Source organism: Clostridium sp. D46t1_190503_E9, assembly GCF_015555225.1.
GTDB lineage: Bacteria > Bacillota > Clostridia > Clostridiales > Clostridiaceae > Clostridium.
Map to the genome: position 1 here is coordinate 173,015 of NZ_JADNKB010000008.1, position 41,207 is coordinate 214,221.

Consider the following 41,207-nt stretch of genomic DNA (forward strand, 5'->3'; position numbering starts at 1 on the left):
TGCTGGTATAAAACGAGTTCCATTAAATATACCTAATACTGGTGGTAATTGAATCTTATAATATTTATTATGAAGATAACTTACTATAAGACCAATTATTATTCCACCAAATACTCCTGTATCTAGTGTTACTACACCTAAAATTGCCTTTTGACCTGTTAGTAAGTTGCTTGTATCTATAATTCCCCTAGCAATTAAGAAGCTCCCCATAACAGTATTCATTGTCATATATCCTAAGAAACCTGATAATGCTGCTGTAGCTTTCTCTGACTTAGCATATCCATAAGCGATACATATTGCAAATATTATTGAAATATTATTATTTACAACGTTCCCCGCATCTTTCATAAGTTGAAAAAGTAAAGAGAAAAAGTCATTTCCTAAAAACGGAGCTACTTTAACTAAGCTCGCATTAGTGAATGCACTTCCTACTCCAACAAGTATTCCTGAAATAGGAAGTAATAAAACTGGTGCCATTAAAACTTTACCTAGCTTTTGAAATGAGCTAAATAATTTTTGCTTATCCATAAAAATCTCCCCTTTATCTGAAGTCAATACTATTTTAACTCTGGCCAGTACTCACCATTTGCTTCAATTAGATCATCTAATATTTGTCTTGCAACTGTTGTAGATGGTACAGTTTTATTTATTGCTATAGCTTGTAATGCTTTTTCATAAGAATTTTCAAAATATGCATCAACAGCTAATTTTTCTGAAGCTACTTGATTTTCTATCATTCCTTTATAGAAAGTTGGTATTGCAGATATTGATACAGGCTCTGGTCCCCATGAACGTATATATGCTGGTACTTCTACCATAGCATCAGCTGGAATATTAGGAATAGCCCCATTATTCTCCACGATTACTAGGAAACGTTCTCCTTTATTGTATGCAATAGATGCTGCTGCATCAACTATAAAATCTCCGAATACTGTAAATTCTTGTAATGGGCTCTTATAAGTTTCTGGTGATTCTAAGTATTTTTTGTGTTCTTCAAACATTTCTGTTTCACGGCCTTCTATAACCATATCTGCTCTTGTACGATTTATATTCATTTTAGATACCATATCTGATGAATATAAATAGTATTGAAGATAACTATTTGGTAAATAATCTGGATAATCTTTCACTATCTTAGCATATTGCTTCCATGTCTTTTGCCAATCTGGATCTTTATGATGTTTATCACTTGAAGCTGTCATTCCAGAAGTTAATATCATTTCTCTTAATTCTGGTAAACGATCATTTCCATCTTTATCAAATAAAGCTGTGAACCATCCAAAATGATTTAGTCCAAAATAACATGGATCTAAAGATTGCCAGCTTTCTAAACCTAACATTTTAGAATAAGATAAAAGAATAGCTGTTGGCATATCACATATATTTAGTACTCTCTCATTATTAAATTCTCTTCTTGTAGCTTCTGCAACAACTGCTGCTGGATTAGAGTAATTTAGTACCCAACAATTAGGAGAATATTTCTTTGCCGTCTTTATCATATGAATTATAGCTGGAATTGAACGAATACCATAAGAAATTGATCCTCCTGGTCCACAAGTTTCTTGTCCCACTACTCCATATTTTAATGGAATCTTTTCATCTGAACTTCTTAATTTTAATCCACCTTGTCTAATTTGAGCAAAAACAAAATCTACATCTGTATAAGCTCTTTCTTCGTCTGTTGTTACAATTACTTCAAGATCTGGATAAGTTTCTCCAATAAATTGTTTCATAATATCATATACTAAATTTAATCTTTTCTCATCAATATCAAATAGTGCTAATTTTCTTAAAGGAAAATCATCCTTTTTTTGTAATAAACTTTGTATTATACCTGGTGTGTGCGTGCTTCCTGCACCAACAATAACTACTGCATTTTTTTTCATTGCAATCATCTCCCTTTTTGTAAATCTTTTTGTAAATGTTTTGTAAATGTTTTCTCTTGATGTTTATACTATATCACTTTACATAAACAAAAATTAAAAAATTTCACATTATGAAATTTTTTGTTGCTCATGGCTTTCTAAAAAATAAAAAGATCACTGAAATTTAAATCTGATTCAAAATTTATTACTTAATATAAAAAATCCCTCAATTTAAAATTGAGAGATTTTTTATCTATATAATTTCTTCGTTAAAAGACGATTTTTTATTGTAAAATTTATAATAAGGTATTTACTAATTAACTTTTAATCTATTTATTCAACCCCTAATACTTCTCTGATTTGAGTTTTGTATACATCCGCTTTAGAACCATAGATAACTTGTACACCATCACTTACTTGAACAACCCCATTAGCTCCAAGCTTTTTCCAAAGATTTGCATCACCTACAATTTCTTTATTTTTAACCTTTACTCTTAATCTTGTGAAGCATGCATCCACGTGCAGTATATTATCTTGTCCACCTAGTCCCTCTATAATATCATATAGTATATCTGCTTTAGATAAATTATTATTTTCTGATGTCTCATTTATTACATCATCTTCTCTTCCTGGAGTTTTATAATTAAACTTTAATATCATAAATTTAAATGTAAAGTAGTATAGAAAGAAGAAAATAACACCCAAAATAGGTATCCAAATCCAGTTTGACCCTTTATCAGCTTGCATTATACCATTAAATATCGTACTTAAGAACGGTCCCCCAAATGCTGATGTTCCTGGAACGTTTACTTGTAAGATATAAGTTAAGAAATATGCAAGTCCTGAATAAAGTGAATGAACAACAAATAACATTGGTGCTACAAATAAGAATGAATATTCAATTGGCTCTGTAATGCCTGTAAAGAACGCTGGTATTGCTGCAGCAATTATTAATCCCCTAACTATATTTTTCTTTTCTGACTTTGCAGTTTTATACATTGCCAAAGCCCCACCTGTTAAACCAAATGCAGCCACAATTATTTTACCATTCATTATAAATCTTGTTACATCAATATCAAACATGGCTGAAGGAGAAGCCAATTGAGCTTGGTATATGTTAACTGCCCCCTCTACTATATTTCCATCAATTATTGCTGATCCACCTAAATTAGTAAAGAAAAATGGTAAATAAACAAAGTGGTGTAATCCAAAAGGTAAAAGTGCACGTTCTGATAAACCGTAAATAACCGTTCCAAATGCACCTGTAGAATTAATTAAATTGCTTAATGAAGTTAATCCCCCTTGAATTGCTGGCCAAATTCCCGCCATTATAAAACCTAAAATTACTGAACATAATATTGAAATCATTGGTACAAATTTTGTTCCACTAAAAATTCCTAATACTGGTGGTAATGCAATATTATAAAATTTATTATGTAGAAAAGCTACCATAAAACCTACTATAATTCCACCAAATACTCCGACATCCAATGAAGGTATTCCTAAAACTAATGATTGACCTGTAGCTAAGTTACTTGGATCAAGCTTTCCTAAATGTATTAATAATGTACTCATAACATTATGCATAGTTACAAACGCTATCACTGAAGCTAATGCCGCTATCCCCTTTTCTTTTTTTGCATATCCAATTGCTATAGAAACAGCAAATATTATTGGTAAGAAGTTAAACACTGAATTTCCTGCTGATTTACACAAATTAAAGATTAGCTTTAAGTAATCGTTTGCAAGAACTGGAAATGTACTTACTAAATTTGTACTTGTAAATGCTGCTCCAATCCCAAGTAAAATACCTGCTATTGGTAATAACATAACTGGTGTCATAAGAACCTTTCCTAATTGTTGAAAAGCTGCAAAATACTTCGAATCTTTCATAAATTATATCTCTCCCTCTTTATAATATTTATATGACCTGACTAAGATATTGTTATTTTTCTTTCTATTCCACATATACCTCAATCAGGTCAACTTTGCCATTGTATTATTTAGTTAATCTATTAACTTATATCCTCTTTTAATATTTTTAATTTATTTAATCATTACTTAAATTCTGGCCAGTATTCCCTATTTGCTTCAATCAATTTGTCTAAAACTTTTCTTGCTTTATATGCGTCTACAATTGTTCTATTTAAAGTTAATGCTTGAAGTGCCTTTGCATAAGATCCTTCAAAATAAGCATCTACAGCTAATTTTTCATAAGCTAGTTGTGCTTCCATTAAACCTTTATAGAAAGTTCCTATCTTACCTACTCTAAGTGGTCTTGGTCCATTAGCTGTTAATACTGCAGCGACTTCTACCATTGCATCATCTTGAATATTTGATATTGCTCCATTATTCTCTACTATTACAATAAAGATTTTTCCTTGATTATATGCTATAGATTCTGCAACTTGAATCATAAATTCACTATGTGCATCATTATGGACCATCTCGCATCCTTCCATAGTTCCATGCTCAATTACTTTTTGGCATTCTTCAAATACTCTTTTTTCTCTACCATCCATAACTTCATTTGCTCTTGTATATTCTGGATTTAATTTTTTTACCTTGTAATCTGGATATAAGTAATATTGAAGATAAGTATTTGGAAGATAATCGCTAAAATCTTCACACATGTTCTTAACCATGCCATAGGTATCTAACCAAGATTGGTCTCTTTGTTCGGCATCAACTGGTAAGAACCCTCTTTCTTTTATCAAACTCTTCAATTCTGGTACTAAGTCATTACCTTCTGAATCATAAAGGTTAGTAAACCATCCAAAGTGATTCAATCCAAAATAAACTGGTTCAAAATCCTTTGAGTCTCTACCTAATATTCTTCCATAAGATCTTAAAAGGTTTACAGGTTGATCACAGATATTAAGTATTCTCTTATCTTCTGGAAATTCTCTTCTAATTGCTTCAGCTACTATTGCTGCTGGATTAGTATAATTTAATATCCATGCATCTTTTGAATAAGATCTGATATCGTTAACTGTATTAATCATATCTCTAATTGATCTTAACCCGTAAGCAAATCCACCTGCACCACAAGTTTCTTGTCCAATTAGTCCCATGCTTAGTGGTATCTTTTCATCCTTTTCTCTCATTTCATATCCACCAGTTCTCATTTGCATAAATACAAAATCAACCTCATTGTATGCTTCTTCAACCTTAGTTGTATATTTAAAATCTAATTCAGGATACTCTTCTTTAAATAATACTTTAGCAAATTCTCCTATAACTGCTTGTCTTTCTTCATTTATATCAAATAAAACTAATTTATTTAACGGAAATCTTTCCTTTAATTTGCATAGTGTTTGTAATAAACCCGGTGTCCAAGTACTTCCTCCACCAACTAGTGTCACATTAAATTTCTTCATCTCTACCAACTCCTTAGATTAAATTATTGTTTGTAGTACCGGCTACAGGTATAATTATATTAGGTATGAAAATGTTTTTAAAGGCTCTTGAAGCCTTTATCAATTTTATTCAAAAGTTAAAAAATTTTCATTTGATGAAATAATTTTCACTATAAGACTATCACTAACTTAAAAGGGGACAAACAATGGATTTCTACAAAATGATAAGTACAAATACGGATAAACTAAATAAAAATGAATTAGACATTTTAAATTTTTGCATGAAAAATGCTAATGATATTAAATCAATTAAAATTAATGATTTAGCTGAAAATACCTATACATCTCCAGCTTCTATAGTTCGCTTCTGCAAAAAATTAGGTTTTTCAGGTTTTGCAGAATTTAAAGCATCTTTTGTATTAAATATAAAAAACACCGAAGAAACTTTTAACAATCACTTTAATGAAAATTCACCTAACCTTTTTAAAGATATAAATAAATCTATTGAACTTATTAATGAAGATATTTTAGAAGAAATCTTATATCTTTTACATAATGCAAATAGAATAGAATTTTTTGGAGAAGGCTCATCTAGAATAGTTTGCTCTGAGGTGGCAAAAAAATTTAGAACCATAGGAAAAACAGCATTTAACTATGATGATAGTAGTATGATGTACATAGCTGCTGCATCTTTAACATCTAATGATCTTATATTTGCAGTCTCTATGTCAGGAGAAACTATACAAGTATTAAAGGCATTAAATATAGCCAAAACTAGAGGTGCTAAAATAATATCGCTTACCGATTTAAGCAATAATTCTCAATCAAAACTTGCTGATAAATCTCTTTATGTTACTTCAACATCTTTTGTTCACGAGAATTATAATATAGTTTCTCGTACTCAAGCTTTAATAATTTCAGAATATATATTTTTTAGATACCTTGAAAAATATATCTATTAAAGTAATATAAAAATATTAAAGATTTCTTTAATAGCAGCGCTTGGTTATAAATTTAGGAGATATCTCAAAACTATTTTTTTGAGATATCTCCATATTCTATTAACTATTAATTCTCTATAATTTTTAATATAGCTTCTGCGGCTTTTTTATATCCTCCTGCACTGCTAAAACTCTTCCCTAATTTTTCTGCATTTTCTTTATATTTATGGTTACTAAAAACCTCTAACACTGCTTCCTTAATACATTTAGGACTATTACGCTTTAAAACTATTCCAGCATCTAAATCAGCAACTCTTCTGCATACCATTCCTTGTTCTGATTGCCTAGGATACATAACCATAGGAACTCCATAATATAAACTTTCATTAACACTGTTCATTCCACAATGAGTAATAAATACCTCTATATCCTGAAGTACTTTAATTTGTTCTACACTATTTCTAACTTCAAAATTATCTGGTATAGTACCTAATTCTGAAATTGAAGTACCCTTTCCAATAGACATAACAACATCTATATCACAATCTTTAAATGCCTTAATACAATTTTGATAAAATTTAATATTTTTATTATTTACAGTTCCAAGTGAAATGTATATTTTTTTGCGTATTCTTTCTCCTTGTTTAACTTCAAGATTTGCAACTGATGGCCCAACAAAATAATACTTAGAAGAAAATGTATCTACCATTGGTTGAAATTCTTTTGAAGTATATACAATAGTATTTGTTTCATTATCATTTTGAATCATAGAAACAAAGTCCTTAACATAATATCCATGACTTCTTAATAGTTCTAATTTTTTATTAATTCTTCCCATGCCCAAAATCATACGTATAATTTCATTAGGCCCTTGCTTCATCATTTTTGCTGTATATTTATTAAATGCAAAAGTTGTTGTTGAGCATATATAAGGAATGTTCAATTTTTTAGCAAATAATTTCCCCCAAAAGCATAAAGAATCTGATACAATACAGTCAGGCTTAATACTTTCTAATTCAGCAGATACTTTTTTATCTAGAGATATAGTCGTATCCACTACCATTTCTATTAAAGCAGGGAAATCCTTACCTATTTTTTTCTCATCTTCTGGTCTTAATTCTGGAAGATAATCATCACAACTTATAAAATTTGCACCTGCATCTTGAATTTTATCTTTAAATTCATTAAATGAATAATACCATACTTCATTGCCTCTACTTACTAATTCTCTTACTACTTCAATTGTAGGATTTGTATGTCCACTTGCAGGAATACAAAAAAATATTATCTTACTCATATTAACCCATCCCTTATCAATTTATTTTACTATTAATCATCATTTTTTCTTGGAATTCCTATTTCCCCTATGAAGTTTATTAAGTCTCTCTGATGTACAATAGCAAGACCTCTATCTTCATCTCCTAATATTAATAACTTATCTCCTGAATTAATATTAAAAACTTCTCTTGCATCTTTAGGAATAACAATTTGTCCACGTTCACCAACTGTAACAGCTCCAAAAAAGTATTTTCCTTTTGGTGGTATTACAATGCCTGTCTCTTCTTCTGAATGGCTAACTAAATTATCTATTGTTACATTATATAATTTTGCAAGTTCAATACAACTAGCTATGTCAGGTGCAGATTCACCACTTTCCCATTTTGCAATAGATTGCCTTGAAACATTTATCTTTTCTGCTAATTGCTCTTGAGTATATTGATATATTTTTCTTAATCTTTTTAAATTTTCGCAAATCATATTTATCATACCTTTCATACTTATTATATTTAACTTTACCCTTAATTTCTATCAACCAATCTTAACATCAAAGTATATATTCATAGCATTATTTTTAATTAATTATACAAAAATTAATAAATAATTATACAAAAATTTTTCTCTAAACTACCTTGCATTGCTACTACAAACAAATAAGCTATATATTACTAATTTGCTTTAATTTACACTTGCTTTTATAGAATATCAAAAACTTTTTCGCAAATAATAAATATTAAAGTAAGGTGGTGATATATATGGGTAGTTCTCAATATAACAAAAATAAGAATAATAAAAGTAACTTTGGGAAAAATAGAGACAACAATAACAAGGATAAGGGAAATAATCAAGTAAAGTAAATTCTATACCATAGTATATAATTTACAAGATAAAAATTAAAAACTTTTGATTTAATTCTTTTAAATTTTTATGATAATATTAAAAGTGACAACAAATCTAAGATTATAGTAGATTTGCTGTCACTTTTTTATAAATTTCCTTATAACAAGGAAACTACATTATTTATATGTATTTTTATGTATTATATAACTAAAAATTATAGTTTTCATCCAATAAACTATTTAAATCACTTTTAGTAGCTACAACCATTTCCTCAATGTTAATATTGTCTTCATCATCTGTATTAACATCAATAATAACGCTTCTTTTTCTATTTCGTGCTGATTTTCTCTTATTTTTATCATCTAATGCCATCTTTATTAAATTTATTGATTCGGTAGGAGTTTCGCATCCTCCAAGAACTACTATATTATTTTTATCATTATATGTTATATATGTACTTCTATAAACTTCAAATAGCTTAGATAATTCATATGGATCGTATCCATCAATTTTTAAATTAATTCCCAAGTAATCACAATCATATATATCTGGTTGAACAAACACACTATTTTTTATAGCTAAATCAACAGCTGTTTTAACATCCTTTAATCCATCATATAACTTTAAAATAAGCCCTGATCCCTCTGCAGTATTTATTCTTAGAGAATCTTTATTATCAATGCAACCATCAGCATGAATACCTATTATATTATAGGCTAGATCTAAACTTTCAATTACTTCATTATTTATTTCTTTATATGTATTCCTTCTATTATTATCTACAAATTTAACGTCATTTATTAAATTCATTACACTATTTATGTCATTCCAACATTCTATAGTATTTTTAAATGCTAGCTCATCTTCCTTTAAGCTAGGTAAAATAGCTACTACATTAATCTTTGCATTTTTTAGTACTTTTTTCGCTATTTGTATGAATGTTTTTATTGCACCAGAGCCTGTCCCTCCCGCCATAGTTGTAAATACTACTATGGCTTCTGTTAACGGATATTTACTTAATAACGCTGCTAATGAATTGACGTTGTCTTTAATCATTTCCTTAGATTTATTTCTATCTCTTCCTGAACCATCTTCTCCAGGATAAACATATACATTTTTTGTTATATCTGCATTTCTTAATGGCTTAATATCAAATAAGCTGCTATTTATAAATAATCCATTATATCTTGGATTTTTACTTAATAGTCCATCTACTATATTTCCAGCACCTTGCCCTAATGAAACTAATAACATTTTGTCTTTTTCCATAATAACTCTCCTCTATCATACTATATAGATTTATTATCGGTAAAAAGTAAAATAACCTTATATTTATTTTTTAATCAAATTATAATTATTACTTAAGCTATCCTATTGTTCGTTCGAAAATATAATGGGGTGAATAAATTATTATGGATAATAAAGAAAAATACATAAGTAATCAAAAAATCAATTCTAAAATCCTAAATAAAAAAAGAGGAGAAATATTATATTATTCTATAGATCAAGTATCTGACTTATTAAATGAAAGTATAGATAATATAAAATACTACACTAACATATTTGACGATATACTAAAAATCGAAATACTAGATAAAGAATTACGCTATAAAGATAATGATATAGATAAACTAGAACTTTTAATAAAACTAAAAAATAGAGGCATGTCAATAAAAGAAATATATGAATATTATAACAAATTACCTTTAAATGATAGTGAGCTTCAATATAGTGAAGGAAACTTATTATCTGTTGAAGAATTAATTGATTTAATTAAAGAAAATCAACAAATTCAACTAAATATTTTTAAAGACCAATTAATTAACGATTTACAAAATGTAAACTCCCTATATCTTAATAACATTAGTTCAATGATTATTGAATCTCAAAATAAAAAACTTAATGAACTTAAAAATGATTTATCTAAGGAAATTACAGAATACCTAACTGTTAAATTAGATAAAATCAATGAAGTTAATAATGATATACATAATAATATAATTAATGATGCTAAAGAGTTTATATCAACTAAAATTGATAATAAAAATGAAGAGTTAATAATTGATTTCAAAAATAATTTTGATGATTTTACTAAGCTATCTTCAAATAATAATGACCGTTTAATAAATGAAGTTAAATCCTTTAAAAGAGTTATGGAAGATGCTTATTATACTAAATGTGAAGTTGAAATGGAGGAAGATGCAAATAAAGGATTTTTTGCTAGACTATTTCAAGCATTAAAAGTTAATTAGTTACATTTTTATCTCAATGAAAATTATAGCTCTACAACATTTGTCGTAGAGCTTACATTTAATATTGTACTTTTTCAAATTTACATCTATCAATATTGTACATAGTTTACTATTTAAGTACATTTCTTATCTTTCTGGAAGAAAAACAGTTATTCTCGTACCTATTTCTTTCCTACTCAAGACGCTAAAATATCCATTGTGACTATCAATAATCCATTTAGCAATAGAGAGTCCAAGCCCTGTGCCACCATTTTTTCTAACCCTTGCAGTATCTGCTCTAAAAAAGCGTTCAAATATATGAACTACGTCATTTTCATCCATTCCTATTCCATTATCTTGAATTGAAAAATAAGGTTCATTATTATCATTTTTGCCACATTTTAATATTATCTCTTCACGTTTATCCGTGTATTTTGCTGCATTTTCTATTAATATTCTAGCTGTTTGTTTAAGTAAGGATATATCACCATAAACTTTTATATCTTCTGAATCTATATATGTGTATGTGTGATATTTATCTATCATTTGAGATTCTTCTAATACTTCTTTCATCATATCATTAAGTGAAAATCCTCTAAGTTTAAGTTGAGTTTTACCATTAATACCTCTAGCTAGAAATAACAACTGCTCTACTAAGTTTTTCATATTTTCTGATTCACTTTTTATAGCTACAATAGATTCTTCTAATACTTCTTCATCATCTTTTCCCCAACGATCTAGCATATTTGCATATCCTTGAATTACAGAAATAGGAGTTCTAAGCTCATGTGAAGCATCTGAAACAAACCTTGCTTGTTGTCTATAAGATTCTCTCATTCTATCTAATAAGTTATTAATTGCTTCCTCTAACCCCTGAAGTTCACTATCTCCAATATGAATTCTTTCATCAGATGCAATTGGACTAATCTTAGATATAGCATCTTCAAGACTATGAAATTTTTCTTCATCAAAAGCCATATCACTAAGTCTACTTGCAGTTTCTGCTATTTCATTAAGTGGTTTTAAAACTTTTCTATTTTTTGAAGTACCAAATATTATTTCATTTAATAGCATAATAAATTCTATGATTCCAATAACACTAATAGCTCTTATAACAAGATTTAAAAAAGTACTAGCTTCTTTAATCATGACCTTTCCATCATCAAAGACAACTTTATAAGTTGCTGTTTCTATAGGATAAAAGTTAAAAGACCTTTGAGCATTTTTTATAAATTCACCATAAAAACTTAATTCACTTTCAACACACCAAATACCAATAAATATAATAATTATAAATATATCAATTAAAATAAACTTAAAAAATAAATCTCTTATAAAAATGGAATTTAACTTTATTGCAATAGATGTAACATTTTTGTTTTTAATCTTTTTACTCATCCTTAATTACGTACCCCACACCACGAACTGTAGTTATTATTTTTACTTTAAACATATCATCTATTTTTGTTCTTAAATATCTTATATAAACATCTATAACATTTGTTTCTCCAATATAATCATATCCACATACCTTTTCCATAAGTGTATTTCTAGTTAGTACTATATTCTTGTTTTCCATTAATATTTGCAACAAAGTAAATTCTCTATTTGTAAGCTCTATTTCTGTACTATCATAAATTACCTTATACTTCATTTTGTCTAATGATAATAACCCACATCTTAATATGTCTTCATCCTTTTTTACTGTAACTATTCTCTTTTTAAGCGCTGTTCTTATTCTTGCAAGCAATTCTTCAATTGCAAATGGCTTAGTTATATAATCATCTGCACCTGCATCAAGGCCTGAAACTTTATCCATAACCGCATCTCTTGCAGTAAGCATTATAACTGGAATATCTGAAATTCTTCTAAGCCTTCTTAATACTTCAAGACCATTGATTTCTGGAAGCATTATATCAAGTAGGATTAAATCCATCTCACCTTTTTCTGCAATTTCAAGACCTGTTCTTCCATTATTAGCTTTTACTACTTCATATCCTTCATGTTTTAACTCAAGTTCAATAAACCTTGCTAGCTTTTCTTCATCTTCAACTATTAAAATCTTAGTCATTCTTAACACCCTTTTTAAACTTCTCTTTTATATCTTTTACATATTTTGAAATCTCATTTAGTATCTTATTAACTTTATCTGTATTGATACTATTTGCATAAACATAAAATTCTATATCAAAAAATAGTCCAACAATAATTAAAGGAATAATAATCCAAAACATAAAAAACGAAAGTAAAATCACTACTGTAAGTGGAATCTTTAAAAATATCTTCTTTGCCTTTTTTATCTCTAGGAAAATATTATTACATGTATCTATAAACTTACATATAGCTTCAAATATTCCTTGAAAACTGCTGTTAGTTTTATACTTATATTCTTCATTATTTCTAATAACTTGTATTTCTCCAGTATATCTTGTTTCATTAGTATAAAAAATGCTAACAGAAGGCTTTTCAACTTTTCCACTTTCCTCTAAGTACAATAAAGCATCTAATATATCCCAATTGCTATTTTCTAAAACTTTTTTAGCTTCCTCATAACTTATATTTGTTTTTTTTCTTAATTTCTCTACTAGCTTATGCTTATCCATAAATAAACCTCCATATCTATGGCATATAAAAATAACATATATTATTTAAATTTTACTATTTTACTTATGATAAGTATATTAATTTTTTAATAAATTGCACAATACTTTTACAAATAATAATCTCATAACCAATTTGATATTATTTCGAAATAAAAAATACCGTATATTCATTTCTTAATATACGGTATTTAGATAATTTTATAGTATAATCTATTTACTTTTTTCAAATGATAGTGCTACTTCGCCATCACCAATTATTGCTATTATTTTTTTTGGTGCAATATTACGGAGATAAAATCTAGTGTTATATGGTATTGAGCTAATAAATTGAATATTCATATCTTCATCAAGAATCATAATTTTAGTAGGAACTTGAGTAAGTAGTGTTACGCCTATATCAACATCAGTTGCATTATTAAATTTATGAAAACCCTCTGTATATGTTTTTGAAATAGTTGGTATAGGCTTATAATAATTAGATGTAGTACTTGCACTAACAATGTTAGGCAATGATATAAATAGTATTAGTGCTAAAAATATTGATTGCTAATGATAATTTAATTGGCAATTCAGAAATTATAAGATGTCATTATAAAAATCGGAAAGTTAATACATATCATTAAGTCTAATTATCATTCATTATTTCTCATAGCCTTCTTTAAAGTCCTTTTTAATAGTATCTGCTGATTCTGATGCTTTTTCAAAAACACTATTTACTCCATCATAATTAATATTAGCACCAGCTAATGAATATTTATATCCACAGAATAGTCCAATTACTAATAATACTATAGTTGGTGCAAATAAAAATACTAATAGAAGTATTGATACTGTTATTGATACTCTTATTGGCTTTTCATTATCTTTTTTTATTTCAAAAAAGTTCTCATTCCCCTTTTTTATAAATTTACCTATAAATTTAAATATTCTACCTATGATTTCTCCAATTCCACCATATCCTTCTTTATACCTTTTACTATTTTCATTTTTTTCTTGCTTTTGATCTTCTTCTTTAACTTCAATTATTGTAGTAGTTTCATTATTTTCTATTTTCCCATTTCTCTCTAGATATATAATAGTATCTACAACATCCCAGTTACATTTTTCCAAAGCATCTATTGCCTCTTCACGAGTTATCTTAGCTTTTGCAATTATAATTTCAATCATTTCATTTCTTTCCATTTGATTTACCTCCATGTATTTATTAATCATTCATCATGGTTATATAATACTTTGGAAAGATTAATCTAAAATATAAGAAAGATTAAAATTAGATTAAAAAATTAAAATAATTATCACTAAAAATTAATTGAAAAGCTACATAATATTATCTTTAGTCTATTTTCATTAATAACCCTTCTTTATTTAATATAGGTCTTAATACATTATATATAATTACTACTACTATTGTAGAAACTATCGCATTTACCAATGTAGTAACTGCACTTATTTTAGCTAAAATAGCTGCTGCATCTTGTGGTTGTCCCAATATAAATTGTTTATAAAAAAATCCAACTATAGGGTCTGCTACTACATTAAAAACCAACCCACCAACAGATGCAATAATGCTCCACTTAAAAATATACTTTTTATCATTATTTTCACTAATTTTTGCAATTCTATGTGCAATTAATCCAGTTATCAATCCAATACACAATTTTAAGATGAATGTTTTTGGTGCTACCATTATATATACAGGATCTAACAAATCTGCAATAGTCATCCCTATTGCTCCTGCTAGTCCTCCATACCATCCACCAAGTAATAATGCAGCTAAGACACAAAATGCATTCCCAATATGAAGTGAAGTTGTATTTCCTCCCGGGATTGGTATTTTAATTTGTAAATAAGTAAATGATACAAAACATAATGCTGCTAATAATGCTGTTTGATTTAATTTTTTTATTCTTGTTTGTTTATTCAAAACAACCGCCCCTTTACTGGTAAAACTTACTATAAATTTTACACTTTCTAATCTTAAAATCAATTTTATCGATACAATACTGCAATCACTTATATATTTATTTTTTTCATTATAAATAAACATTATTATTTGGTTTATTATAAATTTTGAAATAATAATGTACAGGATAACCAATATTTTTATGTAATTATTGAAGATATAATAACAAGGGCTATTTTTCAATAGCCCCACTTATTTTTAATTTACCTTTTAATTTACTTTTTAACTTAATTGCTTAAATATCTAAACTCTATACTTGTTAGAAGTAATGCACCAGCAAAGTCATTATTGTTTGGAATACGTGCAACACTTAAAAGAGCAAAATCTTCTGCTCTAATAATATCATTTAATTCAAATTCTAATACATAATGATTATATTGAAAATTTCCTGGTGAGTTTTGTATTGGAATATTAACTCTATTCATAGTCCTTAAATTTGCTATATTTACTACTCCATTAACTCTAGTAAATAATGATGACAACCTTATTGCAAACCTATTTCCAATTGGAGTATTTGAATTATCGGTTAATAAATGAACAAACACCCTAGCTCTTGAAGACCTAATAGCATCCCTCGGAACGCTAAAAGTTAGTGAATACTCATTTGTATCACCTTGAGGAAGAAGCCATCCTAATATTCTAATACTAGAAGTAGCACTTCCTAGAGGTACAGTGTCAGGTGAAGTTTCTTCAGCATCATTAATTGTTCCAGCATTGAATATTAATGATTTGAATTCTAGTTTATTATTAAAACAATAATCATTTAACATCTTGAATCACCTCAAAATTATATAAAAGCTTTCTAATATAGTGTATTACAAATATATAATTATGTTACTAAAATATTAATTCATTTATATATTCTTCTAATTTTTTATTTCTGTATAATAGTACAACAAATAATATACTCTAAAGGATTAAAAATCTCCATCATAATCCATCTATAGTAAGTTAACCTATTCATAAATAAAGGAAGTCGCGAAACGCGACTTCCTTTACTTTGACCTTTACTCTATAGATTTTAATGCATCTACCATATTTACTTTTTTTAGTTTTATATGCATCATTATCATAACTAATATTGCAAAAAACATTGTAATTAATCCAGCAATTATATAGCCACTTATATTTACAGTTGGTATCATCATCATATTATCCATTTCTGCCGTACTTACTAAAAATACATATAGTATTTTACCGAGGAATGTACCTAAAAGTATTCCTAATATAGTAAGTATTATGTTTTCTCTAAATATATACATTGCTACTTCACTATCATAAAAACCTAATACCTTTATTGTAGATATTTCTCTTATACGTTCAGATACATTTATATTTATTAAGTTATATAATACAACAAATGCTAAACTTCCTGAAGCTACTATTATTACTATCATAACTAATCCTAAATCAGCAGATTCACTTAAACTCTTCATCTTTGAGGCAAGTGTAACATTTATTACTTTATCATTATCCATAAGAGTAGTAGATACTTTATCATCATCTTCTCTTTCTGAATTTAAATTTAATAATTGCGCATTATATATTAGCTCACTATTAAATACTTCTTTATAATAGTCTGGTGATAAATACATATAATGTCCAGCATAATTTTCTACTATATTATCTACCTTAACTTCATAATCATTATTTTTTGAATCTGTTACAATTATATTATCACCTACAGATGCATCTAAAATTTTTGCTAGTTTTTCATTTATAATTACTCCACTATTTGATAATTTGTACTCAATACCACGTTCTCTATCATTTAGTAATATATACTTATTTAATTCATCTGTATTTTCTGGTACATACATAGTGGCAGTTTGCTTGCTTACACCTTCTTTGCTAAAAGTAACTGAATCTTGATAAATGTTTAAGCTACTTTCATATCCTCTTAAGTTATTTAAAGACTCATTATATTCTTCATTTTCTTTTTCAATATTCTTGTCATTAAATATTACCATAGCATCATATTTAATTAATTTACCAAACTGAATACCCATGACTGAAGAATTAGATTTTTCAAGGGCTAATCCTGCAACAAGCATAGCCATGCATCCTGATATACCAAGTATTGTCATTAACATCCTTTGTTTATATCTAAAAAGATTCCTGAAAGTAACCTTTTGATTAAAGTTTAATCTTTTCCATAATGGTGTAATTCTTTCTAATAATATCTTCTTACCAACTTTTGGAGCTTTTATTCTCATCAAGTTAGAAGGACTATCTATTAATTCTCCTTTTAATACAATTAAAGCTGCTCCTACTGTACAAACTATTGAAGCTACTAAAGATTGAATTATATAAGATGGATAAAAATATATATTTACATTTGGTAAAGTAAATGAAGCTGAATACGCTTGGCTAACTATATACGGAAGCATGCTACTTCCAATTGCTATACCAAGAATACTTCCTATAATACTAGCTAATGCTGCATAAACTACAAACTTTTTAGCTATTTCTAAATCTCTATATCCTAAAGCTTTTAGTGTTCCTATTTCTACTCTATTTTCTTCTACCATTCTAGTCATTGTAGTTAAGCATATAAGTGCTGCAACTAAGAAGAAAAACACAGGAAATACTAAAGCTATCTTATCTAAGCTATCAATTGAACCTTTATAAGTTGTATAACCAGGATTATCCTCCCTATCAAAGAAATAATATTTGCTATCATCTAAATCATTTAGTTTTTCCTTTTCCTTATCTATTTCTTTTCGTCCATCTATTAGCTTTTCTCTATTTTCTGCAATTTCTTTTTCTCCATCAAGAAGTTTTTGTTCTGAATCCTCAAGCTCTTTCTTAGCCTTATCAAGCTCTAACTGACCTTGAGTTTTACCTTCTTCAAGATCTGCTTTTCCTTTTATAATTTCTTCTTGTCCTTTATCTAATTGCTTTTCGGCTTCTTCAAGTTTTATCTTACCTTCATTAAATACTTTAACTTGCTCTTCATAAGCAGTTACTCCTTGCTGATACTTAGTTATTCCCGCAACTAAAGTATCTAATTTGGATTTATTTTCACTTACAGTTTTACTAGCTTCTTCTATAGCATTAGAAATATTAAGTGCTAGAGAAATATTTTCTGGATTTTGTTCTAAAGCATTTACTAAATCATTTAAAGCAGTTAATCCTAAGCCTTGGTTAGATATAATTCCTTTCCAATATTGAATTTTCTCATTTGGAATTCTATCACCATCTTTTAGATTGCTTGTTGTTTCTTTTATATTATTTGAAAGTTCATCATATGTTTTAATTAACATATTTAATCCTTCTATTTGATTCTCATATTCTTTTGTACTTTTAGTAGGATCAATTCCTTTATTTAAAAATTCCTGTTTTGCATTATCAAGTTCAACTTTAGCTAACTGAAGCTTTATTTCTCCATTTGAAAATTGTTCTTTTTGCTTATCTAATTCATTTTGTCCATCAACTAATTGCTTTTCACCTTCAATTAGTTTTAATTCACCATCTTTAATTTCTTGATTATATTTTTCTACAGCTTCTCTATATTGATTTTTCCCGTCAATAAGTTGAATCTTCCCATCATCTATTTCTTTTTGAGCATCTTCAAGCTTTATTTCACCATCTTCTATTTCTTTATAAGCTTTATCAAACTCTTTTTGTGCTTCTGATTTTATTTCTTCAACTCTTTCTATAGCTCTATTTGAATATAAATCTTCAAGATACTTATTATTTTCTTCCATCTTTTCTTTATATTCATCACTATATGAGCCAAGACTTTCTACATTTTTAAATCGTACATATATTTCAGTATATACATCCATTGATATATCACTACTATTTAAAATTGCAAAATAATCAATACTTCCTTTTCCAACAGTAGTTGTCCCTCTAGATATATTTTCTATATACATAGGACTTTGAACAAATCCAACTATCTTAAAAGTTTTCTTACTAAAATACTCATCTAAGTTTATATCAGATTCTATTGTATAATTATCGCCTATTTTTAGATTTTCATTTTCCTTTAAAGCATTTTTATCTAAAGCTATTTCTCCACTATTTTCAGGTAACTTACCTTCTATAACAATAGGATTATTCATATTAATAGAATCATTAGGATTATACTCCATAAATCTAACAACATTATTTGTATTAGTTAAATTTACATCTATGCTATGTGTTGCATAATAATCTAAAATTTTATCGTTATTTTCAAGTAACTTTAAATCATTATCATTAAGACCTATACTAGATACTATCTTACTATCCATTAAGTTTTGCTGATTAAAAAATTCATTTATAGAATCTTTTAAGTCTGGACCAGCTGATTTTATTCCAGAATAAACAGCTACGCCTAAAAATATTATTGCTAATATTGAAATAAACCTTGCTTTTGAAGATAGTATTTCTCTTGTTATTGATTTTTTATATGCTATATTTTTCATCTTTATCCTCTACCACTCTATAGAATCAACTGAAACAGGATTTTCGTTTACTTCTATGCTTCTAACCTTTGCATCTTTTATTTTTATAACTCTATCTGCAATTGGTGCAAGAGCTGAATTATGTGTTATAACAATTACTGTTGTTCCTGTATTTTTACATGTATCTTGCAGAGTCTTTAAAATCTGCTTTCCTGTTTTATAGTCAAGGGCACCAGTTGGCTCATCACATAAAAGTAATTTAGGATTTTTAGCTATGGCTCTTGCTATAGCTACTCTTTGCTGTTCCCCTCCTGATAATTGAGATGGAAAATTACCTTTTCTATGACCAAGTCCAACTAACTCAAGAGTTTTATCAACATCTAAAGCATTTTTTGTAATTTGTGTAGCAAGTTCCACATTTTCCTTTGCAGTTAAATTTTGAACTAAATTATAAAACTGAAATACAAACCCTACATCATATCTTCTGTAATTTGTAAGCTGTTTATTATTGAACTTTGATATATCAACATCATCAATAATTACCTTACCTTCATCACAAGTATCCATTCCTCCAAGAATATTTAATACAGTTGTTTTTCCAGCACCACTTGGTCCTAAAATAATAACAAACTCTCCTTTTTCTATTGAAAAATCAATTCCATTGTTTGCTATAATAGTGTTTTCTCCAATTTTGTATCTCTTATATTCGTCTCTTATTTCTATATATGACATCTCTCTCTCCCTTATCTTTATCTACTCAAAATACTCAACGTTATTAAATAGACACCTTGTTTGGTTAATGCTATAATTAAGTATAAATAATATATACTCTAATTACAATAATCACATATTTTTCTAATGTTATTAAATATACATTTTGATTGTTTTTGTTGATTTATTAACATATAATTAAAACTTTTAAATAAATACATAAAAGGATGGGTTAAATGGCAGGAATTAAAGGAAACAGAAGAACCTTATATACTAAAAAAATAATAAAAGAAAGTTTAATTGATTTACTTCAACATAAAAAAATTCATGAAATTACAGTTACTGATATCTGTAAAAAATCAGATATTAATAGGGGAACTTTTTACACTCATTATAAAGATTCTTATGATTTACTTAAATCAATAGAAGATGAGATATTTAATCAAATATCCATATATATTGAGGAAACCCCTGTAGAAGATTACAAAGAAGTTTTATTACTCAAAGCCCTTGAATTGATTTACGAGAATAAAGATTTATGCAAAATATTATTCAGTAAACAAATGGAGACTAACATTATGGATCGTATTATTTACGTGACAAGCAAATCTGAAATTGATAAGCTGGTTGGAAGTGCAAATATTGATGCTGTGTTTTTAGATTATTTTATAAAATATACTGTAGGCGGAGTTGTTTCAGTTATTCAAACGTGGTTAGAAAATGATTTAAAGGAACACCCAAAAGAAATATCTAAAATTATAAATGATATTATTTCATTCCATCCTTAATTTTAATAAAAAACATAATCTTATTTTAAATAAGTGCATTAAAATATAAAATACTCATACCAATTTGATATGAGTATTTTATAGGGTATTTAGAAATTAAATATTAACTAAACACTTATTTTGATAATAACGAAATATATTCGTTTTTAGGAACAGGCTTAGAAAAATAATATCCTTGAGCAATAAAACAATTATTTGCTATCAAAAATTCAACTTGTTCTTGAGTTTCAATTCCTTCCGCAATAATTTTCATATTTAATTTTTTTGCCATATCTATCGTAGATTTTATAATAATATCCATCTTAGGATTTCCTATATTATCTATAAATGATTTATCAAGTTTTAAAGTATCAAAACTTGATCTTGATATTGAACTAAGTGCAGAAATCCCTGTACCATAATCATCCATTTCTACTTTAAACCCCAACTTATGCAATTCATCAACAATACTATTTAATTTATCATTATTATTAATAAATACGCTTTCTGTTATTTCAAAAGCAATTTTAGATGAATCTATATCATATTTTTCTAACAAAGCTTCAATTCTTTCTACAATTCCCTGATATTCAAGATGCAGCCTTGATAAATTAACAGAAATCGGATGAATTTGATATCCTAAATAACTCATTTCCTTAATATCTTTGCATACTTTTCTTATAACTTCCTCATCTAGTTGAATAATTTGTCCATTATTTTCAAACACAGGTATGAATTTAGCAGGAGATATTAAAGAACCATCTTTTTTTCTCCATCTTATCAATGCTTCTGCTCCACAGATTTTCTTATTTCTCATATCATATTTTGGCTGATACCAAACTTCAAATTCATCATTTTTCAAAGCTTCTGGAAACTCAGATTCTATTCTTTTATTATCTATTATAGTTCTTTTATTTCGCTCATCAAAAAACTTATAACTTTGATTCATTTTATCTTTTATCTCTCTTTTTGCCATAAGAGCGTTACTATATACCCTATGCAGACTCTCAGAGTTATCTAAAGAACATATACCCATAGATATTTTTATAGGTATTACTTCATTTCTTTCAATATCCGTTTTAATTCTATAATCAAGCATATTTAATTTTTTAATTATTTCTTCTTTGTCATCATGATATAGAATTCCTATAAACGCGTCTGCCTTATCCTTATATAACTCATCATTAGGTAGCACTTCCTTAAATATTCTAACAATATATTTTAAAACATCATCTCCTATATCAGTTCCATGCATTATATTTATAACATTAAACTTATCTATATCAAAAACCACTAATGATTTATTTTTTCTATCAATCTGCTTCATATTTTCAAAATGCAATCTCAAACATTGATAATTTCTTTCTTTTGTCAATTCATCTATAAAGATAAGATAAGAAATCTTCTTTTGATATTTGTTATAAGATAAAATAAATATTCCAGCAGCCAAAATAAACGTAATATAAAATAATGCACTCTCTATATGAATACCTCTAAATATTATATCCGCATTTTGATATACACGCCTATTAGGTACATAAGATATTAAATACCAATCATTTATATTAAGAGGCTCATAATATATCAAATAATCTTCTTCCTCATAATTACAACTAATAAATCCACTTTCTTCTCTTGAAACATTTTCTTGAACTACTTTATATAATTCTGAATCCTCTACTTTTAACTTATGAAAGACATTGAAATCCCTATCATATATTTTATTAGGATTAGAAACAAGATTTCCTAATTTATCCACTACAACGCTTTTTCCTTCTCCATTAAAAGAATCGATATTTAAAATATTATAAAAATCTTCAGATTTATATGTAGCTGTTAATATCATCTCTACATCATTTCCATTGTAAATTGGAAATGTAAATATATTTAACATAAATTGTTTATCTTCACTAAAATAACTTTTAGATACGCCCGCAATCCCATTCATTCCATTTTTGTAATAATCATATTTACTTAAGTCTAATACTTCACCTAAAGTCGTATAGCAAATACCACCTTTATCAATAATACCCATATTGTAAAACCCATAAGATTTACTATAAATTTTTAAATTCTCAACTATATTCAAGATTTTATTACTATTAATATCTTCTATACTTTTCGCTAAAGATTCTAATACTTTTTGTTTTGCTTCAATTTCTGCCTGCATTGCTATAACATTTTGTGAAGAAACATTTTTAAGTTTTGCCCTAGCCTCTTTATCAATCAAATCACTTAAACGTCTATTGTGATATCTAAATAAAAATACTCCTATAATTAAAATTAAAATAAACACTATACATATTGATATAGATAATCCTTTTTTATATTTGTTATTAAACTTTGCTACACTTATCATAAAATTTTGCTCTCCATACCAAATTCTTATTTTTAAGATTAAATTCTCTTTATAACAAGAGTTTTCAAAATATATCTACTCATTTATCAACCATTTTATAACCTATATCAATACCATTTTTACACTTTTGTATACTTTTTTTTGTTATTAATGAATTCATCCTAATTATCTTATTAACTTTATCTTTATAAAAAATAAGCTAGATGAAGTAATTCTCACCTCATCTAGCTTATCTATCTAATAACGATACTTATATTTTTTTAAAGTTTCATTTCATGATAATCTTCATTATCACAAGTAATATTTTCTGCTACATCTGGTAGTCCTATTGTAAATCTACTACCTTTATTAGGTTCACTTTCAAGTTTAACATAACCACCATGAAGTTCTGCTATATGTTTAACAAGGGTAAGTCCAATACCACTACTACTTGCCTTTGTAACACCAGTTCCCTCAACTTGTGAAAATCTTTGGAATATAAACTCTTGATCTTCTTTTGATATTCCTATTCCTGTATCCTCTACAGTAATCTCAATATTATTTTCAACTTCTTTAATAAATACTCGGATTTCCCCACCTTCTGGAGTAAACTTAACTGCGTTTCCTAATAAGTTAATTACACATCTTTCTATTTCAGTATCATCAAAAGAAATAATTTTTTCTTCCATATCTGGGTCAATTATAAGAGATAGCCCTTTGTCTTCTATGAACTTACTCATATTAAGTGCAGCTTCTTCAACTACATATACTATATCATTATTTGTTTTATTAATTTTATACTGGCCTGTCTCTATTTTTGAACTATCTATAATATCATTTATTATTTTTAATAAATTGCCACAGCTTTTATTTATAATATTCATATATTTATTAGATCTCTCTTGTGTTAATGATTTATCTCGATTAATTGCGTTTATTAACTGTACTGTTGATGCTATAACATTTATTGGTGTTCTTAGTTCATGAGATAAATTTACAAAATAATTATTTTTAAACTTTTCTTTGCCTATTATTTCTTCACTTAATTTTTTATTTTCTTCAAGCTGCATGTTAAGTCTCATTGTTTTTTGATCTACTAATTTTTTTAGTATTTTAACATAATTTAATATATAAAAAGCTATTAATATTATTAAAATTAAGTATATTAAATAAGCTAATGGACTTTTCCAAATTGGTTTTTTAACTCTTATATTCATACTTGTCTCTTCAGTTAATTCCCCATGCCCATCTCTAGCTCTTAATTTCAAAGTATATTTACCTGGTTCTAAGGATTTAAAATATAAATTACTTGTAGATTCTATATATGACCAATCAGAATCAACTCCTTTAAGCATATATTCATAAGTTATTTGATTTAATCTTTCATAGTTAGGCAAGAAGTAATTAATATATAAATCTCTATTTTTATATTTTAAAACTAATTCATTTTCATCATAAATAGCTTTATTTTTGCCAATATAAATATCACCAATTATAACTTTATTGTTAGATCCCTTAGGAGAAACTATATCCTTAGGATTAAAATATACTACGCCATTTGTACTTCCCAAAATCATAAATCCACTTTCAAGCTTTATACCTGAATTTAAATTAAATTGATAGCCGCTTAATCCATCTAACTTAGTAAAGCTTGTAAAACTTTCTTTTTCTATATCAAACTTATTTAACCCTTTATTTGTGCTTATCCAAACATTATTGTTATCATCAAATAAAATCGAATTTATAAAGTTATTTGTTAATCCATTAGCTGTAGTGTATGGAGTAATTTTATTTGTTTCTATATCAAATTTAATAAGCCCTATATTTGTCCCTATCCATATCTTTCCTTCACCATCAAATCCCATACAATTTATATATTTATTTATTAAGGAATCTTCATAGGAACAATCTTTACCATATTGCCCTACAACTCCATTTTTCTTATGATACTTTATTAAGCCTGTATCAACTCCACCTAACCAAAGAATATCTTTATCTTTATAATCTGGCAATATATAGTTTATGCGTCCAGGATTTATATTAAATTTTATTAAATTATCACTATGATATATTTTTTTTCCAGTATTAAGATCACAACTAAAAAAATTAAATGTGGACGCAACCCAAACAATATCTCCATCACTATATACATAATTTAACTCGGAAGCATAACCGTCTTCAACCAGATGTAGTTTACTTAACAACTTTTCTGTATCAAATGATATTGTTCCATTATTAGTTGTAACAATAATATACCTGTCATTTATCTTAAATAAACTCTTTATATATTTATCTTTTAAGCTTATCTCATCATTAATTTCATATATTGACTTTAATAATTTACCAGTAGGATATTCAAATATATATATTCCATTATATTTAGTTGCTACCCATATTTTCCCCTTATTCTCAAGTATAGATACTATACTTTTATCCCCTAAATTCACTTGATCTAATATGTAATTGAATTGATTATTAGTATTTAATATATTCACACCTTTATCTGTTCCAATCCATATTGTTCCATTAAAATCTTCATAAAAGCATGTTATAACATTACTTGTAAGAGATGAAGATACACTTGCATTTTTTCTTAATATATCCACATCTTTATTATCAGCTGCATATCTCATTATGCCATTATTAGTAGCCAACCATAAATTATCTTTACTATCACTTAAAATAAAATAGTTGTTATGAACTTTTCCTATATGTTTATCACTAGTATAAACTGTCTTTATTTCTTTTTCTTCAATGCTATATATTTTTATCCCCTCAGAATCTACAACCCATATTATTCCTTTTTCTTCTGACTTTATATCACACATAAGAATACTATCTTTCGTAGAAATCCATACTCTACTTGAATTATCAATTTCTATGTTATAGATATATAATTTATCTTCATATATTTCAGCTTGATTAGCAAAGATGTTTAAATTTTCATTTATAACATTTATACCATATTTTGTTCCAACCCATACAGCTCCATCTTCTCCTTCTGTTAAGCAAGTTATTGATGAATTAGTCAAGAAACTTTCGCCATTTTCATCATGATAAAAGGCTTTAATGCTATTATTCTCAAGGTCTATTTTCATTAATCCGTATTCCGTACCAACCCACATAACATTGTCATTATAGCTACTTTTCAATAAAGATGTAATCTTTAATTTACCTAAATTATATTTATCTTCAGGTAAATCCTTCATTCTTACTATAGTATCCTTATCTTTAATTAAGAAATCTAGTCCATGATCAGTAGCTATCCATATATTCCCATATTTATCTTCCTCTATATCTGTTATATATGTTGAACTTAAAGTATTCACTTCTTCATAACTACAATTATATATCTTTATAAATTCACCATCATACCTATTAAGCCCATCTACTGTACCTATCCACATATATCCCATGCTATCCTGAAATATTGTTGTTACATATTCATTAGAAAGCCCTTCATCAATAGATAAACTTTCAAACTGCTCTCTTGTTAATATATCTGCTGATACTTTTATTGGTATTAAATTACTTATTAAAGTTATTATTAAAATACATATCTGCAATTTACATTTTAGCAATTTAGACTTCATTTAAATATTACCTCACATTCCTGAATATTACTCATCTTTAGTATAGTTTTATTTCTATAATCAAACAATTATATAAGTAAATAATAACATTTTTCTTTCATAATTTCACCTAAGTTCACCAATTGTTAACATAAAAAATTACATTTTATTATTTTTTTCGACACTAATACCATTTTTTATATCTAATCCATAAAAAATGGATGAAATAAATCATTAGTTTTATACTCTCAATACTAAATAATGTTATCTATAATATATTTTTAATATTGTAACTTTTCATCTTAATTATCTTATTCGCCTTATCTTTATAAAAAAATAAGCTAGATGAAGTAATTCTCCCCTCATCCAGCTTGTCTATTTAATAACGATATTTAGATTTTTTAAAGTTTCATTTCATGACAATCTTCATTGTCACATGTAATATTCTCTGCTACATCTGGTAGCCCTATTGTAAATCTACTACCTTTATTAAGCTCACTTTCAAGTTTAACATATCCACCATGAAGTTCTGCTATATGTTTAACAAGAGTAAGTCCAATTCCACTACTACTTGCTTTTGTAGCTCCAGTTCCCTCAACTTGTGAAAATCTTTGGAATATAAACTCTTGATCTTCTTTTGATATTCCTATTCCTGTATCTTCTATAGTGATTTCAATATTATTTTCAACTTCTTTTATAAATACTCTTATTTCTCCACCTTCTGGAGTAAACTTAACTGCGTTTCCTAATAAGTTAATTACACATCTTTCTATTTCAGTATCATCAAAAGAAATAGTTTTTTCTTCAATATCAGGATCAATTATAAGGGATAAACCTTTCTCCTCTATAAATTTACTCATATTAAGTGCAGCTTCTTCAACTACATATACTATATCATTATTTGTTTTATTAATTTTATACTGACCTGTTTCTATTTTTGAGCTATCTATAATATCACTAATAATTTTTAATAGATTATTACAGCTTTTATCTATAATATTCATATATTTATTAGATTTTTCTTGTGTCAATGCTTCATCTATACTAAGTGTATTTATCAATTGTACTGTTGATGCTATAACATTTATTGGTGTTCTTAGTTCATGAGATAAATTTACAAAATAATTATTTTTAAACTTTTCTTTATCTATTATTTCTTTACTTAACCTTTTATTTTCTTCAAGTTGCATGTTAAGTTTCATTGTTTCTTCAGCAACTAATTTTTTTAGTATTTTAACATAATTTAATATATAAACAGCTATTGCTATTATTATAGTTAAGTATATTAAGTAAGCTAAAGGACTTTTCCAAATAGGTTTTTTAACTCTTATATTCAGACTTGTTTCTTCAGTTAATTTACCATGCCCATCTCTAGCCCTTAATTTCAAGGTATATTTCCCTGGATTTAAGGATTTAAAATATAAATCATTTGTATCTCCTATATATACCCATTCAGAATCAACTCCTTCAAGCATATACTCATAAGTTATGTAATTTACTCTTTCATAGTTAGGCAAGAAATAATTAATATATAAATCTCTATTTTTATATTCTAAAACTAATTCATTTTCATCATAAATAGCTTTATTTTTACCAATATACATATCACCAACTACAACTTTATTGTTAGATCCCTTAGGAGAAACTATATCCTTAGGATTAAAATATACTACGCCATTTGTACTTCCAAAAATCATAAATCCACTTTCAAGCTTTATACCTGAATTTAAATTAAATTGATAGCCGCTTAATCCATCTAACTTAGTAAAGCTTGTAAAACTTTCTTTTTCTATATCAAACTTATTTAACCCTTTATTTGTGCTTATCCAAATATTATCATCATCATCAAATAAAATCGAATTTATAAAGTTATTTGTTAATCCATTAGCTGTTGTGTATTGAGTAATTTGATTTGTTTCTATATCAAATTTGATAAGTCCTATATTTGTCCCTATCCACATTTTTCCTTCCTTATCAAATGCCATACAATTTATATATTTATCTATTAAGGAATTCCCATGGGAACAATCATTGCAATATTGCTCTATAACTCCATTTTTTTTATGATACTTTATTAAGCCTGTATCAACTCCACCTAACCAAAGAATATCTTTATCTTTATTATCTGGGAGTATATATTTTATACTTCCAGGTTTTATATTAAATTCTATTAATTTATCCATAAGATATACAGTTGTCCCATTATTTATATCATAACAATACAAATTAGATGTAGTTGCTCCCCAAAGAAATTTCCCATCACTATATGCATAAGATAATTCTGATGAATAACCATCCTCAATTAAATGAAACTCAGCTAATAGTTCATTTGTCTTAATTAATATTACTCCCTTATTAGTTGCAACTAAGACATCACTATCATTAACCTTAAATAAACTCTTTATATATTGATTTCTTAAACTTATTTCATTATTGATTTCATATAATTTGTGTAATAACTTACTAGTTAATCTATCATAAACATATATTCCATTATATTTAGTTGCTACCCATATTTTGTCATTATGATGTAATATAGATACTATGCTTTTATCTCCCAAATTCATTTGATCTAACATGGAGTTAAATTGATTATTAGTATTTAATATATTTACACCTTTGTCTGTTCCAATCCATATTGTCCCATTAAAATCTTCATAAAAGCACGTTATAACATTACTTGTAAGAGATGAAGATAAACTTACATCTTTTCTTAATATATCAACATTATTTTTCTCAGGTGAATACATTACTATCCCATTATTGCTAGCCGTCCATATATTATCTTTACTATCATTCATAACAAAATAGTTGCTATTCATTTTTCCTATATCAATAGAGTAATTATAAACGGTCCTTATCTCTTCTTCTTCAATATTATATTGCTTTATTCCATCAAAATCTACTATCCATATTACTCCTATTTCTTCTGATTTTATATCACACATAATAGTACTATCTTTTGTAGAAATCCATGCTCTTCCTAAATTATCAATGTCTATATTATAAATATACAATTTATCCGAGTGAATTTTAGATTTGTTAACAAATATATTTAAATTTTCGTCTATGATATTTACTCCATATTTTGTACCAACCCATACCGCCCCATCTTCTCCTTCTTCTAAACAAGTTATTGATGAGTTAGTTAAAGATTTTTCATTATTTTTATCATAATAGAATGCTTTAATATCATTACTTTCAAGATTTATTTGCATTAATCCATATTCCGTACCAACCCACATAATATTGTCATTATAGCTACTTTTTAATAACGATGTAATCTTTAATTTACCTAAATTATATTTATCTTCTGGTAAATCCTTCATTCTTACTATAGTATCTTTGTCCCTAATTAAGAAATCTAATCCATGGTCTGTAGCTATCCATATATTCCCATATTTATCTTCTTCTATGCCCATTATATATGTGGAACTTAAAGTATTTTCATCTTCATAACTACAGTTATATATCTTTATAAATTCGCCATCATACCTATTAAGACCATCTACTGTGCCTATCCACATATATCCCATGCTATCCTGAAATATTGTTGTTACATACTCATTAGAAAGCCCTTCATCAATAGATAAACTTTTAAACTGTTCTCTTGTTAATATTTCTGCTGATACTTTTATAGTGATTAAGTTACTAATTAAAGTTATTATTAAAATAAATATCAGCAATTTACATTTTAACAATGTTAACTTCATTAAATTATTACCTCACATTTCCGAAACATAATTTATTTTTAATATAATTTCAATTATACAATAACCAATTATATACCTAATAATAACATTTTTCTTATATAATTTCATCCAAGTTCATCAATTATTAACACAAAAAATACATTTTGTTATTTTTTTCGACATTATTATCCTTGTGTCAATTGTTATCTTTATTTATTTTTATTCCTTACATAACTAAACATTCTAGCCCTTTCGATTCTGATATAAAAGCCTTATCTTTAATAAATTTAATTTCATATTTATTTTCTCCTGATTTAACATGCTCTAAGATTCTTTTTTCATTATTAAACTTTAACAAGAACTAAAAATTTTCTAATAAATTTTATCGTTATAAATTACGCAAATAACTTATTGATTTTTATTAATTATGCTATAATATTTCTAAACTTTTTTATGTTAGGGGGTGTTTTTTTATGAAGGTTAATAATACATTCAGCCTTAAGTCAGTTTGCTCTTTGCAAGGATTACAAAAGTCAGCTATGCTTTGTTTGGAGCCTAAACTGTTTAATTAGCTGAAAGTTTTATACTTTTTAGGTTCTGTAACACATAGCTTAATTGTATTCTTTGCCTTAATTCTTTATAAAAAAATTAAGGAGTAAGAAAAATGAAATACGCAAAAGCAAATGATGTGTTACCAGATGAAATAATTGAACTAATACAAAAATATGTAGATGGAAAATATCTTTATATTCCTAAAAAAAGTGCTACTCATAAATCCTGGGGTGAAGAAAGTGGTATAAAAGCCTCATTAAAAATTAGAAATACTGAAATTTATGAAAAGCATCTTAATGGTTGTAGTGTTAATAAATTATGTGAGGAATACTTTTTATCAGAAAAAAGTATTAGAAGGATAATTTATCAGCAAAAAAATTGCTCATAGTTATTGCAGAATCATTTAATAGCTTGAATATGTCTTATAACCACTTTATCCTTATATTTATAAAATAAGTTTAATAAGCGGAGGTAAACAATGGATCCTTTTATTAAAAATCATGAATTTAATTATATAAAAAGATGTATGAAAGATTTAAACAATTCTTTAGGACTATGCGTAGATAAAGATATTATTCAAGCTAACAAATTATATATAAATCAAAAAATCTTAGATAATTTTTCTTTTTTAAATTTATCAACAGATCAAAAAGATTTACTTGATATTACAAAAATAACTGAACAATATCATATTGATTTTTATTTAGAAAAGTTATTAAATTACGTATATGAAAGACCCAATATAACAAATGCACAAATAAATAGGTTATTTAAAAAAGAAAAAAAATTTAAGCTACCTGATGAAGATACTATTAATTTAAAAAGTACTTACTTAGGATGGATTGATAATCAAATAAGGAAATTATTTATTGCGTATAATTTAGATGGAAACCTTCTTGGTATGGCTTGTAGAATATCTAATCCTGAACCTAAAGGTTCACATAGATGTATTCTTTGTAATCACATTGGTAAGGAAAATGAAGTTGCCTTTGTTTCGCCAATATGCAAACCATCATCTAAAGATGCTTATAAATCTATAGGCTTTGATATATGTTTAAATAGTAAAGAGTGTAACGAAAGAATAGTTTCTATCAGTAAGCTTGAAGAACTTTTGAAAACCGTAAATAATATTAAATAACTTTTTTAACTAAAAAGTTAAAAGGGGTCGCGTAACGCGACCCCCTTTAAAATAAACATATAATTTAAAATAACTTTGATATATACTTAATTACAATTAATAAAATAAATGCTTATGAAATAATAACTAATCAGTTGGTAATATTATTGTAAACTTACTTCCCTTATTTAATTCACTTTCTAAAGTAACATGTCCCCCATGTAATTCTACAATATATTTTACTAATGTTAATCCTATTCCACTACTACTTACTTGAGTAGAATTAGAATTCTTTCCTTGTTCGAACCTTTTAAATATAAATTCTTGATCTTCTTTAGATATTCCTATACCACTATCTTCCACAGAAATTATTACAACATCATTATCGTCTTCAATTAAAACTTTAATTTCTCCACCACTTTCTGTAAACTTAACTGCATTCCCAATAAGGTTAATAATACATCTTTCTATTTCCTTAGGATCACAGCATATAGGCATTTCTTCAATTTCAGGATCAATGATTAATTCGATCCCCTTATTATTAATATAATCACTCATATTTAATGCAGTTTCTTCAACTAAATAGACTATATCAACATTTTCTTGCTTATTTATCTTATAAGCACCTGTTTCTATTTTAGAACTATCAATAATGTCATTTATTATATTTAATAAATGATTGGAGCTTTTCTTTATAACATTCATATAGTTATCAAATTTTTCTTTAGCTACTCCTCCATTTTTGTCTAAAGAATTCAATAATTGAAGTACTGATAAAATTATATTTAAAGGTGTTCTTAATTCATGAGATAAATTAACAAAATAGTCATTCTTAAACTTTTCATTTCTAATATTTCTTTCATAAAGCCTTTTATTTTCTTCCATTTGTGAACTTATTTCTTTTGTTTGCTTATCTACTAAAGCTCTTAAAATTTGTACATAATAAGTAGAATATAAAATTATTAAAAATATAACTACTATATAAAGACAATATGCTAAATCCGATTTCCAAAACGGTTTTTTTATAACAAAGCTTATAGATGATTCTTCTGTTAGACTTCCATCACTTTTAGATGCCTTAACTCTAAATGTGTAATTACCTGGATTTAATGTTGAATAAGAAGCATACCCCTCCCTAGTACTGCGCACCCACTCTTCATTTATTCCATCCATTTTGTATAAATAAATTATTCCTTCTATTCTTGAATAATCTGGAAAGAAATACTGTATTGATATATTATTTTCGTTATATTTAAGCTCAATATTTTCTTTTTCCTCCAAATATAACTCTTTATTTACCCATAAATTATCTATGACTATTTTATTTTCTTTAGAAACTGCTTCTTTTATATTATTTGGATGAAAGGAAACAACACCTTTTGTTGTTCCAAATAATAAATGCCCAATTTTTGTTTTATATACGGCTCTTTTATTAAATTGGATTCCACATAACCCATCAACTTCTGTAAAATTAATAAATCTATTTTCACTTATAATAAACTTACTTAATCCATAACTTGTCCCTAACCATACATCTTTATTATTATCTATAATAATGCTATTTATATAATTGCTACCTAAACCATCATCTTCACAATATCTAGTAAAACTCTCCTCTTTAATATTAAACTTATTTAAACCTACTTCAGTTCCTATCCAAAGATTTCCGTTACCATCTCCCTGAATACAATTTATAGAATCATAACTTAATGAATTACTTTCAGAAGATGATAAATAATTTTTTAGTACTCCTTTAGTTTTATGGAATTTTATTAAACCACCGTTTCTTCCTCCTGCTAACCAAAGAATATTTTCATCATTATCATCTTGATAAATATCAGATACTATATAATTTACTATGCCACTTTCGATAAAATGTTTTTTATAATTCACAACTTCATATTTCTCATTGTTACCTCTATAAAGTCCTTCATTAGTTGCAATCCAAATATATTTACCATCATTTAAAATTTTTAATTCTTGATTAAAAAAAGTAACTTTTTGAAATTCTTCTTCACCATATTTATTTATTGTTCCTGTTGCTTTGTCAATTATATTTATTCCTTTTTCAGTGGATACTAATATTTTACCGCTTTGTCCTTGAATAATACTTTTTATTGTATTACTACTTAATGAATTTTCATTATTTTCATCATAAACAAATCTTGTCATAGTATTTTTATCTACATTAAAATAAATTATTCCACTTTGTTCAGTACCTATCCATAAATCATTTTCATTATCTTCTAAAAATGACGTTATACTATTCCCGCTTATATTGTATTTCTTAAATAAATTATTTATTTTATTACTAAACTGTTGTTCAATATTTAATATACTAACACCATTATCCGTACCTACCCATAGTACTCCATTCCTATCTTCATATAAACATCTTATTGAATTACTTAATAAATAATTTGAAGAATTATTCCCTGACTGATATATTTTTGTTGAATTATCACTTGGAGTATATTTTATCAACCCATTTAAACCACCAAACCATATATTCCCTTTGCTATCACATAATACCCTAGTTATATCTTGCTTTAATTTTTCTCCAATATCAATGCTGTAATTTGATAATTCATATTTGCCAGCTGTTATCTGATATATACCATTTTTACTTACGCTCCACATATTCCCTTCATTATCTTTATCTATTTTATATATGTGCACAGTATTATTTTCATTTTTTCTATTTTTTATATCAAAATTATCTAAATCTATAGTTCCAATTCCACCTGCAGTAGACACCCATAAATATCCATAATTATCTTCATCTATATCTGTTATATAATTATCGCTTATACTTCTATGTGTTCCATCTGAATAATATTTTATAAATTTATCATTTTCTTCATCATACATATTAAGCCCATTTGTAGTTCCAACCCACATAGTATCTTTACTATCTTTATAAATTGAGGTTATTGTATAACCGGATAATGTATTGTGATCGCTTCCATTCTTATCTATTTTATGTACTTTATTTTCAGATCTATTTATAATGTTTAATCCATTATCAGTTCCGACCCATATATTCTCGTATCTATCTTCATTTATGCTTGTAATACAAGTTGAAGTAAGCCTACATTCATCATTACTGTCATAGTTATATTCTATTATTACATTCCCATTGTATTGATTTAAACCATCTTCAGTACCTATCCAGATATAACCTAACGAATCTTGGTAAATATCTGTTATAAGATTACTAGATAACCCATGCTTCATAGTTATATTATAAAAATTAATTTTATCTTCTTGAGCAACAGAATTGTTATAAAAATCTACATTATTGGCGAAAACTACACTTACATTGCTAAATAAAGTTAAAAAAATTACTACAAATACTACTATATTTTTTCTATATTTTTTCATTTTTCTCATTATACCCCAGCCAAATATCAATATTTTTATAACATATTTTTAGCATTTTTTACCGCAATAGTCAATATATACTCAAAACATTTACAAAAATATAACTTTTCATAATTCAAACTATCTTACAATCAAAATTTTATAATTTAATAATATTATTAATTATTCTATTAAAAGAAAAACAGAGTCTATTGACTCTGTTTTTTGCATAATCTTTAGCTATTTATTACATTCTCTATTTTTATTTCTAACTGGTACAAATTCTGAAGTTGTATCATTTGGATCAATATAAACATATTCCCCATTGCTATCCTTCTTCAGACCTAAAGATGCCATTTTCTTTTTACTATTTCTATACTTTGTACTCATTAGCTTCACCTCTTAATGCTATTTTTATTACTTATTGTTCCTTAACCAATTAATAGCACAATATGAATGCATAGCTGCACCTGTAACTAATATATCTTCATTGAATACTATTTTTTCATTGTGCATTGGTTCACCATACAAAGGATTCTCTTGCTTTGTACCTGCACCTAACATAAGATAAACACTTGGAACCTCATATGAATAAGATGCAAAATCTTCTGATCCCATTCCTCCACCTTCAAATAAATGAACTGACTTTTCACCCAATAAATCTTTTATATAAGAAGTAACTTCTTTAGCTAAATCAGTATTATTAGCTAATGGTGGTACTGATGACAATTCTATAAGCTCTGCTTCGCCTCTAAACATCTTAGCAGTAGAAACTACTATATCATTCATTCGATTAAATATAAATTCTCCTACTTCCTTATCTAAACTTCTTATAGTTCCTTCCATAATAACTTCACCAGGTATTATATTAGGAGCATCTCCACCTGAGAATTTTCCTATTGTCAAAACAGCAGGTTTAGTTGCTGTTATTTCTCTTGCTATTATTTCTTGAAGTGATATGTATATGTGAGCAGCTATATTTATTGGATCCACGCCTAGTTCTGGCATAGCTCCATGACACCCAGTTCCTTTTACAACTATTCTAAATCTATTACATCCTGCTATACTAGTTCCTAACCCACATAATACAAAATTGGAAGGTGTTCCAGAATGAACATGCATTGCCATAGCTGCATCAACCTTAGGATTTTCAAGAACACCTGCCGCTAACATTTTCTTAGCACCAGTAAAGCCCTCTTCATCTGGTTGAAACACCAATTTAACTGTTCCCTCAATTTGATTTTGATTTTCTTTAAGTAGTCTTGCAGCTCCTAAAAGCATTGCTGTATGCATATCATGCCCACAGGAATGCATACAACCATTAGTTGACTTAAAATCACATTCAGTAGCTTCTTTCATTGGTAGTGCATCCATATCAGCTCTTAATAAAAATGTTTTTCCTGGCTTATTTCCTTCAATTGTAGCAACTATTCCACTTTCACATATTTCCTTTGGTTCATACCCAAACTCTCTTAACTTATCCATTACATAAGCTTTTGTTTTAGGTAATTCAGGTCCAACTTCAGGATTACTATGAATAGTTCTTCTATAACTTATAATATCATCTTTTATTGATTTGGCTTTTTCTATAAATTCATTCATATCTACACCTCATTTTCTAATACTCATATTTATTCTTCCACTTATTTTTATAAATTAATTATTCATTTGTCAACTTATAGTTTTATTTAAAGAAAATGTCCACAGTACGTATTATAACTTTTTTATATTCATAATAAAGAAATTAAGGCTTTCTTCATATTTAAGTAGTAAATTGAATTCTTTCAGTTGTTAAACTTCTTGACAAAGCTAGTATTTTGAAGGGATTATACAAGGGGCTAACGTTTCGTTAGTCCCTTGTAAATACTGCATATAAGATAGAAAATTGTACTGAAATAACAACATCAATTTCTTTTTTATATTGTAATTAAATTAAATTCTTTAAAATTTTGTAAATATCTATATAAATTTATATTCTTATTCTGCTCAGTATGATAAACTAACCAATATAAAATTTTTAAGGAATGGTTAAATGATTAAACATAAACAAAAGATAATAATTTTTATAGTAATATTTTTAGTATCTATAAATATTCCAATATTAACTTATTCATCTGAATTCATGTTTTATAATATGACTGCATCAAATGGATTATCACAAACTTCAGTGAGTACTATATATCAAGATAGTTCAGGCTATATCTGGATTGGTACTAAGAATGGTTTAAATAAATATAATGGATTTGACTTAGAAATTTATAATAAAGGTTTTAGTGAAAAACGAAATATTGTAGATGGATATATTACATGTTTGAATGAGGACTTAAGTAAAAATTTATGGGTAGGAACAAATGATGGTTTAAGTAAGATTAATTTAGACACTAATAAAATAACCAATTATACTATAAATACCAGTTCATTGTTATCAAGTAAAATTAGAGATATTAAAATTAATAATAATGGTGATATTATAATTGCCACTTCTAATGAATTATATAGATATGATAAATTTGCAGATGATTTTATCTCTTTGATTCATGAAGATTTTAAGCCTTCATCTTCCAATATATTATCTATAGAAATTTATAATAACGCTGAAATTTATATCATATCACCAAACTGCCTTTTTAAATATGATATGACAAATGATAAATATACAATTATTGATAATGAACTAATAGATACTATAGCAAAGAATAATACTTTTACAACTTTCTCTCTACATAAGGATAGCATCTACTTAGGAACTCTATCTGATGGTTTATATGTATACAATATTAAAACTGGACAAGTAGATAAAGAGTATAAATTATATACTGATGGAAATAGTGGTCCTTCTAATACTGTTAATAGTATTCACATTGATGAAACTGGAATTTATATTGGCACAAAGAAAGGTCTATACATAGATGAAAGAGACGGATTACAAAAACAATTTACACATAGCTTCTATGATAGATACTCATTGATTGATGATAATGTTTCTTATATTATGAAGGATTCTAGTGGTCTTTTATGGATAGGTACATTTTCTGGGATAAGTACAGTTGATTGTAATTTAGGGATAACTTATTATAACGATTTTTTCGTTAATCCAAGTATAAATAATAATAACATTGTAATTGGTACATATGAAGATATTGATAAAAAATTATGGCTTGGAGTCTACAACAATGGTATTAGTATATGGGATAAAAAAAATAATACTGTTACTCAGCTAAATACTCAAACCATTAATAAATTAAATTCTGATACTATTTGGGATATAAAAGGTACGGAAAAATATATTTTCGCTACATCGTCAGTTGGATTAAATATTATAAATAGAGAGACTTTAGAAGTTAAGCATATATTGGACAATATATTTTGTCACACATTATATATAGATGGGGACTATCTATGGGTGGGCACTATAGGTGGATTTCATATTATTGACTTAAATGATTTTAGCATAAAAAATATGAACAAATTGTTTGCTCAAAATAATATATCTGTTAGATTCGGTGGAACAATTTTTAAAGATTCCAAAGGTATTTATTGGCTTGGAAGTTCAATGAAAGATGGATTAATACGATTTGATTATAAAGATAATTCTCTAAAACAATTTAAATATAATGAATTTGAAAATAGTATTTCAGATAATTCCATATTATCAATAAACGAAGATAATGAAGGAAATCTATGGTTTGGTACTGAAAGTGGTCTAAATAAATATAATAGTGATACTGAAGAATTCATATTATACTCTATTGAAGATGGTCTATCTAATAATACTATTTACAGTGTAATGCCTTTTAATGATGACATATGGATAAGCACAAATTCTGGAATAAATTGTTTGCAGTTTGAAGATAATCAACTGATAAATATAAGAAAATATTTAAAAGGCGTAGAATTTTCTTCAAATTCATTTTTTGAAACTTCAAATGGAGAATTTATTTTAGGAGGCATTGATGGATTATATAAAATAGACCCTGCTGCTATAGAATGTAGCTTGTATGCACCAATGCTGCAATTTGATTCTTTTATACTAAATGGAACTAAAGTAAATGATTTTAATAATACCTCCATAAAATATAAAGATAATTTTATTTCTATAAAATTATTTACTACTGCTTATAGTAGTATACAAAATATAAACTTTTATTATCGAATAAATAACGACAAATGGATCTTGATGGATAGTAATGAAGTTACATTTTCAAATTTATCTGATAATAAATATACTATAGATTTCATAGCTAAAAACTCTAATGGAAATAACAGTGAAATCAAAAGTATATCTTTTAATGTAGATCCTCCATTTTGGAGAAGTAAAATAGCTATATTTGTTTATTTTTTATTATTTTGTATAATTGCTATTTACTTATATTTAAAAATAGCCTATATGAGCAATGCTATTATATTAAGAAATAAACAATTAGCAAAAGAAATGTTAGAAAAAAATCAACTTCTTACTAAAAATATTGAACTAGAAAAGCGTAAGAATAATTACTTAATTAATATGTCTCATGAACTTAGAACTCCATTAAATGTTATAGGCGCAACTCAACAATTAATAACTCGACTTAATAACAATGGATCTATTTCATCCGAGGATCTATCAAAGTATATGGAAATAAGTGATAACAACCAAAAAAGACTTTTAAAAATAATTAATGATTTAATAGATTCTACAAAAATGAATGAAGGTATGTATAAGTTATTAGTCGAAGAAAAAGATATTATATATGTAATTGAAGAAGCTGCTCTATCATTAAAGAGCTTAGCTGAAGAAAAAGAAATTAATCTTATTATTGATACAAATGTAGAGGAATGTATCATGAAATTTGATGAAGATGCTATTGAAAGATGTATTATTAATATTGTTGGTAATGCTATAAAATTCACAAATCCAGGTGGAGAGATATTAGTTAATATAATGGATTTTTATAGTATCCTAAAAATAGAAATAAGTGATACTGGAAGTGGAATACCTGCTGAAAAAATCGATACTATATTTGATAGATTTGACCAAGCTGTAAATTCCAAGAGAGAAGTTTCAATGGGCAGCGGTTTAGGGCTTACTATTACCAAAGGATTAATTGAACTTCATACCGGAAATGTTTTTGTTAAAAGTAAACTAGGTGAAGGTACAACTTTTACAATAATATTGCCTAAAACTATTGAAGAAACTAATGAAGTATAAAAAAACTTAATAATAATAATAATAATAATAATAATAATAATAAGCATATGAGTGGTTGTTTAACTACTCATATGCTTATTAAATTTACTAAACTAAAAATAATAAATTAAAAATCAAAATTATCTGGATCTGGTCCTACCCTTAAATCTTTATTTAAGCTATCTATCTTAGCCATATCATCATCACTTAAATTAAAATCAAATACATCTATGTTTTCAACTAATCTTCTTTCATTTGTTGATTTAGGAATAGTTACTATTTGACTTTGTAAATCCCAACGTAATACTACTTGCGCTGATGATTTATTATACTTCTTAGCTATTTCTTTTAATGTTTCATCTTCTAATAATCCATTACCAGCCATTAAAGGTGACCATGCTTCAACTTGAATATCATTTTCTCTGCAGAATTCTCTAACCTTTTGTTGACTTAA

At 26.7% G+C, this 41,207-nt stretch carries 29 protein-coding genes (1 of these 29 cut by a window edge); 6 read left to right on the forward strand and 23 right to left on the reverse strand.

Annotation, left to right across the window (positions count from 1 at the left end; all coding sequences use genetic code 11):
* From I2E83_RS11160 to I2E83_RS11175, 4 genes are all read right to left on the reverse strand, one after another.
* Positions 1 to 528, reverse strand: the start of a protein-coding gene (locus I2E83_RS11160; RefSeq protein WP_195262931.1) for a PTS transporter subunit EIIC. The gene continues 1,032 nt to the left of window position 1, outside the view; only the first 528 of its 1,560 coding nucleotides appear in the window; it begins with the start codon at positions 526 to 528; the stop codon falls past the left edge of the window.
* Between the two features lie 29 nt (positions 529 to 557).
* Positions 558 to 1,886 (reverse strand): 6-phospho-alpha-glucosidase, encoded by a 1,329-nt coding sequence (locus tag I2E83_RS11165; RefSeq protein WP_195262930.1) that lies wholly within the window; start codon positions 1,884 to 1,886, stop codon positions 558 to 560.
* Between the two features lie 312 nt (positions 1,887 to 2,198).
* Entirely contained in the window at positions 2,199 to 3,758 is a 1,560-nt protein-coding gene (locus I2E83_RS11170) for a PTS transporter subunit EIIC (protein ID WP_195429825.1), read from the reverse strand.
* Positions 3,759 to 3,922: 164 nt separating this feature from the next.
* Positions 3,923 to 5,245, reverse strand: coding sequence for a 6-phospho-alpha-glucosidase (locus tag I2E83_RS11175; RefSeq protein WP_111927970.1), 1,323 nt, complete (start codon positions 5,243 to 5,245; stop codon positions 3,923 to 3,925).
* Positions 5,246 to 5,430: 185 nt separating this feature from the next.
* On the opposite strand from I2E83_RS11175, the gene I2E83_RS11180 reads away from it, so the two are divergent.
* A complete protein-coding gene (locus I2E83_RS11180; protein WP_195429826.1) occupies positions 5,431 to 6,186 on the forward strand; it encodes a MurR/RpiR family transcriptional regulator in 756 nt (251 codons plus the stop codon).
* Between the two features lie 106 nt (positions 6,187 to 6,292).
* On the opposite strand, the gene I2E83_RS11185 is transcribed toward I2E83_RS11180, so the two are convergent.
* The 3 genes from I2E83_RS11185 to I2E83_RS11195 all read right to left on the reverse strand — a co-directional run bounded on the left by I2E83_RS11185 (position 6,293) and on the right by I2E83_RS11195 (position 9,552).
* On the reverse strand, positions 6,293 to 7,462 hold the full coding sequence (locus I2E83_RS11185) for a macrolide family glycosyltransferase (RefSeq protein ID WP_195429827.1): 1,170 nt from the start codon (positions 7,460 to 7,462) through the stop codon (positions 6,293 to 6,295).
* Between the two features lie 32 nt (positions 7,463 to 7,494).
* Entirely contained in the window at positions 7,495 to 7,932 is a 438-nt protein-coding gene (locus I2E83_RS11190; protein ID WP_347708059.1) for a helix-turn-helix transcriptional regulator, read from the reverse strand.
* A gap of 558 nt (positions 7,933 to 8,490) precedes the next feature.
* Positions 8,491 to 9,552: a cell division protein FtsZ gene (locus I2E83_RS11195; RefSeq protein WP_195262925.1), complete on the reverse strand. Its 1,062-nt coding sequence runs from the start codon at positions 9,550 to 9,552 to the stop codon at positions 8,491 to 8,493.
* A gap of 143 nt (positions 9,553 to 9,695) precedes the next feature.
* Here I2E83_RS11195 and I2E83_RS11200 point away from each other — a divergent pair, with 143 nt between their 5' ends.
* Positions 9,696 to 10,535, forward strand: a complete 840-nt coding sequence (locus tag I2E83_RS11200; RefSeq protein WP_195429829.1) for a helix-turn-helix domain-containing protein — start codon at positions 9,696 to 9,698, stop codon at positions 10,533 to 10,535.
* A 126-nt stretch (positions 10,536 to 10,661) separates the two neighbouring features.
* On the opposite strand, the gene I2E83_RS11205 is transcribed toward I2E83_RS11200, so the two are convergent.
* From I2E83_RS11205 to I2E83_RS11245, 9 genes are all read right to left on the reverse strand, one after another.
* Complete coding sequence (locus I2E83_RS11205; protein ID WP_195429832.1) at positions 10,662 to 11,912, reverse strand: HAMP domain-containing sensor histidine kinase; 1,251 nt, start codon at positions 11,910 to 11,912, stop codon at positions 10,662 to 10,664.
* Entirely contained in the window at positions 11,905 to 12,585 is a 681-nt protein-coding gene (locus tag I2E83_RS11210) for a response regulator transcription factor (protein WP_195429833.1), read from the reverse strand. The genes I2E83_RS11205 and I2E83_RS11210 overlap by 8 nt, the downstream gene beginning before the upstream one ends.
* Positions 12,578 to 13,117: a ubiquitin gene (locus tag I2E83_RS11215; RefSeq protein ID WP_195429836.1), complete on the reverse strand. Its 540-nt coding sequence runs from the start codon at positions 13,115 to 13,117 to the stop codon at positions 12,578 to 12,580. Before I2E83_RS11215 ends, I2E83_RS11210 begins: the two co-directional genes overlap by 8 nt.
* Positions 13,118 to 13,327: 210 nt before the next feature.
* A complete protein-coding gene (locus I2E83_RS11220; RefSeq protein WP_207733748.1) occupies positions 13,328 to 13,627 on the reverse strand; it encodes a hypothetical protein in 300 nt (99 codons plus the stop codon).
* A 129-nt stretch (positions 13,628 to 13,756) separates the two neighbouring features.
* Positions 13,757 to 14,299 carry a DUF4342 domain-containing protein gene (locus I2E83_RS11225; protein WP_195262920.1) on the reverse strand — a complete coding sequence of 181 codons (543 nt, stop codon included), beginning with the start codon at positions 14,297 to 14,299 and terminating at the stop codon, positions 13,757 to 13,759.
* Between the two features lie 151 nt (positions 14,300 to 14,450).
* Entirely contained in the window at positions 14,451 to 15,041 is a 591-nt protein-coding gene (locus tag I2E83_RS11230; protein ID WP_243241960.1) for an ECF transporter S component, read from the reverse strand.
* A 266-nt stretch (positions 15,042 to 15,307) separates the two neighbouring features.
* A complete protein-coding gene (locus I2E83_RS11235) occupies positions 15,308 to 15,850 on the reverse strand; it encodes a hypothetical protein (protein WP_195262918.1) in 543 nt (180 codons plus the stop codon).
* 237 nt (positions 15,851 to 16,087) lie between these two features.
* Positions 16,088 to 19,495 carry an FtsX-like permease family protein gene (locus I2E83_RS11240; protein ID WP_195429838.1) on the reverse strand — a complete coding sequence of 1,136 codons (3,408 nt, stop codon included), beginning with the start codon at positions 19,493 to 19,495 and terminating at the stop codon, positions 16,088 to 16,090.
* A 9-nt stretch (positions 19,496 to 19,504) separates the two neighbouring features.
* Complete coding sequence (locus I2E83_RS11245) at positions 19,505 to 20,206, reverse strand: ABC transporter ATP-binding protein (protein ID WP_008680044.1); 702 nt, start codon at positions 20,204 to 20,206, stop codon at positions 19,505 to 19,507.
* 215 nt (positions 20,207 to 20,421) lie between these two features.
* Between I2E83_RS11245 and I2E83_RS11250 the strand changes: the two genes are divergently transcribed.
* Entirely contained in the window at positions 20,422 to 20,973 is a 552-nt protein-coding gene (locus I2E83_RS11250) for a TetR/AcrR family transcriptional regulator (protein ID WP_195429839.1), read from the forward strand.
* 115 nt (positions 20,974 to 21,088) lie between these two features.
* On the opposite strand, the gene I2E83_RS11255 is transcribed toward I2E83_RS11250, so the two are convergent.
* The 3 genes from I2E83_RS11255 to I2E83_RS11265 form a co-directional block, all read right to left on the reverse strand.
* Positions 21,089 to 23,311 carry a GGDEF domain-containing protein gene (locus I2E83_RS11255; protein ID WP_195429841.1) on the reverse strand — a complete coding sequence of 741 codons (2,223 nt, stop codon included), beginning with the start codon at positions 23,309 to 23,311 and terminating at the stop codon, positions 21,089 to 21,091.
* A 260-nt stretch (positions 23,312 to 23,571) separates the two neighbouring features.
* Positions 23,572 to 26,883 carry a sensor histidine kinase gene (locus tag I2E83_RS11260; RefSeq protein ID WP_195429843.1) on the reverse strand — a complete coding sequence of 1,104 codons (3,312 nt, stop codon included), beginning with the start codon at positions 26,881 to 26,883 and terminating at the stop codon, positions 23,572 to 23,574.
* Between the two features lie 380 nt (positions 26,884 to 27,263).
* The gene (locus tag I2E83_RS11265; RefSeq protein WP_195429845.1) at positions 27,264 to 30,575 is read right to left on the reverse strand and encodes a sensor histidine kinase; all 3,312 of its coding nucleotides are present in this window, start codon (positions 30,573 to 30,575) and stop codon (positions 27,264 to 27,266) included.
* Positions 30,576 to 31,218: 643 nt separating this feature from the next.
* On the opposite strand from I2E83_RS11265, the gene I2E83_RS11270 reads away from it, so the two are divergent.
* Both I2E83_RS11270 and I2E83_RS11275 read left to right on the forward strand, forming a co-directional pair.
* Positions 31,219 to 31,494, forward strand: a complete 276-nt coding sequence (locus I2E83_RS11270) for a CD3324 family protein (protein WP_195429846.1) — start codon at positions 31,219 to 31,221, stop codon at positions 31,492 to 31,494.
* Between the two features lie 90 nt (positions 31,495 to 31,584).
* The gene (locus I2E83_RS11275) at positions 31,585 to 32,244 is read left to right on the forward strand and encodes an FBP domain-containing protein (RefSeq protein WP_195429847.1); all 660 of its coding nucleotides are present in this window, start codon (positions 31,585 to 31,587) and stop codon (positions 32,242 to 32,244) included.
* A gap of 126 nt (positions 32,245 to 32,370) precedes the next feature.
* Here I2E83_RS11275 and I2E83_RS11280 read toward each other — a convergent pair whose 3' ends face one another.
* The 3 genes from I2E83_RS11280 to I2E83_RS11290 form a co-directional block, all read right to left on the reverse strand.
* The gene (locus tag I2E83_RS11280) at positions 32,371 to 35,616 is read right to left on the reverse strand and encodes a sensor histidine kinase (RefSeq protein WP_195429848.1); all 3,246 of its coding nucleotides are present in this window, start codon (positions 35,614 to 35,616) and stop codon (positions 32,371 to 32,373) included.
* A 210-nt stretch (positions 35,617 to 35,826) separates the two neighbouring features.
* On the reverse strand, positions 35,827 to 35,976 hold the full coding sequence (locus tag I2E83_RS11285) for a hypothetical protein (RefSeq protein WP_195429849.1): 150 nt from the start codon (positions 35,974 to 35,976) through the stop codon (positions 35,827 to 35,829).
* A gap of 27 nt (positions 35,977 to 36,003) precedes the next feature.
* Positions 36,004 to 37,188 (reverse strand): M20 family metallopeptidase, encoded by a 1,185-nt coding sequence (locus tag I2E83_RS11290; RefSeq protein ID WP_195429850.1) that lies wholly within the window; start codon positions 37,186 to 37,188, stop codon positions 36,004 to 36,006.
* Between the two features lie 430 nt (positions 37,189 to 37,618).
* On the opposite strand from I2E83_RS11290, the gene I2E83_RS11295 reads away from it, so the two are divergent.
* Positions 37,619 to 40,774 (forward strand): ATP-binding protein, encoded by a 3,156-nt coding sequence (locus tag I2E83_RS11295; protein WP_195429851.1) that lies wholly within the window; start codon positions 37,619 to 37,621, stop codon positions 40,772 to 40,774.
* 106 nt (positions 40,775 to 40,880) lie between these two features.
* Here the strand turns inward: I2E83_RS11295 and I2E83_RS11300 are convergent.
* The coding region (locus I2E83_RS11300) for an aldo/keto reductase (protein WP_207738505.1) at positions 40,881 to 41,207 on the reverse strand (327 nt) is incomplete at its 5' end.

What these genes read in the sequence shown, in the direction of transcription:
- I2E83_RS11165 (WP_195262930.1), bottom strand. Translation starts at nt 1,886, where the DNA reads ATGAAAAAAAATGCAGTAGTTATTGTTGGTGCAGGAAGCACGCACACA.
- I2E83_RS11170 (WP_195429825.1), bottom strand. Translation starts at nt 3,758, where the DNA reads ATGAAAGATTCGAAGTATTTTGCAGCTTTTCAACAATTAGGAAAGGTT.
- I2E83_RS11175 (WP_111927970.1), bottom strand. Translation starts at nt 5,245, where the DNA reads ATGAAGAAATTTAATGTGACACTAGTTGGTGGAGGAAGTACTTGGACA.
- I2E83_RS11180 (WP_195429826.1), top strand. Translation starts at nt 5,431, where the DNA reads ATGGATTTCTACAAAATGATAAGTACAAATACGGATAAACTAAATAAA.
- I2E83_RS11185 (WP_195429827.1), bottom strand. Translation starts at nt 7,462, where the DNA reads ATGAGTAAGATAATATTTTTTTGTATTCCTGCAAGTGGACATACAAAT.
- I2E83_RS11190 (WP_347708059.1), bottom strand. Translation starts at nt 7,932, where the DNA reads ATGATAAATATGATTTGCGAAAATTTAAAAAGATTAAGAAAAATATAT.
- I2E83_RS11195 (WP_195262925.1), bottom strand. Translation starts at nt 9,552, where the DNA reads ATGGAAAAAGACAAAATGTTATTAGTTTCATTAGGGCAAGGTGCTGGA.
- I2E83_RS11200 (WP_195429829.1), top strand. Translation starts at nt 9,696, where the DNA reads ATGGATAATAAAGAAAAATACATAAGTAATCAAAAAATCAATTCTAAA.
- I2E83_RS11205 (WP_195429832.1), bottom strand. Translation starts at nt 11,912, where the DNA reads ATGAGTAAAAAGATTAAAAACAAAAATGTTACATCTATTGCAATAAAG.
- I2E83_RS11210 (WP_195429833.1), bottom strand. Translation starts at nt 12,585, where the DNA reads ATGACTAAGATTTTAATAGTTGAAGATGAAGAAAAGCTAGCAAGGTTT.
- I2E83_RS11215 (WP_195429836.1), bottom strand. Translation starts at nt 13,117, where the DNA reads ATGGATAAGCATAAGCTAGTAGAGAAATTAAGAAAAAAAACAAATATA.
- I2E83_RS11225 (WP_195262920.1), bottom strand. Translation starts at nt 14,299, where the DNA reads ATGGAAAGAAATGAAATGATTGAAATTATAATTGCAAAAGCTAAGATA.
- I2E83_RS11235 (WP_195262918.1), bottom strand. Translation starts at nt 15,850, where the DNA reads ATGTTAAATGATTATTGTTTTAATAATAAACTAGAATTCAAATCATTA.
- I2E83_RS11240 (WP_195429838.1), bottom strand. Translation starts at nt 19,495, where the DNA reads ATGAAAAATATAGCATATAAAAAATCAATAACAAGAGAAATACTATCT.
- I2E83_RS11245 (WP_008680044.1), bottom strand. Translation starts at nt 20,206, where the DNA reads ATGTCATATATAGAAATAAGAGACGAATATAAGAGATACAAAATTGGA.
- I2E83_RS11250 (WP_195429839.1), top strand. Translation starts at nt 20,422, where the DNA reads ATGGCAGGAATTAAAGGAAACAGAAGAACCTTATATACTAAAAAAATA.
- I2E83_RS11255 (WP_195429841.1), bottom strand. Translation starts at nt 23,311, where the DNA reads ATGATAAGTGTAGCAAAGTTTAATAACAAATATAAAAAAGGATTATCT.
- I2E83_RS11260 (WP_195429843.1), bottom strand. Translation starts at nt 26,883, where the DNA reads ATGAAGTCTAAATTGCTAAAATGTAAATTGCAGATATGTATTTTAATA.
- I2E83_RS11265 (WP_195429845.1), bottom strand. Translation starts at nt 30,575, where the DNA reads ATGAAGTTAACATTGTTAAAATGTAAATTGCTGATATTTATTTTAATA.
- I2E83_RS11270 (WP_195429846.1), top strand. Translation starts at nt 31,219, where the DNA reads ATGAAATACGCAAAAGCAAATGATGTGTTACCAGATGAAATAATTGAA.
- I2E83_RS11275 (WP_195429847.1), top strand. Translation starts at nt 31,585, where the DNA reads ATGGATCCTTTTATTAAAAATCATGAATTTAATTATATAAAAAGATGT.
- I2E83_RS11280 (WP_195429848.1), bottom strand. Translation starts at nt 35,616, where the DNA reads ATGAGAAAAATGAAAAAATATAGAAAAAATATAGTAGTATTTGTAGTA.
- I2E83_RS11285 (WP_195429849.1), bottom strand. Translation starts at nt 35,976, where the DNA reads ATGAGTACAAAGTATAGAAATAGTAAAAAGAAAATGGCATCTTTAGGT.
- I2E83_RS11290 (WP_195429850.1), bottom strand. Translation starts at nt 37,188, where the DNA reads ATGAATGAATTTATAGAAAAAGCCAAATCAATAAAAGATGATATTATA.
- I2E83_RS11295 (WP_195429851.1), top strand. Translation starts at nt 37,619, where the DNA reads ATGATTAAACATAAACAAAAGATAATAATTTTTATAGTAATATTTTTA.